Raw genomic sequence first — 49174 nt, forward strand, 5'->3', positions numbered from 1 at the left:
GAGTCCCGCTGTTTTTTGAATGAGTGCTTCAGCTGCTTTGATCGCACCAGAAGCAAATACTTTTTTCGATAATGCCGTATGTTTGATTTCAATCAATTCGTCGACACCTGCGAATAAGACTTCGTGTTCTCCGAAGATCGTACCGCCGCGCATCGCGTGCATCCCGATCTCGTTCGTCTCCCGCTTTTGCCGCGTTTGTGACCGGTCATATACCGGTGTGACGTCACGTGCCGTCTGAATCGTTTGCAATAACAACTCCGCCGTTCCGCTCGGGGCATCGACTTTTTGATTATGATGTTTCTCGAGCAATTCGATGTCATACGCTCCTGCTAGTGGTACGAGTGTCTTCAGCAGTTGCTGCACCATCGCGATGCCGTACGACATGTTGTACGACTGGAAGATTGGAATTTCTTTTGCGGCGTCCTTGATCGATGCCAGTTCCGCCTCCGAAAAACCAGTCGTCGCGATGACGAGTGGTGTTTTTGTCGCCAGCCCATATGCGAGCAGATCCGGTAGCAAACTCGGATGCGAGAAGTCGATGATTGCATCGACCGTCTCTGCCATCTCTGTTAGCTCGGCATATGAAGCGATCGTATCGGATGACTTCGTCCGGTCAACGATCGCAACGACACTTTGTGGTGCGAGTTCGACGACGTATTGTCCTGTCGCCCCATAACCGTGTAACGCGAGTTTCATCGAACCACTCCTTTGTAAGCCCGCATCGTTTCGAGTAAGTGGGCGTGTCCCGCTTCCGATTGACGGACGAGCGGCAAGCGCGGCGCACCGACAGCAAAGCCGAGTTCTTCAAGCGATGCTTTAACTGGAATCGGATTGACATCACTGAACAAGGCACCGATGACCGGTAACAAGTCTGCCTGAATCCGGCGTGCCGTGACGAGATCTTGCGCGAGTAACGCCTCAGCAAGTGCTTGTGTCTCTGCCGGATACGGATTCGAAAGAACTGAGATGACGCCTTGTGCGCCCCACGCCATGTACGGCAGGATTTGATCATCATTTCCACAGAAGACCGCGAAGTCTTCCGGAATCGCCGCCATCAGTTCGCCCATGAAGCTGACGTCTCCACTCGCTTCCTTAAACGCTTGGATGCGTGGATGACGTGCTAACGTCACTGCGGTTTCGACTGCGATCGCAACGCCTGTCCGCGACGGAACGTTGTACAGCATGATCGGTAATTCGGTTGCATCAGCGACCGCCGTGAAGTGCGCGACGAGACCGGCTTGTGATGTTTTATTGTAGTACGGTGTGACGAGCATCGCTGCATCCGCACCAAGGCGTTCTGCGAGTAATGTTTTCTCGATTGTTACTGCCGTGTTGTTCGAACCCGTTCCGGCAATGACGGGTACTCGTCCTGCTGTGACTTGAACGGCAGTCGTCAATAGTTGTTCAAATTCCGTGTTTGTCAGTGTCGAACCTTCTCCTGTCGTCCCTCCGACGACAAGTGCCTGAATCCCTGTTGCGAGTTGTTGCTCGATCAAGCGTTCGAATACGTGTAGATCCAACTCGCCTGCTTCATTAAATGGTGTGACGAGCGCTGTACCTGCTCCTTTGAACATGAAGAACTCCTCCTTTTTTATGAATGAATCGACTGTTCGATTGCTTGGCGTGCGACTTGTACGGCGTTTGACGCAGCACCTTTTCGAATGTTGTCGGCTACACACCAGAGATGGAACGTGTTCGCGAGACTATCATCTTGTCGAATCCGACCGACGTAGACGTCGTCCGTCCCGCTTGCGTCAAGTGGCATCGGATAACGCGTATTTGCGACATCATCGATGAGGACGACGCCCGGTGCGCCTTCCAGTGCTTCACGGATCGCTTCGACCGTCGTCGGTTGTGTAAACGTGACGTTGATTGCAACCGAGTGAGAATTCGTGACTGGAACCCGTACACATGTTGCACTGACTGGTAATGCTGGAAGATTGAAGATTTTCCGTGTTTCATCAATCATCTTCTGCTCTTCTTTCGTATAGCCGTTCTCAAGGAACACATCGATATGCGGCAAGATGTTATCGTGAATCGGATGCGGATAATTGACGGGCTCTTCTCCGCGTGCCCCGCGTGCCAGATCCTCGATTCCTTTTTGACCGGAACCGGATACGGCCTGATACGTCGTATAGTTGATCCGTTCGAATCCCAGTGACTGGAGCGGTGCTAAAGCGACGACGGATTGAATCGTCGAACAGTTCGGATTTGCGATCAAGCGGTCTGTCGCTTGAATCGCTTGCGGATTGACTTCTGGCACGACGAGTGGAATCGTCTCCTGCATCCGGAAGGCACTTGAATTATCAACGACGAGTGTTCCGTTTTCAGCTAGTAATGGGGCATATTGCTCACTGATCGTTCCGCCTGCTGCGAACAACGCGACATCGATCCCGTCTTCCGTGATGTTTGGCGTCAGCGCTTGGATCGTAATATCTTCTCCCTTGAACTGCACCGTGTTCCCTGCTGAACGAGCAGAAGCGTAAGCGGACAGGCGGCTGACCGGGAAGTCCAGTTCTGCGAGTACTTGTAACATTTTTTGACCGACGGCGCCGGTTGCTCCAATGACGGCTACATGATACATGCTGTTTTCCTCCTTATAACTCGAACGCGTTTGCAATCGCTGCAACCGTCCGTTCAATGTCTGCTTGTGCAATCGTGTACGAGATGCTGATTTCTGATGTCGTGACTTGATAGAACGGGATATTCTCCGCTCGGAAGATTGCGAACAATTTCGAAGCAACACCTGTTGCATCCCGCATCCCGATTCCGACGACAGATAACTTCGCGTGCTGATCGTGGCGGTCGACCTTGACTGTCGTGAAGCGATCCATGATATCTTTCAATGCTTCGTCGAGGAACTCTTCCTCGTCGAGTGGACAAGAGAACGATAAGAAGATGTCACTGTCGAACGTCGTTTGACTGATCATGTCGATATTGACGTGACGGTTCGATAAGAGTTCGAAGATATCGGCTACTGCTGCATTCGTTTGCGGTACGTGTTTGATTGATACCGTCAAGACGTTCTTCGTCACACTGACACTCGTCACCGCTTTTTGTTCCATTGTTTCCGTCGCTTCCATGATCCATGTTCCCCTTTTCGATTCAAGTGTTTTCCCGACGAAGATGTGTACGCCGTATTTTTTTCCTAGTTCGACACTTCGCATTTCCATGACCTTCGACCCGAGGGCGCTCATTTCCATCATCTCATCATACGAGATATGTGGAATCGGTTGAGCGGCGGCATGGATTCGCGGATCAGCTGTATAGACACCGTCGACATCGGTATAGATTTCGCACCGTTTATCAAGGACTGCCGCAAGGGCAACTGCCGTTGTATCCGACCCACCCCGTCCGAGTGTCGTGACATCACCGAGTTCGTTGACACCTTGGAATCCGGCGACGATGACGACATCGTACGTTTCGAGTTTTTGTCGTAACAGATCTCCATCGATCTGTTTGATCTTACTTTTCGTATGCACGCCCATCGTGCTGATTCCTGCTTGAGCGCCTGTTTGCGATAACGCTTTGACACCGAGCGAGTTGAGGGCGATGCTGAGTAATGAAATCGTCTGTTCTTCTCCGATGGCAAGCAGTCGATCGAGTTCTCTTCGCTCGGGGCGATCCGTGATGGCTTGCGCCTGAGCGATCAAAGAATCTGTCATCTTGCCCATCGCCGAAACGACGACGACGAGTTTTTCACCTTCGGCTGCGCGACTCTTCAAATAATTCGCAATAGACTGAATCTGTTCGACAGTCGCAACCGAGCTTCCACCAAATTTAAGTACAGTTGTCACAATCCTATCTCCTTTGTCCCGATACAGAAAAAAACGACGGGCCGGTAGGAGCGTTCCTACGGCCCGTCGTTATCACGATCGGACAAACGAAGACAAAGTCATTCGTTCTTTTACGTAAGATAGCGCTCCGAAACATCGGTTTCGGCAGTACAACGGATCTTAACCGTTGTACCAGCAAACAAGAAGAAGCATCTTCTCGTTCACTTCGGCGGACTTCCCCTTTCACATCATTCGGCATGCTTGCCTTCAAGAATGATGCTACTCATGTCATCCGCGCCTCTATCTGTCGGTTGTTAGTTACAGTTATAGCAGACATCTTTTGTTAAATCCAGTCATTTGACTGTTTTTTTTCAAAATTCGTCAATTCGCAAGATGCTGTTTCGCGAGTTCGAGTTGCTCCGACACGGCAGCAAACCCTGTCCCGCCGTAGCTAGTCCGGCGTGCTACTGCTTGAACCGGATCGAGGAGCGGATAGACGTCTTCTGTGATATCAGGATGGAACGTTTGATACGTCTCGAGGTTCAAATCCTTCAGGAAACAACCGTTCTGCACACAGTAAAGGACGGCTTTGCCGACGATTTCATGCGCTTCCCGGAACGGTATGCCTTTCGTTACAAGGTAGTCAGCGAGTTCCGTTGCATTCGAGAAGTCTTGCATTGTCGCCTTCTTGAGCGCTTCGGTCTTAAACGTCGCAGATTCAATCATTCCGGTGAAGATTTGAACGGACTTGAGAACGGTATCTGCTGTATCGAAGACCCCTTCCTTATCCTCTTGCATGTCTTTGTTGTAAGCGAGTGGTAATGCCTTCATCGTCGTCAAGAAGCCCATCAGGTTGCCGTAGACGCGACCTGTTTTTCCACGAATCAATTCAGCAAAATCAGGGTTTTTCTTTTGTGGCATCATGCTCGAACCTGTCGAGAAGGCGTCAGACAACTCGATGAAGCCGAATTCTTGCGACGCCCAGATGATGATTTCTTCACAAAAACGTGAGAGATGCATCATGACGGTCGAGGCGATTCCGAGATATTCAATGACGAAGTCGCGATCGGAGACAGCATCGAGACTGTTCGGATAGACCGACTCAAAACCGAGCAACTCGGCAGAACGGAAACGGTCGATCGGGAACGTGGTCCCCGCGAGCGCGCCTGCCCCGAGTGGTGATTTCCGGATCCGTTTTTGATTGTCCGTCAACCGTTCGACATCACGTTCGAACATCCAGAAATAAGCGAGCAAGTGATGCGCAAGCGAGATTGGTTGTGCCCGTTGCAAATGCGTATACCCCGGCATAACCGTCTCGATATGTTGCTCAGCTTGTTCCGTAATGACCGATTGGAGCTCGCGTAATGCCGTCGTCAACGCTTCGACATGCTGCTCCATCCATAGATGTAAATCGGTTGCGACTTGATCGTTTCGGCTCCGTGCCGTATGCAGTTTCCCTGCAACCGGACCGATCTGTTCCGTCAACAAACGCTCAAGATTCATATGAATATCTTCGTCCGCTAATGTGTAGGAATGGTCCTTTAACGTCGCTTCGAGTTGCTTTAATCCTTGCTGGATTTGTGTCCACTCATCTTGAGCGAGAATCCCTTGTTCAAATAACATCTGTGCATGTGCGAGACTGCCTCTCAAATCAACGCTTGCTAATTTTTGATCGAACGTGATTGATGCTCCGAAGGCTTCCGCTTGAGCGGAAGCACTTTCCGTAAAACGTCCACCCCAGAGTTTGGTCATTTCGTTACACCCGCCTGACGATGTACACTCGCATGCGTTGAAACGGCAAGACCGTGTAATTTGATGAAGCCTTTTGCTGCTTCATGATCGAATGCATCTTCTTTCGTGTACGTCGCAAGTTTCTCATCATAAAGCGAGACAGCCGACTGACGACCTGTGACAGTTGCATTTCCTTTGAACAGTTTAACGCGAACTTCTCCTGTGACGTCCTGTTGTGTCGCCGTCAAGAAAGCTTTCAATCCTTTCGTCAATGGCGCATGGAAGAGACCGTTGTAGATCGTTTCTGCATATTGTTTGCTGAGTAATGGTTTGAAATGCGCGACGTCCTTCGTCAATGTAATAGTCTCGAGTGCAGCGTGCGCTTTGAGTAAAACAGTTGCGCCTGGGCACTCATAGACTTCCCGCGATTTGATACCGACGAGACGGTTCTCGACGTGGTCGATCCGTCCGACCCCATGTGCTCCAGCGATGATGTTCAGTTCCGTAATCAGTTTCGCTAATGGATACTTCGTCCCGTTGATAGAAACTGGAACACCTGCTTCAAAGCCGATAATGACTTCTTCTGCCTGATCCGGAGCGTCTTCTGGTGCTACCGTCAACGCATATGCGTCTTGTGGTGGTTCTGTCCATGGATTTTCTAGGACGCCACATTCATTACTCCGTCCCCAAAGGTTCATGTCGATCGAGTATGGGCTGTCGAGGTTGATCGGGATTGGCACATTGTTTTCTTTCGCGTAGGCGATCTCTTCTTCCCGTGACCATTTCCATTCCCGAACCGGTGCGATGACTTCGAGTGACGGATCAAGTGCCGCGACCGAAACTTCGAACCGGACCTGGTCGTTCCCTTTTCCGGTACATCCGTGTGCGACCGCCGTCGCACCATGCTGATGTGCGACTTCGACGAGCTTTTCTGCGATCAATGGACGCGAAAGCGCTGAGATCAACGGATAGGCATTTTCGTAATGGGCGCCATATTGAAGTGCTGGCAAGACAAAGTCTTGTGCGAATTCTTCTTTGACATCGAGAACGATTGATTCGATCGCACCGACGAGGAGTGCTTTTTCCTTGATGACGGATAAATCTTTTCCTTCTCCGACATCCATGCATAAGGCAATGACATCATAGTCCTTGCTCAACCATTTGATGGCTACTGATGTATCGAGTCCCCCAGAGTACGCTAAGATTAATTTTTGTTTTGACATGTATAATTCCCTCCTGGTTTTTAATTCATTTGTCTGTATAAAAATTCATTATGAATTATATATATACATAGAAAACAAAAAAAAGAAACCCTTTTTGCAGGATTTCTTTCAAAATAACTTACATTTTCTTCTCCATCGTCCGGTGTGGAATGCCCGCATCGTCGAATTCATCGGAGACGATCGTATAACCAAGACCTTGATAAAACGGGATGGCTTGGACTTGTGCACCGAGTGTCAGCAGTTGTTTTCCTTCACGCCGCGCGACACGTTCCATCGCCTGCATCAACTCACCACCGTATCCTTTTCCTCGGGCTGTCGACAGCGTCGCCACACGCTCCACCTTCATCCGTTGGTCGTCATATGGTCGTGTGCGACCCGTTGCAACCGGTCGACTCTGTTCATCGAGGACAAGCAGATGAATCGCTGTTTCATCATGTGTATCGTATTCAAGATGACGTGGTACGCCTTGTTCCTCGACGAAGACACGCTCCCGGATCATCCGAACGGCTTGATGTTGTTCTGCTGTACGTACTTGAATGACTGTCATAACTGATATTCCTCCCGTAATCGATCGACATATGCCATCGCATCATCCCGATTCGTAAATTGTGCTTGTGCCTGAACCGCACTTCCTCCACCTCGTCCATTGAATGTTTGGACATGCGCTTTAGCGAACTTCCCGAGATGGGGTTCCCCTGGACTACTCATCAGTAACTTGTTTGTCGTCCCATTCCAGACGACGCCGACGCGTCCCGCTTCTTGGATCGCTTTAGCGAGTTGCTCGGATGCTTTGATTTCTTCATTCAGATGTTCAAACATCAGAATACCTTCTTGTTGTTCTAAAGCTTGAGCGAGCGTGAATGTTGCAAGTTGTTCCTGGGCGTGTTCGACCTGTTTCGTTAAGCGTTTCTGTTCTTCTTGTAACGCTTGAACGGCTTCTAGCATTTGAACCGGCTTGACTGACAAAGCTTGCGCCGCTTCCCTCAAGGCGTGACGTTCTGACTGAACAAGTTGGTATGCCCGTTCCTTTGCGACATAGGATAGACGAATGTTCCCACGAATCCGTTCGACCCCAGTAAAGAGAATCAACTCGAGCTGTGCCGTCGAATCGAGATGCGTCCCACCACAGGCACTATAATCAAGTGTGCCGATTTGAACGACACGAATTCGTCCTTCGACTTGTGGTGTTTTTCGTAATGGTAGACGTAGGGCTTCCTCCTCGTCATATTCAGTCGCCGTGATCGGTAATCCTTGTTCAATCACATGTCGTAATCGTCGATCCAGCTGTTCTTGTTGAATAGTTGTCCATTCAGGTGTCTCGATATCAAGCGTCGAAACCTCACTTCCCGTCCGAAAACTAAGCGTTTTGATGTTCGACTCATCGTGTAAGATCGCAGAGATGACGTGTTGTGCCGTATGTTGCGCCGCATGATCAATTCGGACTGCATCATCTATGATCCCGGTGACGTCTCCTGTGAGCGGATTCGCCAGTTGATGCCAGACGACACCGTCTTCGATTTGAACGTCAAGGACAGGTTGGTTGTTCAATGTTCCACGATCCGCTGGCTGTCCACCGCTCTCCGGATAAAAGTAACTTTTCTCTAAAGCAACCCAATAGCCGTCTACTTGTTTTGTCGCACGAAGGGATGTCTGAAAGGTTCGGACATCGGATTCTATTTGTTCGGGGCGCATGCCTCGACCACCTTTCTCTGTCAGTTTCACTCTGTATTATGCCATATTTCATCCAGAACCGTTTGTCGGCTTGCCTTTTTCCTAGTACACTAGACGAAAGACTACCGATCGCGAAGGGACGAAATGCCGTGATTCAGCACATCAATAAAAATTCACCACTCCCCATTTACTATCAAATTGAAGCTGCCTTAAAACAACAAATCGAAAGCGGCGTCCTTCAACCTGGAGACTTGATTCCGTCCGAGCGCGAATTCGCCGAGGCCCACCAAATTAGCCGAATGACGGTTCGTCAAGCCATTTCAAACTTGGTCAACGCTGGTTACTTGATTCGTCAAAAAGGACGAGGAACATTCGTTGCGAATAAAAAAATCGTCATGCAACTTTCCGGTTTGACGAGTTTCTCGGAAGAGATGGAACATCTTGGACTAGAACCGACGAGTGCGCTCCTCTCCTATCAAATCATCGACGCGTCGATGACGATCGCAAATAAGCTCCGGATTCGTGAAGGCGCATCCGTATATGAATTGAAGCGTTTACGTATTGCTGATGAGCAAGCTCTTGCTCTTGAGACTGTCTACATCCCAGAGCAACTCCTGCCTGGACTCGATCAAGACGTCGCGACCGCATCACTTTATGCATTTGCTGAAGCGAGTGGATTAAACCTCGGACGTGCGAGTCAAACGTTTGAATCACGTCTCGCGACAAAGGAAGAAGCGAGTCACCTTGGCTTGTCGACCGCTTCGCCTGTCTTATCCGTCGAGCAACTGACGTATCTCGCGACGGAACAACCGTTTGAATACGTCATCTCTGCTTACCGAGGAGATCGATATACCTTCACTGTCGAAATGGAACGCCAACGTTGAAAAACCCCTCGAACCGCCGTACTGTGACGGTGATTCGAGGGGTTTTCGTGTATAGATTACTGCGCAGGGATCGTTTCTGTCTCTGGTGCTTGTTCTGTCGTATCTTGTACAGCATCCGTTTCATCTGCGATCGGCTTGACTTCTTGACCTTGCATCGCTTTCGCTAAGTTGCTCTTCACTTGTTCCAGTTGATTCGGATCGAGGTGGTATTCCCATTTCCCGCTAATGCCGATATAGCCTTCTCCAGCGAGCTGATACTCCGTTGTGTCACGGAGTGCTGCAGTGAAATCTGCTAAGCGTGTGTAATCATTCGGTCCTAAGTTTGTTTCAACATTATCACCCACGGCATCCAAAATATCACGGTATGCACTGAGCGAACGGAAACTTGCCGCTTCTTTTGCGACCGCTTGAATGACTTGCATCTGTTTTTGTCCGCGACCGATATCACCGAGCGGATCATCATGACGGTTCCGGACATAGGCCAGTGCCTGTTCCCCCGTCAAATGTTGCTTTCCTTTATCAACGGTGATGGTACCCGCTTTACGTTTTGAATCTTGTTCTTTAAACGCATACCGTACATCGATATTGACACCATCTAATGCATCAATCAATTGAACGAATCCTTGGAAATTAACTTTGATGACGTGATCGATTTGAATCCCGAGTAGGTTTTCTGTCGTTTCACGTGCTAATTTAATGCCGTTGTAGGAATTCGATTTATCCATCGAACCGAAGTAAAGGGCATGTGTGATCTTATCTTGCTCAACAGCTGTCTTGCCGTACGGGATATCATACTTCGAATAATCGATGTTCACGAGTGAATCACGTGGGATACTCGTCAACACTAATTGTTCCGTCTTTTTGTTCAAAATTCCGACGATCATGACGTCTGAACGAGCTGGTTCATGACGTTCCTTGCTTTTTTTCGTTTCATCCGTTCCGAGAATCAAGAATGATTCAGACGGAACATCATCATATTTAGAGCTCACTTTTGAGCCGGGAATCTTAATCTGCGTCTTTGCCAATGTTTCTTGCGTTTTGATAAAAACAGCTCCAGCATAACCAGAACCGATGATTGTGACGAGCAGGACGAGTGCAGCGACGACTTTCATGAACATCTTGCCAGCACTTGGCTGTCTCTTTCGTGCGGATCGCGTTTCCATCATGTAAACCCTCATTTTCATGTAAATTTTCCGTAAAGTTCGCTAATCTCCATTATCCGGACATTTAATGAAATGTCAATTTACGTTTCGATTAAAGAAACCGCACAGAATAGTTGCATCTAAAATAATTCCGGTATCGTAGCACTTTGCCTGATTAGCATGAATGCTACCAGCATGTCGTCTTTCGTTATTTCCTCACCTATCTCACGTTAAAATATAAAATCGCATGAGACCGGGCTTTATTCCCTTCTTTCATGAACCACAAAAAAGGTACAAAGCCAATTGATGGGGTGGCTCTGTACCTTGTAATTCATTCGTGTTTCTCCATCATGCTTTCATGAAATTCAAATAAGCAGCCCGCCCTGTACGTTTAGCGTCATCTGACAATAAAGAGGCGGCCTCTTCGTCGAGGATCACCATAACATCGGCGTGGCGTTTGAGCACGGTCGCCGGACAATCCGTCGTCGCGACCCCTTCCATCATATCGCGTACGGCTTCTGCCTTTCGTTCGCTTGAAGCGACGAGAAGGATTTTTTTTGCTTCCATGATCGTACCGATTCCCATCGTGATCGCTTTCGTCGGCACTTCCTCCAATCGATCAAAGAAACGTTGATTCGCTTCTCGCGTCGATTCCGTCAATTCCGTCACGTGTGTCTTCGCATCGAACGGCGTACCTGGTTCATTGAAAGCGATGTGTCCATTCGCTCCGATTCCGAGCAATTGGATATCGATTCCTCGCTTGCGCACGAGCGCCTCGTATCGTTCACTTTCTTTAACCGGATCTTCCGTATTCCCGATTGGTACGAAAGACTCCTTGAAACGTACATCATTAAACAAGTGTTCTTGCATGAACGTATGGTAGCTTTGTGGATGTTCTGGGCTGAGACCGACATATTCATCTAGATTGACCGTCGTCACATGTCTGCAGTCAAGCGAGTCCTTCCGCCATTCTTCATACACACCGACTGGTGAACTGCCCGTCGCAAGCCCTACTGTTAATCCTTCCGGATGACGCTCAATTTCCTGTTTCAAAAATTGATACGCCACATGCGCTAATTCTTCTCCTTTTTCTACAATCATCCATTTCATGAGGTAGACTCCTTTCCGTTCGTGATCCGGTATCGCGTACCACGATGAATCGTTTCTTGAATGTGTAATCCCTCGTCGAGCAACACAATATCCGCATCCTTACCGACCGAGAGACTTCCCTTTTGTGTCAACTGAAGCTCTTTTGCCGCATTGACCGATGTCATACGAACCGCTTCTTCGAGCGTACAACCTGTATAGGCGATGATGTTTCGTAAAGCGGCGTCCATCGTCAAAATACTTCCGGCTAAACTACCATTCTCAAGGCGTGCCGCACCGTCTCGAACGAATACAGCTTGTCCCCCTAACTCGTATTCACCTTCTGCGAGTCCTTTGGCGCGCATCGCATCCGTGATGACGATCAATCGATCTGCACCCTTTATCCGGTAGGCGAAGTCCACCATTTCCGGTGCACTATGAATCCCGTCCGGAATGATCTCGGCATAGACTTCCGGCGTCAGGAGACAGTACCCGACTGTTCCCGGTTCCCGGTGATGCAGCGCACGCATTTGATTGTAGAGATGAGTACCATGGGTGACATGACCAGCTTGGTTTTGGGTATACGTCGCATCCGTATGGCCGGCAGACGGAATCGCACCCGTTAATCGCACTGCCTCCTCGAATGCACGCGCTCCCGGGCGTTCTGGGGCATAGGTCACGAGTTTGATCGTATTGCCAGACGCTTCCTGCCATTTCAGGAACTGTTCGACATCGGGTTCAACGATATATTCGCGCGGTTGCGCACCAGCATAATCCGGGTTGATAAACGGTCCTTCGAGATGAACACCGACGATCGTCGTGTCCTTTTCCTCAACGACTGTTCGCACCGTCTCGAGCGCTCGTGTGATGTCTGCCCAATCTTGGGTGATCGTCGTCGCTAAAAAGGACGTCACGCCTTCTTGTAACATCTGTCGGCTGAAATGATGCAACCTCTCGGCATCTCCATCCATGACATCGACATCATATCCCCCATGAATGTGCACATCGATCATTCCAGGAATGAGTGATTGATGGTGCGCATCAATCGTCTCTTCTCCTGCGATTTCCTCAAATTCCGACATTGTTCCAATCGCCTCGATGGTTCGGTCAAAGCGAATGAACCCGTCTTCAATCGTCTGCTCTCCCGTGTAAATCCGGGCATTGATGATCACTGTCATCTGGCATCACCCTTTCTCTATCCGTTCCATGACTTGCTTTCGTATTTAGTATAACGTGATTATTTCTAGTTGTATAGACCTTTATACATTTGAACTGAAATTGCAAAAGGGCGATCCCGTTTGTCATTAGACAAAGGGTCGCCCTTTGTATACCCGTCTACTGCCATCTTCATGCGTCAGTCGATCAGGGTAATAAAATTCGGTCTTTCTTTCGAGAAATCAGACGCGTCGCTTTTAAGATTGCTATCGGTAACGATTGCCGCTTTCGATAAGCAAGGTAGCGCCCTTCCCATTTTGGATCGTATTTTTCTTTGTATCGTCGTAGACCCGTGAAACTATACATGTAACGAATATTATTGAAGACATCTGCCGCCACACGTTCTTGCCAGAAGGACGTTTCATCCTCGCCGACGGACGAGAGTGGCGCCATTCCCATGTTGAATGTCCGGTAGCCTTCTTCTTTCGCATATTCGAATAGCCGAATGAACATCGCATCCATGATCCCGTTCGGTCCGTCCGGTCGAAAACGCATCAAGTCAATCGATAGGACCCCCTCTTGGTAAGCAGGCATGAACGTCATGAATCCGATCAACCGTCCTTCCGCTTCACGCATGATGCCGATTGGTGCTCGATTTAAGTAAGGTTTGTGGAAGTAACCGAGTGAGAAGCCTTTTTCAGACTTCCCACCTAACCATTCATCCGAGACCTCTTGCAGTTCTGCTAACAATGTATCCGAAAAAGGTGGCTCGATCACTTCAAACGTCATACCTTCTCGTTCAAAGCGATTTTTAATCGAGCGAAGTCCAGCTCGTTTTTTTCCTGATACGGTGAAAGACGGAATATCGACGATCGCTTCTTCGCCGAGTTTGAAGAAGTTGAAGCCGAAATCATGATACAGCGACATGTTTTGTGCTTGAATCTGATAGATGTTCGGAATGTATCCGAGATCTTCGACACGGCGCAGGAAGGAGGCGATGACTTGTGAATGCTCCTTTGGATCTCCACTTGGATCACCGAGTACCATGATCCGATTACCAGTCTGACTGAACTGAATGAACGAACGACCTGTTTCGGAAAAGAAGAAGCGCTTATCTCCGAGAAACGCCAAATGGCTCAAATAATTGCCACCCTGTTCACGTAATACCGTTTCGATTTTTTCAGCATCGAACCGCTCCCCGAGCACCGGTTGATTAAAGGTGTTAAACAAGCGTATGAAAACTAATCCATAAACGAGCGCAAAGATGGATGAGCTCGCGGCAAACATGAAAATCTCATGCGACGGATACACTTCTGTTCCGTCTGCTGACCCGAGTGTATAAAAAGCGTATCCGAAAAAGACGAACCCGCCAATGTACAACAGACCAACGAACGCAACCCGGATGAAACGCGACGTCGTAATCAGTGTCCGTTCCCGATGAAACGCGTTACGAGACATCAGTAACAATCCGAGGACGACGACGACGGCAAGGAAGGAAATCAAGTTAAATCCACGAAGTGCCATCCCGACCAGCGCGAAGAACGATGCGCCATACATCATATACAAGGAACGCTTCGTTCGACGATAGAGCGCCGTCGATAAGAGGACAAATAATAGTCCGCCCATCAAAAAGAAACTGTTTGCGAGCAACAACGCTTCATGGGGCAATTTAGATTCCAGATATTCATATTGTGTCGAGACCGGTGGCAAAATCGCTAGCCCCCAGATCGTGATACCCGCGACAAGCGTAATCAACGCTAAGGTGAAGTGACGAATTTTACTGAGGAATCGCAATTGCAAGCGCCAAATGACACCCCCGACCTCAACCGACGGACCAACAATGGGTTTATCTTCGATCATCTTGACGACTGGACCACTAAACTCTCGAGCCGAGAAGACGACACCGATTAAGAAGGGAATCAAGTAATAAACGAGACGATAAATCAATAATCCCGTCAAGACGATGCCTTCCTCGACTCCGGCACGCTGCATACCGATCAAAAAGACTAAGTCGAATGAACCGAATCCGCCGGGTACCATCGAAATCAAACCGGCTGTCGCAGCGATGATGAAGACACCGATCACTTTTGCAAAACTGACGTCTGTTCCGAGTGCTGCCAAAATGAGATAGACGACGACACCGGCACTAAACCATTCCGCAAACGATACAACGGAGTATAAGGCAATCGATTTCGGATGAATGCTGCTGTTCCCACGTCGAAACGAGAACAATAGATAGAGCGGGAAGAATAAGGCAACACCGATGATGACAGGCCATAACCATTTCTTCATTTCAAGCACTTCAAACGCTGGGAAGATGTGCAAGAGGGATAATGTCGATAAGATTGACAAACCGCTAATCAATGTCGGCGCCATCCAACCAATCGCTTTTAACAGGCGTCCGCCTTCAACGAATGGTCGATACAGGGCGGACCGGATGGCCATCCCTGCGAGACCTCCGAAACCGATGATGCCATTAAAGGAGTTCGCAATCCAGGACGCTCGGAAAATCAATCCGACTGGTGCTTTTGCTTCTAGCGAGCGCAACAAAAAGAAGTCATAAAAGAACATCGTCGAGACTGCCACGAGACCTGCGAGAATCAACAGGATGAACTGCCAAGATGGTACTTGGCGGATCGCTTGAATTGATTCCTTTAGAGACAAACTGCGTAATTCATTTTGTCCTTGATAAAAAATGAATCCGATCAAGACGATCGGCAAGATGATCTTCGCAATCGTCATGAGCCGTTGTTTTGAGAATTTCAAGATGCCAGCCTCCTTGATTTACGGATTAAGTACATAAGACGAACAAGCAATAGTGTCGCTCCGACCGCAAGACCGATGATCAATCCCCACCAGTATCCATCTGGTCCAAGTGCTGTGTAGCGTTCAAGATAAAAACCTAATGGTAGTCCAATGACCCAGTAGGCTACGATCGTCAATAAGAAGGTGACGTTGACGTCCTTGAACCCACGTAGTGCACCTTGCGTTGGTGCAGCGACGGCATCTGACAATTGGAAGAAAATCGCGAGAATCATAAAGTGTGCAGCTGCTTCGATGACTTTTGGGTCTCGACTATATAACGCTGCGAGTTCTTCATTCTTTAAGTACAACAGGATACCGGAAAACACGGAAACCGCAACACACATCGTCAACCCGATGCCAACATACTGAACCGCATCCTTGATCCGTTTAGCACCGACCTCGAAACCGACTGTGATTGTCAATGCGGACGCAGCGGACAACGGGATCATATAGACGAACGAGGCGAAGTTGATGGCAGCCTGATAGGCACCGATGATGACGTCGCCATACGCTCCAAGCAACAAGGTGACGGCTGAAAAAATACTGACTTCTGAAAAAATCGCGAGACCGATCGGCGCACCGAGTAGAATCAACTCCTTGATCCGCTTCATGTCCGGACGGTAAAAACGTCGGAGAACACCAAGACGCTGGAACAGCTCTCCTTTCATGACGACAGCGATGATTGCTAGACAAAGAATCCAGTACGTGATGGCAGTCGCAACTCCCGCACCGACACCACCGAGTTCCGGAAAACCGAAGTTTCCGAAAATGAATAGATAATTGAAAAGGACGTTAATGGGTAAAGAGATTAGTAGTAAGACCATCGTAATGTTCGATTTTCCTAATGAATCGATGAGTGTTCGTAAGACGAAGAAAACGAACATCGGCACGATGCCGAGCGCTAGCATAACGAGATAGTTCCGCGCGACTTCGCGCGCTTCTACCGATAACTCCATCCGCTCGAGAATCGGATTGACAGCGAGAAGTCCGATGACGACTGTCAAACCGATGATCACGACAGCGACGTACAACGCCTGCATGACGATCCGTTTGACTTCCCGCTCGCGTTTCGCTCCCATCGCTTGGGAAACGAGCGGCGCGACGGCAAGTAGAATACCGGTCAATCCTGTGTAAACAGGTGCCCATAGACTCGCTCCGACACCGACTCCTGCTAAATCAGCAGAGCCATATCGACCGGCCATGACCGTATCAAAAAAACTGATTAAATAAAACGCGACTTGCGTTACGAGAATTGGAAAGAAGATTTTCATGAATTGTTTCATCTTTCCTGAGAACGTAACTGTTTCTAACATGTTTCCACCACATTTCAGGAGGAGTCCTCCTTAATTTTAAAACGCATCATTCTTGAACTCTTACGAAATCAATCCAAGGAGGGATTCATCTCATGAACCATCGAGATACTGAAAAGCTAACTTTTGAACTACTCGAGACCTGGTCTACCTTCAATCATTATGCCAAAGAATCACAAACGTTTGAAAATCCGGAAGATATCCATCAAGCCCGGATTCGTTTGCGGAAACTGATCACGTTCGCTCGATTGGTCGAGTTGACGGAAGAACCCGTCTATTTGATTTGGAAGCGTCTGATGCACGCCTTCGGTGAAGTGCGCGATCTCGACGTACAGCTCGAAGCGACTTCGAAAAAAAATGAAATCGACCAATTGTTCGCAAACCATGTCGCCTTACAACTCCAAGGAAAACGTTCGACCTTGATTGAGACGATGCATCTCTTGATCTCAAATGAACTAGATCGATCCGTCCGTCGATTTTTAGCGAGTCCGATGACAAAACGCCTCAAGCGGATGTCAGAAAAAGAACTGATTCATGCCGCGGAGAAACGCTATGAGAAAAAACGTGAACAATTTGAAAAAGTACAACGAAAGGATGGTCCAAAACGTATCGAACGGATGCATGAGTTGCGGCTTGCGACGAAAGCGTACCGCTATACGGTCGAGTACTTGCGTCCCTATACGAATCAACCGAAGTCCGCTGTCGATCGTCTAAAAACTACCCAGACGCAACTCGGACATATCAATGACACGTATCAGCGACTGGAAAGATGGCGGTCATTCGAGGTTCCGACTGCTTATCAAGCAGAGCGCTTGCATCAGATCAAACGCTTAGAGGATGAACTGCGTAACGCACTCGATCAAGTTGAGATCGCTCACGGGTGACGTTGAACAAGTAGTTCAAGCATCTTTGTTCCGGCAATCGAATTGCCTTTCGCGTCAAGGGAAGGACCAAACACACCGATTCCGAGATCAGCCATATCGAAATCACTTCTACCACAGGCAACGACCGCACCGGAAACACCACTTTTTCCAGGAAGTCCGACTTGGACAGAAAATTCTCCAGATGCATCATACATGCCACATGTCGTCATGATGGCCCGGATGATTCGTGCGTTACGACGCGAGATGACTTGACGCCCGGATGGCGTTTTTCCAGATGTACTTAAAATTTTCCCCATCATGGCAAGTCCTTTACAGTTCGTCAAAATCGCACATTGTTTCGTGTAGACGTCGATGATCTCTTCGACGTTGCCTTCGATGACGCCGTGATAGCGCATGAAGTAGAGCAACGCTCGGTTCAAATCTGTCGTTTCGAATTCTGATTCAGCGACATCTGCGTCATATTTTACCATTTCTACTTTAATATCCAATAGTTTTGCGATGAATTGACGCAATTGCAGTAATTTATCCGCAGCATCCGTTCCCGGCAACATGCTGGTCACTGCTAGTGCTCCTGCATTGATCATTGGATTGAGCGGTTTTGTCGGAATCGTCTCTTCAAGTTTCGCAATCGAATTGAACGCATCACCCGTCGGTTCCATCCCAACTTTCGAAAAGACATAATCTTCTCCGAATGTCTCGAGGACGAATGCCAGTGTAATGATCTTCGACACACTCTGTAATGTAAACATCGTGTCCGCATCACCTGCCGAAACGAACGTCCCGTCGGCATTACAGACAGCGATACCAAGTTGGGTCGGATCAACTTTCGCAAGCTCTGGGATGTAACTTGCGACTTGTCCAAGCACCGTATACGGACGACACTCCTCAATCAACTCCTCGAGTTGGGCTTGTGTAACATTCATGGCGTTCCCTCTTTCTCTTTTTTTCTAGCTTATCACGCATCTGGTGGATGCGGATATGGTTCTTCCGTAAACGCTAAAAGGAGTCGACTCGTTTCAGCCGAGTCGACTCCTTTTTCTAGCATCTGCTTTATCCGTTTACGACTAGTTCACCGTCTGCTACATCGATCGCAATCTGGGAACCATCTTGAATCGCCCCACTGATCAAAGCTCGGGCAAGCTTCGTCTCAATCGTCCGTTGCATATAACGGTTGATTGGACGCGCGCCGTATTGCGGTTCGAATGCTTCTTCAAAGATCAGCGTCTTCGCAGCATCCGTGACATTAATCGTAATGCCGCGTCCAGACAAGCGAGAAGTCATCTTCTCGACCGCTTTGTCGATGATTCGTTCGATCTCTGTCCGGTGGAGTGGATGGAACAAAATCGTATCATCAATCCGGTTTAAAAATTCCGGTCGGAAGTGACGCTTCAGTTCTTGGCGAACGGCTTCTTCTTCCGCCGCATCGATGACACCATCTTTTGCTGCTTCAAGCAAGATGGGCGCACCGATGTTTGATGTCATGATGACGATCGTGTTCTTGAAGTCGACGACACGTCCTTGCGCATCTGTTAACCGACCATCGTCGAGCAACTGAAGCAAGATATTGAAGACATCTCCGTGCGCTTTTTCGATCTCATCGAATAGAAGAACCGAATACGGGCTCCGTCGGACGGCTTCCGTCAATTGACCGCCTTCTTCATAACCAACGTATCCTGGAGGCGCACCGACGAGACGGGAGACATTGTGTTTTTCCATATACTCCGACATATCGATGCGGACGATATGATCTTCACTATCAAACATCGCTGCCGCCAAGGCTTTTGCAAGTTCTGTCTTCCCGACTCCTGTCGGACCGAGGAACAAGAACGAGCCAATCGGACGATTCGGATCCTTGATACCTGCTCGCGCTCGAATGACAGCATCCGCGACGAGACGAACCGCTTCGTCTTGACCGAAGACACGCTCATGAAGCGTATCCTCGAGATAGAGTAGCTTTTCCCGTTCGCCCTGCGCAAGCCGCGTCACTGGAATGCCGGTCCATTTCGAGACGATGTCGGAGATCTCTTCTTCCGTCACCGCTTCCCGAACCAGTTCGTGGGAGACGTGTTCAGATGATTCTTCCGCGACTTTCAGACGCGCTTCAAGGTCTGGAATTTGACCGTACTTGATTTCTGATGCCCGGTTTAAGTCATAGCGCCCCTCGGCTTCTTGTAACGCCAGTTTCGCTTTCTCAAGATCCGCGCGTAACTGTTGGACACTTTGCGAACTCTCTTTTTCCCGTTCCCATCTTGTCCGAAGCGCACTCTCATCTTCTCGGGCAGAACTGAGTTCTTGCTGTAAGACGGCAAGTCGTTTCCGGGATGCTTCATCCGTCTCTTTCTTTAATGCTGCTTCCTCGATCTCGAGCTGCATGACCCGGCGGACGAGGGAATCGAGTTCAGCCGGCATCGACTCCATATCCGTCCGAATCATCGCACATGCTTCATCGACGAGATCAATCGCTTTATCTGGCATGAACCGATCCGTAATATACCGATCGGATAACATCGCCGCCGCGACGAGTGCATTGTCATGAATCCGCACACCGTGGTGAATCTCGAACCGTTCCTTTAATCCACGCAGAATAGAAATCGTATCCTCGACATCCGGTTCCGCGACGAGGACTTGTTGGAAGCGACGTTCGAGCGCTGGGTCCTTTTCGATATACTTCCGGTACTCGTCAAGCGTCGTCGCACCGATACAGTGCAATTCTCCTCGCGCAAGCATCGGCTTGAGCATGTTTCCGGCATCCATTGCGCCGTCCGTCTTTCCGGCACCAACGATCGTATGCAGCTCATCGATGAATAAGAGAATCTGTCCTTCGGCTTCCTTGACTTCATTCAAGACCGCCTGCAGGCGCTCTTCGAACTCACCACGGTATTTTGCACCAGCGACGAGCGCACTCATGTCTAAACTGAACAACTGCTTGTTTTTGAGACTCTCGGGTACATCTCCTCGGACGATCCGTTGCGCGAGTCCTTCAACGATTGCCGTTTTCCCGACACCAGGTTCTCCGATTAAGACGGGATTATTTTTAGTCTTCCGACTTAAAATCCGGATGACACGTCGAATTTCATCGTCACGACCGATGACTGGATCCGTTTTCCCGGACCGGAAATCCGCTACGAGATCGCGTCCATATTTTTTCAGCACATCAAACGTCTCTTCGGGATTTTTCGTCGTGACCTTGCGATTGCCTCGCATACTGACGATCGCTTCCCGAAGTGTCTCTTCCGTAATGCCTTGACGACGTAAATATTGAGCTGCTGGACTTGATTGTTTGATCAGGGCTAATAATAAATGCTCAACGGAGACGTAGTCATCCTGCATGAGTCGCGCTTCCGTTTCTGCTTCCGTCAACACGTTCAGCAACGAGCTACCGATCCGAGGCGTCGTCGCCTGGGACAAAGCCGGAAGCTTACCAATCGCTTCGTCAATCGCTGCATTCAATGTCTCAATCCGTTGATTCAACTTTTCAAAAATGACCCGTGCAATTCCCTCTTCTTGAGCAAGTAAGGCAAGTAACAAATGCCACTCTGTGATTTCACTATGACGACGTTGTTTCGCAATCGCTTGGGCAGAGACGATTCCCTCATGTGCCCGATCCGTTAAACGTTCAAAATCCATCCTTGATCACTCCTTCACTGCAAGTTGACGTTCCCACTCTTCATAAAAGGCGCGGTCCATCTCAGGTAACTTGACTTCGAGTTGGACGAGTAATGCCCCACGATGACCATTCGCTTGACTCAGACCACGATTTGGAATCCGAAGTCGTGCTCCTGGTTTTGTGCCCGGTTTGACTTTCAGTTTAATTCGTTTTCCTTCAAGTGTATCTGCGACGACTTCTCCTCCAAGTACAAGTGTCGTCGGATGAACGCGGACGGTCGAGATGACGTCTTGGTCGACCCGTCGGAACTGATCGTCATCCTTCAGGTGAATCGTCACGTAAACATCTCCCGCGACACCTTGTCGGTTACGCATCGAACTTTTTCCACGTAAGCGGACTTTTTTGCCGTCATAGACATCTTTCGGTAGCGTCAACTGAATCGAACCAGTCGCAAGACGCACCGTGACTTTTTCATTCGTACTGAGATGACTGAGTGGAACCGTCAATTCAAGCTCTTCATCGGTCGACACTTCTTCCTGACTAAAGAACGAACCGAACATGTCTTCAAATCCGAACGATTGTCCAGGTCGTGTCCGTCCACCACCTCCGAACTGTCGGAACAGATCTTCATAATCTCCAGCGCCCCCAGCTCCAGCACCTGCCATCCGGTCGAAGTTACTGCCGTATCGATCGTACTGGGCTCGTTTCTCCTCATCCCCAAGCACATCGAAGGCTTCTTGGATATCCTTGAAGCGCTGGTCCGCACTCGCCTCCTTGTTGACGTCTGGGTGATATTGCTTCGCCAGTTTGCGGTACGCGCGCTTGATATCTTGATTCGATGCATCCTTTGCGACACCGAGTGTTTGATAATAGTCTTTTGCCATTCGAGTTCACTTCCTTTTCCTATACTTCATTACCTTAATTATAAAAGTCACATCTTAATTGGTCAAATATAGTCAAACTTTTTTCTGACATTCTGTTCTCTTTTCACTTTACGTCCTTGCGACAAACAAGTTTCACCGGCTGAACCATGTTATACTGATAGCCAAACAGGAAATGAACGATGGGAGGATCTACAGATGGACGGTAAAACACGTAAAAATATCACACCTGGTCTTAAAGTCAGCATCGTGTTGAAACAAGATCAACGAACAGGTAAACGAACAGAAGGAATCGTTAAAGACCTTCTCACGAAATCACCGCAGCATCCGCACGGGATCAAAGTGCGATTAGAAGACGGACAAGTTGGTCGTGTTCAAGAAATTTTAAGTTAAAAAGACAATAATCGCTCGCCCTGATTCCTTTTCGGAGTCAAGACGAGCGATTTTTTCATGCTTCAGCAGTTTGTTCTAAATACCGCCACGTTGCTTCGACCAGAATACGCGCTGCGTCAAGCATCGCTGGCTCTTTAAAATCAAACTGGGGATGATGATGCGGTGGATACGAAGCGTCCCCGGCTCCTGTAAAGAAGAACGCACCGGGTACGTGTTGCAGATAATACGCGAAGTCCTCGCCGCCCATCGTCGGTTCGATTTCAAATACATGCTTGTCTCCTAAGATTTCTCGTGCGACGGATTCGATCAATACGGTGGGTACCGCATGGTTGACGACAGCTGGATACCCTTTTTCGTATGTAAATTGATACGTCGCTCCGACCGCCTGACAGATTCCTTTGATCGTCTGCTCCATCCGCTCAATGATTTCGTCCGCTGTCGCTTCATTAAACGTTCGGACCGTTCCTGTTAATGTCGCTTGATCTGCGATGACATTAAACGTATTCCCCGCATGCAACGTTCCGATGGTCACGACTGCCGGCTCTAGCGGATTAAGTTGACGACTGACGATCGATTGTAATTCCTTGACGATCGTTGCCCCAAGTAAGACAGCATCAATCGTCTCGTGTGGCTTCGCACCGTGCCCACCTTTTCCATATAAGATCAGCTCGAACTTATCAGCTGCTGCCATGATCGGACCGGTTCGAATACCGACGTGTCCTTGATCAATCGTTGACCAAAGATGCGTTCCGAAGATGACATCGACCCCTTCAAGACAACCGTCGGCAATCATATCTCGCGCACCACCCGGGACGACTTCCTCCGCATGTTGATGAATCAAGACGACATTCCCCGGTAACGATTCCCGCTGTTGCATGAGCGTCTTTGCGACGGCAAGCAACGTCGCCGTATGACCGTCATGACCGCACGCATGCATCACGCCCGGAACTGTCGATCGATACGCGACCTTTTTTCCGTCAGCAATCGGTAAAGCATCGAAGTCGGCACGTAACGCGACGGTCTTCCCTGGTTTTCCTCCACGAATGTACCCGACGACACCACGTCCACCCACTCCTGTCTTAACTTCGATTCCGAGCGTTTTTAAATGTTGCGCGATATAACGCGGTGTCTCGACTTCTTGAAACGATAACTCCGGGTGCTGATGGAGATAACGACGACGCTCCACCATTTCCGGATACAACGCGTCTAGTCCGGCAGTTCGTTCTGACATGTATGTATCCCCCTTATTTTTTTTGATGCAGTGTCTTAACGCTCTCCCGCGTAAATTGGAGACGTTCGAGTGTATCTTCATAGTGTCCCGCAGCATAGGACAAGAATAAGACGTCAATCGCAAACAGTTGAGCCAGTCGTGAACTGAGTGCCGCGCTACGAAGCGGTGCTTCCGGTGCGCGCGAAGTCCAAAGCGCAATATCTGCTAGTTGGCTGATCCGATTGTCCCCAAAACGCGTCAGACTAATAACCTTTAACCCTTGGATTTTCGCCAAGCGAATCAACTCGACGACTTCTTCTGTCTCACCACTGTAGGAAATCGCAAAAAAGACATCTTCTGGGCGTGCATTCGCTAAGATCGTCGCAAGTAGATGCTGATCCGTTTCTTGAATCGCTAGTTTCCCGACACGCGTCCATTTTTGAGCAGCGTCTTCCGCTACGACATGTGACGCCCCGATTCCGTAAAAATAGATTGCACGTGCTTGGTCGATAACGCCGATCGCTTCTGCAATCCAATCATCATTTAACTGCTTCGCTGTATCCTGCAACGCTTGAATACTGTTACTAAGCGTTTTTTCAATCAAGTCGACCGGACGTTCATCCTTTTCGATATCATGATATCCTTTTAAATCCGTGCGTGCCGTATCAGCCGAAATCCGCATCCGCAGCTCTGGATATCCCTTTAATCCGAGTGCACGGCAAAAGCGAACGACTGCAGCAGCACTTGTATCCGACTCCTCTGCGAGTTGGTGGATCGTCATGCGCGCAATTTGGTTCATATGCGTCAAGACGTAGTCTGCGACTTTTCGTGAGGACGATGGTAGTTCTTCTCGAACTGCTCCGATTTGTGAATAGATACCGCCATTCATCTAGATCTCTCCTTTATCATCTTCTTTAAAAGAACTGGCGATTCATCGCGCCGTCCCCGTTTATAGAACTGTTCTTCTTCCATTATGCTCTCTCCTACTGACTTTCGTAAATCTAAAAAATGGGAAAGTGAAACAAAATATCATTCTTCTTCCATACCCTTCCTTTCATACTCATATACTTCTATCTTCAAGCGTTCGTCATACAAAAAAGCGACATTCCGCTAAATAAGGAATGTCGCTTTATAAAGTAAATGGAGAAATCAACGAATCTTGACGATTGGTTTTTTTGTATCCGGATCGAGGAATAGCATCGCTTCCGTATCACCGTTCAAGTTCGTCACAGTGATCGTCGTCGGAATGTTTCGATTATATTCCCAGCGATTCTCAAGCAGGTACGTCACGTACTGAACGAATGCGACGAGTTCTGCTTTTCCGTAAAATTGAACGGGAATCTTCATTTCAAGCTTTTTAAGTTCATCTTCTTGATAGAAGCCTTCCCCCATCATACCGGTGTAGTTCGGGAAGTAGTCTTCTAGACGGTCTTTGAATAAATCAAATTTCGCCGCATCATCACGAACATCATTCGTTGCACGTGCTGACGGGTAGTAGTAATAGCGTTCATTGTAGTTCTTCCAATCATTCGCGCTGATTTGATTCCCGCGACCGATGAATGCAGACGAGAGATAATGACCGGAAACCGGTGAACCTTCTTTTTCCTGGAGGTAGAGGGCGACGTGAATCGGTGTCGTCTTCATACCCTGCGTCTTACGCATTTTCTTGACTAAATCGTTTGCCATCCGCTTCCCTTCAGCAACGACTTTCTTTTCATCAAGTTTAACGGTATAGGTCGGTCCATAGTTTTCATCTTGGAAAACATACTCACTATTTAAGACGAGAGCGATTGATGTACCACCGAGTTCAAGCTTCTTATCTTCTTCAAGCATGTAGTCTTGCTCTAAGATATGCGATAGAATCATAGGTGACTTTTGATTTTTTTCTTTATATGACTTACCTGACGTGTAGGCTGGGTTTAAACCTTCAGGATCGCTGACGCCATCGCCTGCTTTCCCTTTTCGTAACAACCATTTTGCGATTTGGTCGGCTTCGAGTAACTGACCTTCTTGGTAATAGTATTTTTCCGGATCAAAAAATTGTGTCGAATGACGCATCAATCCTGTTTCGATTTCATCGAGTTCAAGACGCGAACTGACACGCTTTTGTGTCATTCCACGTGCGACGCTTGGACGAAACGGTAAGACCGTCCGGTAATACGAATCCGTCGTATCAATGGCTGGACTGACGACGGCTTGGACTTCCTTACCTTGTTCACTTTCAGTAATGACTTCTTTTGTATCGCTACTTGGCGAAAGGTCGAACGAACAAGCACCCAAAAATAACGTGCTCGATAACGTCAACGCTACTGCTTTTTTATAGTTCATCTCTATTTGCACCCCATGTTTTCAAATCGTTCTCTTTATCATAACAGAATCGTTTTCCATCGGGGAAGGACAAGTTTTCCCCTGTTTTTCAAAAAAGATGATGCGCCCTCACGCATCCGAAAGGACTTTTTATCATGACACGCCGTAAATTCATCGGTCTGCTTTTTTTGTTAGCAGGCATCGCTCTCATCGTTTGGCCCTTCATCAGTGATTATCAGCGCGAACAAGAAGCTGAACATTTAAAGAAACAATGGACCAACAGTCTAAAAATCGTCGATGCAAAAGAAACCAAACAACCTCTTGCAAAATCAGGTGTCGGATTACTCTCGATACCAAGCATTGATTTTGAACAAGTCATCTTAGAGGGGTCGACGACAGCAGTCCTCGATCGAAGTATCGGTCATATTCCGAAAACCGGATCGCCTGGAAAAGGCAATTATGCGCTCGCCGGACACCGAAGCTTCACAGAAGGTCTTCACTTCAATCGTCTACCTGACGTCAAGAAAGGCGATACCGTTATCGTCACGACGAAAACACATCGGTATACGTACCGGATCACGTCAAGTCGTCTCGTCACACCGACGACGTTGTCCGTTCTTGATCAATCCGTCGCCTCTCCGACGATTACGTTGATCACTTGCGATCCACCGGAAACGGCAACGAATCGTCTCATCAAACAAGGTACTTTGATTCGAAGCGAGACGATTGCTTCGTGACAATTGGATCAATACGAATAAAGGAAGGCGGAATCCCGCCTTCCTTTATTTAGTTCATATAGCAGTGGTCTTAAGCCTCGTGTTTGGCTAATTCTTCTAACAGACGCGCTTCATCCCAAATTTCGATGCCGAGCGATTCTGCTTTCGTCAGCTTAGAACCTGCCTTTTCTCCTGCGACGAGCACGTCTGTCTTTTTACTGACGCTTCCCGTCACATCGGCACCAAGTGCTTCAAGACGCTTCCCTGCCTCTGACCGTTTTAGGCTTTCGAGTGTTCCCGTCAAGACGATCGTTTTTCCACCGAGCGGTGCATTCGTCTGATCAACTCGTTCACCAAGGAACTGTTGATTAACACCGAGTTGTTCCAAATCACGAATCAATGCTTGTGCTTCTGGGTGCTCGAAGTACTTTACGATGGAGTCCGCGATTTTCCCACCGATACCATCGATCGCGACGATCTCCTCGTAGCTAGCTGCCGCAATCCCTGCTAACGAATCAAAACGTTCCGCTAAGAGATACGCCGCTTTTTGACCGACGAGTCGAATTCCGAGACCAAACAAGAGACGTTCGACTGAGTTCTGCTTCGAGGCTTCGATCGCCGCAAGTAATTTATCGACGGACGTCTCACCCATTCGGTCGAACGTCAACAACTCGTCGCGATCGAGTCGATATAAATCGGCAATCGTCCGGATTGCTTCATGGTCATACAATTGACGGACGACTTTTTCACCGAGACCATCGATGTTCATCGCTTGACGCGAAACGAAGTGAATGATACCTTCCATCAATTGCGCTGGACATTCCGGACTGACACAGCGGATGTCGACTTCGCCTTCGAGACGGACGAGTTCCGATTGACAGGCCGGACAATGGGTCGGGAAGACGATTGGTGTCTCTTCTCCCGTTCGCTCTGCCGTGACGACTTGTACGACTGCCGGGATGACATCTCCCGCTTTTTTGATGATGACCGAATCTTGAAGGCGGATATCTTTTTCGGCGATGAAATCAGCGTTATGCAGTGTTGCATACGTCACCGTCGATCCTGCAACGACGACCGGTGCAAAACGGGCACGCGGCGTCACTTTCCCGGTCCGACCGACACTGAAATCAACGTCTTCGACTGTCGTCATGACTTCTTCCGCCGCAAACTTATAGGCTGTCGCGAAGCGGGGACTTTTTGCTGTGAAGCCGAGCTCTTCCTGATCATCGTATCGATCGACTTTCAGAACGATTCCGTCGATCTCATATGGCAGGCTCGCACGTGCTTCTGTCCAATGTGCGATGTAGGAAAGAATCTCTTCGACCGTCTCACACGTCTGCATATGTTGATTGGTCGGTAAGCCAAGTGAAGCGAGTTGCGCCATCGCTTCGCTATGTGAACGAGCCGTCAACGTATTGACGCCGACGCCATACACGAACAACGACAGATTACGCGACGCCGTGATCGACGAATCCAACTGACGCAGACTACCTGCTGCCGCGTTACGTGGATTCGCAAACAACGTCTCTTCCCGGCTTGCCCGGTCTTCATTCAATCGTTCGAACGATTGTTTCGGCATATAGGCTTCACCGCGAACTTCGACCGTCTCTTCTGCCTGCAGACGAAGCGGTAAGGCTTTGATTGTCCGTAGATTCTGCGTGATGTTTTCGCCGACTGTTCCATCACCCCGCGTCGCCCCACGAACGAATCGACCGTCTTCGTATTTCAGTGAGATGGCAAGTCCATCGAATTTCAGTTCGGCGACATAAGTTGTCGAACGTCCGAGCGATCGCTCAATCCGAGCGACCCATTCGCGAATTTCTGTCTCATCAAAGACGTTTCCGAGCGACAGCATCGGTAGATCATGCGTCACCTTCTCGAAGGCTTCAAGCGGTGCTGCACCGACGCGCTGCGTTGGCGAGTCTGGCGTGATCAGTTCCGGGTGCGCTGTTTCTAGCTCCGTCAGTTCACGAAGCAATTGATCGTACGTCGCATCTGGTACCGTTGGTTGATCCAGTACATAATATTCGTAGCTATATCGGTTCAATGTTTGACGAATCTCATCTATACGCTGGCTTGCATCCATCTGTGGACCTCCCGTCATACCTTTTTAATCGGTGCGAATTTTGCGAGCAATCGTTTGATTCCGACTGCTGGGAATGCGATATCGATTTCAAGATTATCTCCTTCACCCCGAGTCTGGACGACTGTACCGAGTCCCCATTTCCCATGCTCTGCCTTATCTCCGACCGACCAACCGAGCGTTTCCGCACCTGACGTCTTCATCGCTGTCGGTTTACTGATTGAACGACCGATGACCGCTTTGCCTTGTGGGACAGGGCGATCTTCCCATGGGAGTGGCTTCGCTTTTTTACCGGTCCGCTCGATGACGACTTCCGGCAGCTCCGCTAGGAACCTTGATTCTTGGTTTGCGTTCGTTCGTCCGTACAGGGAGCGCATCCGCGCATGTGACAAGTAAAGACGTTTCTCAGCACGTGTGATCCCGACATACGCGAGGCGACGTTCTTCTTCCATCTCGTCTTCATCTTGAAGCGAACGGCTATGCGGGAACAAACCTTCCTCCATCCCAATCAAGAAAACGACTGGAAACTCGAGTCCTTTTGCCGAGTGGAGTGTCATCAACGTGACTTGTTCTTCCGGATCCTTCTCGTCGAGTGAATCGACATCGGCGACGAGTGTCAAGTCAGTCAAGAAGGCGATGATCGTCCGGTCTTCCGGATCGGCTTTTGCCGTCTCCTTCTCAAAGTTCTGTGCAACGGTGATAAACTCGTTGATGTTCTCAAGACGACTCTGTGCTTCAAGCGTCTTATCTTCCTTCAGCACTTGACGATAGCCCGATTTCTCAAGCACTTCTTCAACCAGTTCTGAAAGACTGATGAATTCTTGCATTTGACTGAGTCCGAGAATCATCGTCCGGAAATCCGTCAATTTCGCTGCCGTTTTTGGTGCGATACTCGACAATTCGATATCGCGAATCGCTTCCATCAGTGACACGCCTTGTAAATCGGCGAAATCACGCAGCTTATCAATTGTCGTCGCGCCGATACCGCGTTTTGGTTCATTGACGATTCGCGCGAAGGACAGGTCTTCGTCCGGATTCGAAATTAAACGGAGATAAGCGAGCACGTCTTTGATTTCTTTACGATCGTAGAACTTCGTGCCGCCAATCATTTTGTACGGAACGTTCGATTTGAGAAGTGTTTCCTCGATCGCACGCGATTGTGCGTTCGTCCGGTATAAAATCGCGATATCACTCAGTTTCATCCCGTAGCGAAGTGAATTCCGAATTTCTTGGACGATATAAAATGCTTCTTCCCGCTCGTTCTCTGCCGTATGAACGATCAGCTTCTCGCCTTCGTCGTTATCCGTCCAAAGTTTCTTATCTTTACGTGTTGAGTTGTTTTGGATGACATGGTTGGCCGCTTCCAAAATTCGTTTCGAGGAACGGTAGTTTTGCTCGAGTAGAATGACGGCTGCATTCGGATAATCCTCTTCGAACGAGAGGATGTTCGCAATGTCAGCACCACGCCAGCGGTAAATCGACTGATCCGAGTCCCCAACGACACAGAGATTCTGATGTCCCGAAGCTAACAGATTGACGAGATCATACTGAGCTTTGTTCGTATCTTGATACTCATCAACATGAATGTAGCGAAACTTCTTCTGATAGTACGCAAGGACATCCGGACTCTTCTTGAATAACTCTGTCGTTTTTCCGATTAGATCATCAAAGTCGAGCGCGTTGTTCCGGCGTAGGACCGCTTCGTATCCTTTATAGATTTCAGCAACGGTCTTCTCATACGGACTCGTCACGATCGAGGCGTAGAATTCAGCACTGCGTAATTCATTTTTCTGTGACGAGATGATCGTCAGCATCGATCGCGGATCCCATTTTTTAGGGTCCAAGTTTTGTTCCTTTAAGACGAGCTTGATCGCCGATTGCTGATCACTTGAATCAAGGATCGTGAAGTTGCGATCGTATCCAAGCTGATCGATGTCGCGACGTAACATCCGGACACACATCGAGTGGAAGGTCGAGACCCAAATATCGTTTGCGACACCACCGACCAAACGACCAATCCGGTCCCGCATTTCCCGCGCTGCCTTGTTCGTGAACGTAATCGCAAGGATGTTCCACGGCGCGACTTGTTTAGCCGCCATCAAATAAGCGACCCGGTGTGTCAGGACGCGTGTCTTCCCGGAACCGGCTCCTGCCATGATCAGCAGTGGACCTTCCGTATGCTTGACTGCTCTTGCTTGCTCAGGGTTTAGTCCACTGACGAGCTGTTCACTCAAATTAAACATATCAATAGCCTCATTTCTTATATTCCGAACTTTTGTTCCTATATTTTATCGTGTCGCTGCGACGGTCGCAAGCGCTGCTTTTAAATCCTCATAAATGACGTTCCCAACGACAATCGTATCCGCATACTGCAACATCTCACGCGCCCGCTCCTCGGAGTCGATGCCGCCGCCGTAAAACAGGCGTGCCTGCTTCAACACATCGCGAACGGCTGCTACTCGTTCCGGTTCCCCGTAAACGCCACTGTATTCGAGATAGACGACCGGTAAGCGGAAGACGCTATCCGCAAGTTGTGCGTAAGCGACGGTTTCATCCAACGTTAACGGCTTTGCTTGTGTCACACGCGCGACCTTCGCATCAGGATTCAGGACGATATACCCTTCCCCGACAAGATCAGCGTGCGCCAGCATATGACCGACTTGTTCTAATGCCTCGACCTGTTTTTCGACGACATACTCTAATGTTCCCGCATTCAGGACCGTCGGCGTCAAATACGTATCGAATCCCATCGTTGCGGCTTCGAGTTCTGAAATCTCAAGTGCCACCGCGACTGGATATCGTCGCAAACGCATTAAGAGATCAAGCGTTGCATCGAGTGTGATGTCATCTGTTCCACCGACAAGAATCGCATCCGTTCCGGACGTCGCAATCGCCTGTAGGCTAGCATCATCAATTGGTTTTGCTGGATCTAGTTTAAAGACATGTCGCCATTCATTAAAAGGTAATAACACGGTTCGTCCCATCCTCTCTTTCTAATTCCACATTCAGTATAAAACAAAAAACCATCTCGCGCAGAGCGAGATGGTCAGACGTGTGTCCGTCGTTTCGTCAACACTGACGCCAGTAACAACGCAAAGACGGCATATACCGGCACGAATGCCCACGGTTCTGCCAAAAAGAAGCCGAGTACCGGAACGTCCAGTAACGGTGAATCTGGCGAACAGAGCGCTCGCCCATTGACGAGCGCCAAAAACGGTAAGACAGGCACAGCAAAGATATACGCGAAGTTGATCCAAAAGGCACGTTTCATACAAGAGCCTCCTTATCCGATAATGACGGATTCCTTCGGATAGTTGTAGTTACGTTTCGGTTGGTTCGCTTTCAACAGAAGAACGAACGAGATGACACCGATTCGACCAATGAACATCAGCACAGACAACGTCCATTTTCCGATATCCGATAATTGATCCGTGATGCCGAGCGATAGACCGGTCGTACCGAACGCTGAACACGCTTCAAAGAACAGCACCAGGAACGGCGCGTCCTCAACGATCAACAAGACGATCAATCCAACCATCGTCACGCCAGTCGAGACGACGATGACGACAAAGGCTTTCCAAATATCCGATTGACCAATCTCACGACCGAAGATTTTGATACCATATTCCCCTCGTATGAAGGCGATGACACTCAAGACAGCGACGGCGAACGTCGTCGTTCGAATCCCCCCACCAACGGAAGACGGTGACGCTCCGATGAACATTAAGAGCGACAAGACAAAAATCGAGGCTTGTGAGAAGGACGTGATATCGATCGTCGTCAATCCACCGTTACGAGTCGTAACGGATTGGAACAAGGCGTCGACGAGCTTCTCATCGATTGGTAAGCCTTTAAAGGATTGGTTCCATTCGAATAGTAGTAGTGCTACCATTCCAAAGAGAACGAGAATGAAGAACGTCGACGCCGTCAATTTCGTGAACAGTGAAAAATGATACGGTTGACGTGTCGCTTGACGTGTCGCCCGGTAGGAAATATAACGTCGGACTTCAACGAGTACCGGAAAACCGATCGCGCCGAGCGTCAAAAGCAGAATTTGCATGAAGACGACGAACAAATCCCCGCGAAACGGCAGTAACGATTCTCCCGTGATATCAAAACCGGCGTTCGTCGTCGCACTGACCGATCCGAACAACCCTTGAAGCATCGCTTCTCCGAGCGTCGGAAAATACTTTGTGTAGTACAGCCCGAGAATCAAAGCACCAATCAATTCAATCGAGACGATGATCAAGATGACTTCCCGAATGTATTTGACGACACCTTGCATCGTCGTCTGGTTCTGATCTCGGACGACGAGCTGACGCTCCCGGAAGCCAATTCGTTTTCCGAGGATGACCCACATCGCGATATGAAGCGACATCAAGCCGATCCCGCTGACTTGTACTAAAATCATGATCATGAAGTACCCGAACGTCGTAAAGGTATCCGAAACCGAGACCGTTGTCAGACCGGTGACACTAACACAACTGACCGCCATGAAGACAAGGTCCGTGAAGTCCCAGTCGTAATTTCCTTTCGTCGACCACGGTAAGCCGAGCAGAATGATCCCAATGATGACAGCAACGAAGTAGATGATGACGAGCGACTGGATAGGCGTCAGCTTACGAATGAAATGTTGAATTCTTTGTTGTAACGCAAAATCCAATGTAACACGCCCCCCTTCATAGAAGTAGCGGATAACATTAGTTATCCGCTACTTCTTGCTCGATAAGACCTAGGCGGGCAAGCGCCAGATCATAACCGCCCGAACCGTAGTTCAAGCAACGTTTGACACGCGAAATCGTTGCTGTTGAAGCACCGGTCGCCTTTTCGATTTTGTGATACGTATTGCCTTCACGTAATTGACGTGCGACTTCCAGACGTTGGGCGAGCGCCTGGATTTCGTTGACGGTCGCTAAGTCTTCGAACAACGTATAACAATCTTCTAATGAATCCATCTTCATGATGGCTGTAAATAACTGATCTAATTCTTTTCCACGCAATTTATCGAGTTGCATCTTGTGACTCCCTTTCCCATTCAATTGCTCTTTAATAGTTTAAAGCGCGACGTTTTAAAATTCAAGCGTCATCGCAAAATCGCCGGGAAAAGGACTTTTTTCCGAAGGACTTCGTAAATACCTTGTGGTGTGATTCGCACATATGGTAGATGTGTAGACGCTAGGAATAGCAACGTATAGACCGGATCTTCAAAGGCATATCCACGGGCAAATAATGCCTCCCGTAAAGCGGTTTCTTGAACGATCAAATCCTCGAGTGGTAAGTCGGACGTCTGCCCCATTAAGGTCAATGGAACTTCAGCGATGACTTCTCCGTCTTCGACGAGAACGATTCCACCGCCAAATGTTTTCATCCGCTCAAACGCGACTTGCATATCTCGTTTTGATTTACCGATCATCAAAATATCACCACTAATCGAGTACGAACTGACGAGACCTCCGACTTGTGTCGCAAAGTTCTTCAAGACGGTATTCAAACGCCACTTCCCTTCGCGGTCCAGTAGCATCAGGAAGGATTCATCGCAACCTGCTGGTAGCATAGGTACACTCGTGTCATGCTCGACTTGATAGAGCTTCATGATGACGGAATTGACCATTTCAAGACCAACCGGCATGCTGAATGAAAAATCCTGCTCCGTTAAGGAAATCTGGACTTCTGATTGTGGCATAAGGGCATAAGCAGCATCAAGCGCTTCGGCTGGGTAACATGGAATGTCGGCTTGACGGACCCATATGCCGCGTGCAAGTACAGCGACAGGTGTCGGAGCATCTTTTGCCTCAAGGAAATTGAGATGTGCAATCCGTCCTGGCGCGATACTTCCGAGTAGATGATCGAGATTAAAATGACGTGCTGCATTGTATGACGCAATCCGGTATGCTTCTTCGACCGGAATGCCTGCCTCGAGCATCAGTCGGATCGTCTCATCCATCATACCCGCTTTATAAAAGGACGGTGTCGAACCATCTGTTGTCACTAGTACCTTATCGAACTGCGTCAATCCCGCTTCGACAAGCCCCTTAAAGATATCCGGTAGATCCGGACGAATCGATGAATAACGAATCGTCGTCGTATAACCAAGTTCAAGACGTGTCATCGCTTCTTCGACCGTCATTGCCTCGTGATCACTCGTCACACCATACAGCGCCATCTTTGTCAGCGTCTTCGTTGAAGCACCAGGGAAATGACCTTCGATTGGTTTTCCAAGTTTGATCGCATCCTGCATCCAGTGGAGCAGTTCATCGTCCCCTTGCGAGAGACGTGGCCATCCCGTCAACTCACCCGCTTGGATGACTTGTGGATGTTTAAGCCATGCTTGAATCCGGCGATTATCGATCGAGATACTATCGGCATCAAGCTCGGTCTGCGCGTCGAGTCGTGCCCACCAGTACATCGAGGTCGGTAAGTCCGCTAGCGCCTCGACTTGAGCAAACGCTTGCTCCGTCGGCTCTAATAATAACAACATGTTGTCGTTGACGAGGGTCGATGTTCCTCGCTCTGCTGCGAATTTTGCAAGACTCGCTGGATTATAAAGTTGAAACGGATGGGCATGAGGTTCAATGTAACCGGGTACGATATATTGACCTGTCGCATCATGGTAGGCATCGGCTTGTTCCGGCATCTCTGGACCGACATAGACGATCCGGTCGCCACTGATCCAGATGTTCGCCGTCCGCCATGCTTTGACACCATGATTTAGGTACGTAGCATTCTGTATGACAAGTGTCGGTGCAAGCTTTCCGCTGATGACCGCTTGGTGTGTTCGTACTTCAGATTTCGTCCAAGGGGATCTTCCACAATTTTTTTTCACGAAAGCTCGACCTCCTTTATTTTATTGAAAACGCTTTCTTATAGTTCTTATACTAAAATGTTGCTAAGTAAGTTTCAAGAAGTTTTGCCCCGTTCCGGATTCATTTGGTCAAAATAACACAAATTCGCCATGGAAGACAAATCTTTTCGTGCACTTCGCCAAGAAATAAAAAAACCAGACGAGACTCTGTCGAGTGCGTCTGGTTCAACTATCATGATTCATGTGAGGCACGAAAGGCTTTTTGAGCGATATCAGTTCGGTAAAAGAATGGCTGATGCGTCACGTCTGGTAAGTTCGCATAGACCTGTTCGACCGCTTGCTCGATCGTCTCTGCACGACTGACACAGACGAGGACACGTCCACCGGCTGAGACAAGTTGACCGGATTGTTCTGCTGTTCCGGCATGAAAAACGAGAAGGTCATCCCCGATCTGATCGAGTGGAATCATTTGTCCCGTTTTTGGCGCTTCTGGATATCCTTCTGCAGCGACGACGACACCGACAGCTGCTTGGTCCGTCCAAACGACTTCTGGTGTCTGTCCGTCCATCAGTGGTCTGATGACATCAAGTAACGGTGTCTCTAAGCGTGGGAGAATGACTTCCGTCTCCGGATCACCGAACCGAGCATTGAACTCGATGACGAACGGTCCTTGTTTCGTCAACATCAGACCGGCATAGAGGAAGCCAGTGAACGGTATTCCTTCGCTTGCCATCTGATCGACGAGCGGCTGTATGATGCGATCAACAGCTTCTGTCGTCAACGCTGCCTCGTCCCACTGAGGTAACGGTGAATACGCGCCCATTCCTCCTGTGTTCGGACCTAAGTCACCGTCAAATGCCCGTTTATGATCTTGCGACAATACCATCGGAATGACCGTCTCTTCGTGGACGAACGCCATCAACGAACACTCTTCCCCGACCAAACACTCTTCGATGACGACGCGGCTTTGCTGCCCATATTCCCCGGCAAACGTATCGTGGATCGCTGCAAGTGCCTGGTCCACAGTTTCTGCGACCGTGACCCCTTTTCCGGCAGCGAGTCCGTCGGCTTTGATGACAATCGGTGCACCCGCTTTGCGAACATACGCTTCTGCCTCTGCTGCTGAAGTAAAGACGGCGTGAGCAGCGGTCGGAATACCGGCACGCGCCATCAATTCTTTCGCGAACTGCTTACTTCCCTCGATTGCCGCAGCTTCCCGTGTCGGTCCGAAAACCTGCAGTCCCGCTGCCTGAAAGGCGTTAACGACCCCGAGAACGAGTGGTCCTTCTGGTCCGACGATCGTCCAATCAATCTGTTCGTCTTGTGCGAACGCCACGAGTTCATCGATGGCATTTTCGGCGATCGGAACACATGTAGCTTGTGTCATCCCGGCATTCCCAGGCGCAGCATACACTGTCTCGATCCGTTCATCCTGTGCCAGCTTCCAGACGAGCGCGTGTTCACGCCCTCCTTTACCAATCACCAATACCTTCATTCAAATCGCCTCCGCTTAGTGTTTGAAATGTCGAACGTTCGTAAAGACCATCGTGATGCCGTGTTGGTTACACGCATCGATCGACTCTTGATCGCGAATCGAGCCGCCTGGTTGAATGATTGCTGTAATGCCAGCTGCTGCTGCCGCTTCGACCGTATCGCCCATTGGGAAGAAGGCATCGGAAGCAAGGGACGCGCCAACTGCTTTTTCTCCGGCTTGCGTAATCGCGATGTTCGCTGAACCAACACGGTTCATCTGTCCTGCACCAACGCCGACCGTTACTTCGTCTTTCGCGAGAACGATCGCATTCGACTTGACGTGTTTGACAGCGCGCCATGCGAGTTTCAAGTCTTCCCATTCCGCTGCTGTCGGTTTGCGGTCTGTCACGACACGTGCTGCTGCATCATCTAATGTCTCATCGTCACTGTCTTGGACGAGCATACCGCCGGCAACTGCTGTATAGCGGATCGCTTGGACACGTTTGACGTCAAGTTCAAGTAGACGAATGTTCTTTTTCGCTGACAATAAGGCGAAGGCTTCTTCCGTGAAGGACGGGGCAATGATGATCTCAAGGAAGATACCGCTTAGTTGTTCTGCTGTCTCTAGGTCGACTTCACGGTTCAAGGCGACGATGCCTCCGAAAATTGAAACCGGATCGGCTGCATGCGCGCGACGGAATGCCTCTCCGATCGTTGGACCGACGGCAACACCACACGGGTTCATGTGTTTGACGACGACGGCTGCTGCTTCGCGGAACTCGTCGAGAATTTCGAGTGCAGCGTTCGCATCTTGGATGTTGTTATACGACAACTCTTTACCATGCAACTGTTTCGCTGAAGCGAGGGAAGCCCCACGATAAATTGGTGTTTTATAAAAGGCTGCTTCTTGGTGTGGATTTTCTCCGTAACGGAGATCCTGGACTTTCTCAAGCGTGATCGTCAACTGGTCCGGGAACTTCTCGCCTGTTTGCGTCAAGAAATAATCCGCGATCAACGCATCGTACGCCGCTGTATGACGGAAGGCTTTCGCTGCAAGACGTTGGCGTGTCTCAAACGTTGTTCCACCTTCACGAACCTCAGCAACGACTGTTTCGTAATCAGCTGGATCGACGACGACCGTCACAGCCGCGTGGTTCTTCGCTGCAGATCGCAACATGCTTGGACCACCGATATCGATGTTCTCAATCGCATCCGCATAAGCAACGTCTTCTTGTAAAACTGTCTGCTTGAACGGATACAAATTGACGACGACGAAATCAATTGGTTGAATCTGTTGCGCAGCCATCTGTTCGCGATGGGATTCAAGATCACGACGACCAAGTAGTCCACCGTGGACCATCGGATGAAGTGTCTTGACACGTCCATCGAGCATCTCTGGGAATTGTGTGACTTCACTGATACCAATGACCGGAAGCCCAGCTTCCTCTAATGCTTGATGTGTTCCGCCTGTCGAGACAAGCTCGATCCCTGCTTCATGAAACGCTCGTCCTAGTTCGACGATCCCTGTTTTATCCGACACACTAATTAACGCTCTCATACGTTTGCCTCCTCTTTCATCCACTCTTCGATGACTTGCGGATACAGTCTATGTTCGACACGCTGAATCGCTTGTTGCAACGTTTCACGCGTCATCTCTTCTGTAATCCGAACGGCTTCTTGAGCCATGATGGGTCCTGTGTCCATTCCTTCATCGACTATATGAATTGTAACACCTGTGATTTTAACTCCGCCACGAAACGCTTGTCCGATCGCATCTTTTCCCGGGAACGCCGGAAGCAGCGACGGATGAATGTTGACGATTCGCCCTGCGTATCGTCCGAGCAACTCTTCCCCGATCAAACGCATGTACCCGGCAAGGATGATCCGTTCAACACCTTTTGCTTCAAGACGAGCGATGATCTCCCGCTCAAAGCTCGGTTTATCCGGATAGTCCTTTGCTCGAAAGACGAAGATGTCACATCCACGTCGTTTTGCTCGCTCGATGACTGTTGCGTCCGGTTGGTCGCAGACGATTAGTTCGATCGAGGCATGTAACGTCCCTGCCTCGATTGCTTCAAAAAGTGCTTCGACATTACTACCGCTTCCTGATGCAAAACAGGCGATCTTCATGCGTCGACCCCTTGAATCCGGACACCTTCTTGATCGGTCACGTGACCAATCACGTACGCCGTCTCATTTTCACGAGCGAGGCGTGCTGTTACTTCCGCGACATCTTCCGGTTTGACGATCAACATGAAACCAATCCCCATGTTGAAGACATTATACATGTCATGTCGTGGCAGATCACCTGCTTGCTCGAGCCAGTCGAAGACCGGTAACGTCGGCCACTTTTTCGGATCAAACGATGCACCAAGACCCTCTGGCAAGACGCGTGGTACGTTTTCGTAGAAACCGCCACCTGTAATATGGACCATCGCTTGAATCTTTTCCGTCTCAAGGGCAGCTTTGACCGCTTCGACGTAGATACGTGTCGGCATGAGAAGCGCATTACCAAGTGTATGACCGAGCATCATGACTTCATCTTCGTAGCTAAGGCCACTCTCGGCGACAATTTTACGGACAAGTGAAAAGCCGTTCGAATGGACACCGGACGAAGCAAGACCGAGAATGACATCGCCTGCTGCGACCTTGTCACCGGTAATCAATTTTTGCTTCTCGACGGCACCGACGGCAAAACCAGCGATGTCGTATTCGCCATCCGCATACATCCCTGGCATTTCTGCCGTCTCACCACCAATCAACGTACAGCCCGCTTGGACACATCCTTCAGCAACACCGGCGACGATCCGTTCGATCTTCGCTGGAATCGCCTGACCGAGCGCGATGTAGTCGAGGAAATAAAGTGGTTCTGCACCTTGGACGATGATATCGTTCACACACATCGCAACACAGTCGATCCCGATCGTATCGTGTTGTTCGAGTGCGAAGGCAAGCTTGAGTTTCGTACCGACCCCGTCTGTCCCACTGACGAGGACCGGTTCTTTCAACTGCAATTGGCTGAGGTCGAACATCGCACCAAAGCTACCGAGTCCCGTTAATACTTCTTTGCGCATCGAACGGGCGACGTGTTTTTTCATTCGAGTGACGGACTCATATCCTGCCGTCAGACTCACACCTGCTGCTTCGTAATGTTTGCTCATGTTCTTCCCCCATCTATCAAAGTTTAGCTTCTAACTCGAGCGAACCGAGCGGTGTCGGATACTCTCCTGTGAAGCAAGCGGTACATTGTCCTTTTAATGGTCCATCGAACGGGCGGTCGATTGCATCGACCATACCCGGTACAGTTAGGAATTCAAGTGAATCAGCACCGATTTCTTGACGGATTTCTTCCGGCATCAACCGTGCAGAGATCAACTCGTCTTTTGACGATGTATCAATCCCGTAATAACATGGATTCGTAATCGGTGGTGCCGTGATACGGACATGAACTTCCGTTGCACCGGCTTCACGTAATAAACCGACGATGCGGCGACTCGTTGTTCCTCGGACGATCGAATCATCGACCATGATGACACGCTTCCCTTGTACGACACCGCGTAACGCAGACAACTTCATTTTGACCCCACGTTCCCGTAACTCCTGTGACGGCTGGATGAACGTCCGTCCGACATAACGATTCTTGATCAATCCCATTTCATACGGAATACCACTCGCTTCCGCGTAACCGATCGCTGCCGAGATACTGGAATCCGGTACCCCTGTAACGACGTCTGCTTCGACCGGTGCTTCTTCATACATCTTTTTCCCGAGTGCTTTCCGGGCCGTATGGACGTTGACGCCATCAATGATTGAATCTGGACGTGAGAAGTAGATGTATTCCATCGAACACATCGCTCGTTCGCGTGGTTGCATGTATTGACGAGACGACATGCCGTGTTCTGTGATCGTCACGAGCTCCCCCGGCTCGATATCACGAATGAACTCTGCACCGACGATATCAAAGGCACATGTCTCTGACGCAAATACGATGCCGCCGTCCGGTGTCTTCCCGAGTGACAGTGGACGCAGTCCGTGTGGATCAACCGCCACGAATAACGTATCTTCCGTTAAAAAGAGGAAGGCAAATGCCCCGACAAGACGCGCGAGACTGTCGGCAATCCGGTCTTCAAGTGTGTCGAGCTTACTGCGTTTGACGAGATGGGCGACGACTTCCGTATCGCTCGTCGTCTGAAAGATTGCACCTTCTGCTTCGAGTAGATGCTTCAGTGAATCCGCGTTGACGAGGTTCCCGTTGTGTGCGAGAGCGAGATCTCCCGTCCGCGACTTGAAATGCAGCGGTTGGGTATTCTCAAGTGTGTTTCCACCTGCTGTCGAATATCGGACATGTCCGATCGCATGATGTCCTTTAAGATTCGTCAGTATCTCTTCCGAAAAGACTTCCGTCACCAGTCCTTGCCCGCGGTGCGGGAAGAGGTCGTCGCCGTCACTCGTGACGATGCCTGCCCCTTCCTGTCCCCGGTGTTGCAAACTATGCAAGCCGTAGTAAGCGAGTTGCGCTGCATTCGGTTGTCCGAAGATCCCGAAGACGCCACACTCCTCATTTAGTCCTTTGATGTCATATAACACGCGATTGCTCCTTCCCAGTCTCCCTGTAAGGTCGAACGGTCTGCTTCGATCCGTGTCTCTGCCGTTTCGATGACAAGAAGCTCATCGTTCGTGACGACACCGATCGCTTGAGCACCGGTCCGTTGTTCGAATGCTGCAACGTGCGTTTGTGGCACAGTGACGACGAAACGTGATTGCGATTCACTGAACAGATGTAACGTTGGTCCATCAAACTGAACCTTCAACCCAAAGTTCGTTCCAAACGTCATCTCAGCGAGGGCGATTGCGAGACCACCTTCTGATACATCATGCATCGCATTGACTTCACCTGCTTGTACTGCTTGTTGTAACACTTGTAAGCGTGCATGTTCGACTGCTAAATCGATTTGTGGTGCGCGACCGAATGATTTACCGAATTGCATATATTGAAGCTCACTACCACCAAACTCGGCTGTTGTTTCACCTAACAGATAAATCTGGTCACCTGCTTGTTTGACGTGTTGCGTTGTGATCCATTCGGTTTGCTCGTGTAATCCAACCATTCCGACGACCGGTGTCGGGTGAACCGCTTGACCAGCTGACTCATTGTAGAGCGAGACGTTTCCACCGATAACAGGTGTCTCAAGGACACGACATGCTTCTGCCATACCGGCTGTTGCTTGCTGCAACTGCCAGAAGCCTTCTGGTTTATCCGGATTTCCGAAGTTCAGGCAATCCGTGATGGCAAGTGGTGTCGCCCCACTCGCGACGATATTACGAGCTGCTTCTGCAACGGCGATCTGTCCACCGACATATGGATCCAAGTAGACGAAGCGACTGTTGCAGTCGGTCGTCATGGCGAGTGCCTTGTTCGTACCACGGACACGGATGACGGCTGCATCTGATCCCGGTGCGACGACCGTCGATGTCTGGACCATATGATCGTACTGATCGTAGACCCAGCGTTTTGAAGCGATCGTCGGCTGACGGAGTAGTGCTCGCCATGTCTCAACAATGTCCTCGACGACTGGAAGTGTCTCTTCCATCGCTTGAAATTCTTCATAATACGCAGGCACGCGAGATGGTTTTTCATAGACTGGTGCTTCTTCCGCTAACGCGTCAACCGGAACTTCCGCCACGATATCCCCATGATGGATCAACCGTAAGACTTTCTCTTCAATGACTTCTCCGACGTGAACGGCATGGAGCCCCCATTTGCTGACGATTGCTTCAATCTCTGCTTCGCGCCCCCGTTTGACGACGAGTAACATTCGCTCTTGTGATTCTGAGAGCATCATTTCGTAGGCTGTCATCCCTGTCTCCCGTTGCGGGACGTCATCGAGGTGCATCTCGATGCCCATGCCTGCTTTTGAAGCCATCTCTGCTGAAGAAGATGTTAGTCCAGCAGCGCCCATATCCTGCATCCCGACCAGTGCTGGATGACCAACGATCTCAAGACAAGCTTCAATCAATAGCTTCTCCATGAACGGATCGCCGACTTGAACAGCTGGACGTTTTGCTTCCGTATCTTCTCCGAGATCTTCCGAGGCAAATGTCGCACCATGAATACCATCGCGCCCAGTCGCTGCACCGACGTACATGACTGAGTTCCCGACACCTTTTGCCTGACCTTTTTGAATATCGGCATGGTTGATCAAACCGATACACATCGCATTGACGAGTGGATTTCCTTCATACGAACGATCAAATCCGATTTCGCCACCGATCGTTGGAATACCGACACAGTTGCCATACCCCGCGATCCCTGCAACAACTTGTTCGAACAGTTGATTAACACGTGGTGTACCGAGATGACCGAAGCGGAGCGAGTTCATGAGCGCAACTGGGCGCGCACCCATCGAGAAGATGTCACGAATGATACCGCCGACGCCTGTTGCAGCACCTTGGTACGGTTCAACAGCGGATGGATGGTTGTGGCTTTCAATCTTAAAGACGACAGCCTGCTCATCACCGATATCAACGACTCCTGCCCCTTCACCCGGTCCCTGTAAGACACGTGGTCCAGTCGTCGGGAATTGACGGAGGACGGGTTTAGATGTCTTGTATGAACAATGCTCAGACCACATGACCGAAAACAATCCTGTTTCCGTATAGTTCGGTTGGCGTCCGAGTAAATCGACGACCATCTGGTATTCCGTATCACTTAATCCCATCGTGGCATAAACGCGTTGCTCTTGAATCAATTCTGGTGTTGGTTCAGACTGTTGTTTTAGCATGGTGTGCCCCCTGTTTGACGAGTGAAGTAAAGAGTTTCAATCCATCTGTTCCGCCAGTCAATAGCTCGACTGCTCGTTCTGGGTGTGGCATCATCCCAAGAACATTGCCAGCTTTATTCGTGATCCCGGCGATATCGCCGCGCGAACCGTTCGGATTATCGACATATGTGAAGGCGATTTGCCCGTTCGTTTGGAGCATCGCGTAAGTCGCATCGTCGCAGTAGTAGTTTCCTTCGCCATGTGCGATTGGAATCGAGATCGTCTCGCCTGGCAGATAATCTGATGTAAACCGTGTCTTCGTGTTTTCAACCTTCAGTTCGACCGTCCGACACATGAACTTCAAACCGTTATTTCGATGCAAGACACCTGGTAAGAGTCCCGCTTCGACAAGAATCTGGAATCCGTTACAGACACCGAGGACGGTTTTTCCTTCTGTTGCAAAACGTTTGACCTCTTCCATAATCGGTGAGAAGCGTGCGATTGCCCCGCAACGAAGGTAATCTCCGTAGGAAAATCCACCTGGTAACAGGACACCATCGTAGCCTTTAAGTGATGTTTCGGTATGGAAGACGTATTCGGCTTCTTCTCCGAGCGCATCCTTAACCGCATGGTACATATCTAAATCACAGTTCGATCCCGGAAAGACGATGACCGCGAACTTCATGCTGGCGTCACCTCTTCGATCGTAATCTGATAATCTTCCATCACCGTGTTAACGAGTAGTTTTTGACACATCTCATGAATCATCGCTTCTGTCGTTTCCGTTTCAACGAGCAGTTCAATCTGTTTTCCGATTCGAACACTCTCGACACCCGTAAAACCAAGCTGTTGCAATCCGCCTTTTACAGCAACTCCTTGTGGATCTAAAATGCTTTCCCGTAATGCGATCGATACGATGACTTTTTTCATTGTGTGTTTCCCCCTAGGCGATTGAATAGTGTTTGGTAAGTCTCTGTCAGTGAACCGATATTGCGTCGGAAGACATCTTTATCGAGATGTTCTCCAGTTTCCTGATCCCACAGGCGGCATGTATCAGGTGAGATCTCATCAGCCAGTAGAATCGTTCCATCTGCCGTCTTGCCGTATTCCAATTTAAAATCAATCAACGTGATTCCGTTTTGACGGAAGTAAGGTTGCAAGACTTCATTCACGCGAAGTGCTTTGTTCGACAGCTCTTCTAGCTCCTCAGAAGTCGCAATCTTCAGTAAATTGATGTGCGATGAGGTGACGAGTGGATCGCCTAACGTATCATCTTTATAGTAGAACTCAACGATTGGTGTTTCGAGCACCGTACCTTCTTCGATACCGAGCCGTTTACTCAAGCTTCCTGCGACGACGTTCCGGACGACGACTTCGAGTGGAATGATAGTGACACGACGTACGAGCTGTTCGCGCTCCGAGACACGCTCAATGAAATGTGTCGGAATGCCCGCTTGTTCGAGGATTTCAAAGAAATGACTCGTCAATCGGTTGTTCAATTCGCCTTTTCCAGCAAATACTTCTTTTTTCTCGCCGTTGAATGCCGTGGCCTCGTCTTTATAGACGATCCGGAGCACATCCTGCTCCTGCGTCGTGTACAATCGTTTTGCTTTTCCTTCATAAAGTGGTTGCATCGCTTTCGTCCCCCATGATCCTAAGATGTAGACGGGGCAAATGCCCCGTCTCAGGTTGATTAGTTCAAGCCACACCGTTCAAAAATTTCATCGACACGACTCGTATGGTACGTCGGATCGAAACACGCATCGAGCTCTTCTTCTGTGAACAGCTGTTGAATTTCCTGTTCTTGCCACAATAAGTCACGGAACATGATTTGTTCTTCCCACGCCTGCATCGCACGCGGTTGAACGAAATCATACGCTGCTTCACGCGACCAGCCTTTTTCGATTAAAGCGAGTAAGACATGTCCAGAGAAGATGACCCCAAACGTCCGGTCCATGTTCCGCTTCATGTTGTCCGGGAAGACCGTCAAGTTCTTCACGATGTTTCCGAAACGGTTCAACATGTAGTTGAGCAGTCCTGTTGCGTCCGGAAGAATGATGCGTTCTGCCGAAGAGTGCGAGATATCCCGTTCGTGCCAGAGTGAGACGTTCTCGTACGCCGTCACCATGTGTCCACGGATGACTCGGGCAAGACCTGTCATGTTCTCAGAGCCGATCGGATTCCGCTTGTGCGGCATCGCCGATGATCCTTTTTGACCTTTAGCGAAGAATTCTTCGACTTCACGCGTTTCCGTCTTTTGTAGACCGCGGATCTCCGTTGCCATTTTTTCGATCGATGTCGCGATCAGAGCAAGCGTCGACATATAGTGTGCATGACGATCACGTTGTAACGTCTGTGTGGAAACTGGAGCTGGTTTCGTTCCTAACTTTTCGCAGACGTATTTTTCAATAAACGGATCGATATTCGCGAATGTTCCGACGGCTCCTGACATCTTGCCGTATTCGACCGTCTCACGTGCTGCTTCGAAGCGGACTTTGTTTCGTTTCATCTCTTCGTACCAAAGCGCTAGTTTCAGACCGAACGTCGTCGGTTCTGCATGTACGCCATGCGTTCGTCCCATCATGACCGTATATTTATGTTCGTTCGCTTTGACCTTTAAGATGTCGATGAATCGATCGAGGTCTGCAGCAAGAATGTCATTTGCTTGCTTCAACAGATATGAGAGTGCTGTATCGACGACGTCCGTTGACGTTAGTCCGTAATGAACCCATTTACGTTCTTCTCCGAGTGTCTCAGAGACAGCACGCGTAAAGGCGATGACATCATGACGTGTCTCTTGTTCGATTTCAAGGATCCGGTTGACATCAAAAGAGGCATTGTCCCAAAGTAATTGAACGTCCTCTTTCGGGATAACTCCTAGTTCACTCCATGCTTCACACGCAAGAATCTCGACTTTTAACCAAGCCTCGAATTTGTTTTGTTCGGTCCAGATCGCTTTCATCTCAGGACGTGTATACCGTTCGATCATTGAACTGTCTCCTTCCATATCGACAGGCGTTCGACTTCTGCCAAAGCATCGTCGACCGTGTCCGCAAGGATGTTTAAATGTCCCATCTTGCGACCTGTCTTGGCTTCTGCTTTTCCATATAAGTGAACTTTCGTCCGAGCGCTTAGTCTCGGTAGTTCCTCGTATAATGCTGTGACATGCTGACCCAGGATGTTCGCCATGACGACCGGTGTCGTCAGACGGGTATCACCGAGTGGGAGACCACTGATGGCACGGATATGTTGCTCGAATTGGGATGTTTCGCAAGCATCGATTGAATAGTGACCCGAATTGTGTGGTCGGGGTGCTAGTTCATTGACGATTAGTCTAGAACCGACGACGAACAACTCGATGGCGAGTGTACCGATCAACCCGACAGCATCCGCGATCGATTCAGCGAGCGCAATTGCTTCTTGTTCGAGCGATTCGGAAATGCGAGCCGGTACGATCGATAGATGCAAGATATTTTCCCGATGAATGTTCTCACTGACTGGGAAGACGCGTGTTTCTGTTGCGCTTCGCGTCACAATGACGGAAATTTCCTGATCAAACGGTAACCACTGCTCCGCGACATACTCTGTCGGTTCGAATCGTTCGATTGCCGCTTGGAACTGTTCTTCCGTCCGAATGACGGTCTGTCCTTTTCCGTCGTATCCGAATCGTGCTGTCTTCAAGACGAACGGTAATCCGAGTCGTTGCTTCGCTTCCTCTAAGTCAGCAGGATCTGTCACCGGATAGTATGGAGCGACGGAATGCCCGATGCGTTCAATCATCTCTTTTTCTCGAACTCGATGTTGCGTTTGAAAGAGGAGATTCGTTCCGTGAATCAGTTTCGTTCCGATCGCTTCAGCGACTTCCGTTGAGATATTCTCGAATTCGTAGGTGACGACATCCGATTCAGCTGTAAGTTGCTTCGCTGCTTCAATATCCGTGAAAGCTGCCTGAATGTGTTGATCCGCCACTTGCGCACACGGTGCGTTGTCTGTTGGATCAAGCGTCAGAATCTCAAAGCCCATCTCACGGGCGGACAGTGCCATCATTCGACCGAGTTGACCTCCACCTAATATTCCGATTCGCTTCATAGTAGGTTCCCTCCAGATGCAATGACGTCCCCTTCGAGTTCGACACGCATATGATCGAGCTTACGGGCAAGTCGTTCATCTTGAATCGACAGAATTTGAGCGGCTAGCAATCCAGCGTTTTTTGCGCCTGCTTCTCCAATCGCGACTGTTGCAACCGGTACACCACCTGGCATTTGAACAATCGAGAGCAAGGAATCAATTCCTTGGAGCGCTTTACTCTTCACAGGAACACCGATGACGGGTAATGTCGTTTTAGCGGCGACCATGCCTGGTAGATGAGCGGCACCGCCTGCACCGGCAATGATGACCTTCAGTCCTCGTTCACGTGCTGATTCAGCATAACGAAACATCAGATCCGGTGTCCGGTGTGCGGAGACGACTTTTTTTTCATACGGAATCTCAAGTTGCTCCAACACATCGCATGTATGTTTCATCGTTTCCCAATCCGATTGACTTCCCATGATGACGCCGACTTCTACATTTCCCATCGCTGTTTCCTCCTTTGTGCATAAAAAAAGCCCAAACCACGGCTAAAAGGGTGGCTTAGGGTATAAAAAGGTACGCCAAAGAAATATCGACGAACATCCATATACCCCATAGTCCAACGATTTAGGGTCGTTGGGTAGAAACTTGCAAGCCATATCCCTGCTATTATACGAGGTGTTTATATTCAATCATCCTGTCACGACTTCATCTTAACAAGTCCATCCCAAGGCGTCAACCAAAGGCGAACAATTTAATTATCTGAAAATTTATCGTTCGGTTTTAAAAGCGGTTTTTCTGATTTCATCGATTGTCCATTCGGAGTTTATTTTCTTGAAAGGCATCACATGGAATCAAGAACGAAAAGAGCACCCTCCACATGAATCGGAGGATGCTCTAGGCAGTTACTCATTCTCTTTCACTTTACAATCGAAGACGATTTGTTGACGAATTGGATACGGTTCGCCATTAGCGTCTAATCCAAAGATCGGTTCTTCTCGTCGGACCGTCGGGCGGTATCCCATGGCATCGATACGATCCAAACAAGCACCAATCGTCTCGTTCTCTTCGACGGCTACACGTAGTTTCGTTTTTTTCGCCATATCCCTGTTCAGTCCCTTCATTAAAATGGATACGTGTCTTTCTACAAAAAGACACAAAAAAAGCGGCGGCCCTTGAGCGTATGCTCCAGAACCACCGTTT

At 49.3% G+C, this 49174-nt stretch carries 43 protein-coding genes and 2 riboswitches (1 of these 45 cut by a window edge); of the genes, 4 read left to right on the forward strand and 39 right to left on the reverse strand.

What is annotated here, in order from left to right; translation table 11 throughout:
- The 8 genes from dapB to Q7C19_RS14715 all read right to left on the reverse strand — a co-directional run.
- On the reverse strand, positions 1-696 hold the 5' portion of the coding sequence (gene dapB, locus Q7C19_RS14680) for a 4-hydroxy-tetrahydrodipicolinate reductase (protein WP_290784118.1). It extends 51 nt beyond the left edge of the window; 696 of the gene's 747 nt are visible here — the first part of the coding sequence; it begins with the start codon at positions 694-696; its stop codon lies beyond the left edge, outside the window.
- Entirely contained in the window at positions 693-1574 is an 882-nt protein-coding gene (gene dapA, locus Q7C19_RS14685; protein ID WP_375092382.1) for a 4-hydroxy-tetrahydrodipicolinate synthase, read from the reverse strand. Before dapA ends, dapB begins: the two co-directional genes overlap by 4 nt.
- Positions 1575-1591: 17 nt before the next feature.
- Entirely contained in the window at positions 1592-2584 is a 993-nt protein-coding gene (locus tag Q7C19_RS14690) for an aspartate-semialdehyde dehydrogenase (RefSeq protein WP_056063452.1), read from the reverse strand.
- A 13-nt stretch (positions 2585-2597) separates the two neighbouring features.
- Positions 2598-3797 carry an aspartate kinase gene (locus Q7C19_RS14695; protein WP_035412361.1) on the reverse strand — a complete coding sequence of 400 codons (1200 nt, stop codon included), beginning with the start codon at positions 3795-3797 and terminating at the stop codon, positions 2598-2600.
- 112 nt (positions 3798-3909) lie between these two features.
- A riboswitch (Lysine riboswitch) is annotated at positions 3910-4087 on the reverse strand.
- A gap of 70 nt (positions 4088-4157) precedes the next feature.
- Positions 4158-5528, reverse strand: coding sequence for an argininosuccinate lyase (gene argH / locus Q7C19_RS14700; RefSeq protein ID WP_056063446.1), 1371 nt, complete (start codon positions 5526-5528; stop codon positions 4158-4160).
- On the reverse strand, positions 5525-6730 hold the full coding sequence (locus Q7C19_RS14705; protein ID WP_290754175.1) for an argininosuccinate synthase: 1206 nt from the start codon (positions 6728-6730) through the stop codon (positions 5525-5527). Before Q7C19_RS14705 ends, argH begins: the two co-directional genes overlap by 4 nt.
- Before the next feature lie 118 nt (positions 6731-6848).
- The gene (locus Q7C19_RS14710) at positions 6849-7277 is read right to left on the reverse strand and encodes a GNAT family N-acetyltransferase (protein WP_029340768.1); all 429 of its coding nucleotides are present in this window, start codon (positions 7275-7277) and stop codon (positions 6849-6851) included.
- The gene (locus Q7C19_RS14715) at positions 7274-8422 is read right to left on the reverse strand and encodes an alanyl-tRNA editing protein (protein ID WP_375092383.1); all 1149 of its coding nucleotides are present in this window, start codon (positions 8420-8422) and stop codon (positions 7274-7276) included. The genes Q7C19_RS14710 and Q7C19_RS14715 overlap by 4 nt, the downstream gene beginning before the upstream one ends.
- 128 nt (positions 8423-8550) lie before the next feature.
- Here Q7C19_RS14715 and phnF point away from each other — a divergent pair, with 128 nt between their 5' ends.
- Positions 8551-9285 (forward strand): phosphonate metabolism transcriptional regulator PhnF, encoded by a 735-nt coding sequence (gene phnF / locus Q7C19_RS14720; protein WP_081780439.1) that lies wholly within the window; start codon positions 8551-8553, stop codon positions 9283-9285.
- A gap of 56 nt (positions 9286-9341) precedes the next feature.
- Here phnF and Q7C19_RS14725 read toward each other — a convergent pair whose 3' ends face one another.
- The 5 genes from Q7C19_RS14725 to Q7C19_RS14745 all read right to left on the reverse strand — a co-directional run bounded on the left by Q7C19_RS14725 (position 9342) and on the right by Q7C19_RS14745 (position 16786).
- Entirely contained in the window at positions 9342-10451 is a 1110-nt protein-coding gene (locus tag Q7C19_RS14725; protein ID WP_290754186.1) for an LCP family protein, read from the reverse strand.
- Between the two features lie 324 nt (positions 10452-10775).
- Positions 10776-11537 (reverse strand): glucosamine-6-phosphate deaminase, encoded by a 762-nt coding sequence (nagB, locus tag Q7C19_RS14730; RefSeq protein WP_056063434.1) that lies wholly within the window; start codon positions 11535-11537, stop codon positions 10776-10778.
- Positions 11534-12691, reverse strand: coding sequence for an N-acetylglucosamine-6-phosphate deacetylase (nagA, locus tag Q7C19_RS14735; RefSeq protein ID WP_375092384.1), 1158 nt, complete (start codon positions 12689-12691; stop codon positions 11534-11536). Before nagA ends, nagB begins: the two co-directional genes overlap by 4 nt.
- A 184-nt stretch (positions 12692-12875) precedes the next feature.
- Positions 12876-15434, reverse strand: coding sequence for a bifunctional lysylphosphatidylglycerol flippase/synthetase MprF (gene mprF, locus Q7C19_RS14740; protein ID WP_375092385.1), 2559 nt, complete (start codon positions 15432-15434; stop codon positions 12876-12878).
- Complete coding sequence (locus Q7C19_RS14745; RefSeq protein ID WP_290754199.1) at positions 15431-16786, reverse strand: MATE family efflux transporter; 1356 nt, start codon at positions 16784-16786, stop codon at positions 15431-15433. Before Q7C19_RS14745 ends, mprF begins: the two co-directional genes overlap by 4 nt.
- Before the next feature lie 92 nt (positions 16787-16878).
- On the opposite strand from Q7C19_RS14745, the gene Q7C19_RS14750 reads away from it, so the two are divergent.
- Positions 16879-17667: a CHAD domain-containing protein gene (locus tag Q7C19_RS14750; RefSeq protein WP_375092386.1), complete on the forward strand. Its 789-nt coding sequence runs from the start codon at positions 16879-16881 to the stop codon at positions 17665-17667.
- On the opposite strand, the gene glsA is transcribed toward Q7C19_RS14750, so the two are convergent.
- The 3 genes from glsA to Q7C19_RS14765 form a co-directional block, all read right to left on the reverse strand.
- Positions 17658-18590, reverse strand: a complete 933-nt coding sequence (gene glsA, locus Q7C19_RS14755) for a glutaminase A (protein ID WP_035412330.1) — start codon at positions 18588-18590, stop codon at positions 17658-17660. The genes Q7C19_RS14750 and glsA overlap by 10 nt on opposite strands.
- Before the next feature lie 127 nt (positions 18591-18717).
- Positions 18718-21294, reverse strand: a complete 2577-nt coding sequence (clpB, locus tag Q7C19_RS14760) for an ATP-dependent chaperone ClpB (protein WP_290754206.1) — start codon at positions 21292-21294, stop codon at positions 18718-18720.
- 6 nt (positions 21295-21300) lie between these two features.
- The gene (locus Q7C19_RS14765) at positions 21301-22158 is read right to left on the reverse strand and encodes a DnaJ C-terminal domain-containing protein (protein ID WP_035412324.1); all 858 of its coding nucleotides are present in this window, start codon (positions 22156-22158) and stop codon (positions 21301-21303) included.
- A 195-nt stretch (positions 22159-22353) separates the two neighbouring features.
- On the opposite strand from Q7C19_RS14765, the gene Q7C19_RS14770 reads away from it, so the two are divergent.
- Complete coding sequence (locus Q7C19_RS14770; RefSeq protein ID WP_290754208.1) at positions 22354-22548, forward strand: YwbE family protein; 195 nt, start codon at positions 22354-22356, stop codon at positions 22546-22548.
- 55 nt (positions 22549-22603) lie between these two features.
- Here the strand turns inward: Q7C19_RS14770 and Q7C19_RS14775 are convergent, their stop codons facing one another.
- The 3 genes from Q7C19_RS14775 to Q7C19_RS14785 all read right to left on the reverse strand — a co-directional run bounded on the left by Q7C19_RS14775 (position 22604) and on the right by Q7C19_RS14785 (position 26086).
- Complete coding sequence (locus Q7C19_RS14775) at positions 22604-23779, reverse strand: M20 metallopeptidase family protein (protein ID WP_308102343.1); 1176 nt, start codon at positions 23777-23779, stop codon at positions 22604-22606.
- 13 nt (positions 23780-23792) lie between these two features.
- Positions 23793-24647, reverse strand: coding sequence for a MurR/RpiR family transcriptional regulator (locus Q7C19_RS14780; RefSeq protein WP_214856368.1), 855 nt, complete (start codon positions 24645-24647; stop codon positions 23793-23795).
- A 260-nt stretch (positions 24648-24907) separates the two neighbouring features.
- Positions 24908-26086, reverse strand: a complete 1179-nt coding sequence (locus Q7C19_RS14785) for a CamS family sex pheromone protein (protein WP_056063414.1) — start codon at positions 26084-26086, stop codon at positions 24908-24910.
- Positions 26087-26220: 134 nt separating this feature from the next.
- Between Q7C19_RS14785 and Q7C19_RS14790 the strand changes: the two genes are divergently transcribed.
- The gene (locus Q7C19_RS14790; protein WP_056063411.1) at positions 26221-26802 is read left to right on the forward strand and encodes a class D sortase; all 582 of its coding nucleotides are present in this window, start codon (positions 26221-26223) and stop codon (positions 26800-26802) included.
- A 70-nt stretch (positions 26803-26872) separates the two neighbouring features.
- On the opposite strand, the gene ligA is transcribed toward Q7C19_RS14790, so the two are convergent.
- The 20 genes from ligA to Q7C19_RS14890 form a co-directional block, all read right to left on the reverse strand.
- On the reverse strand, positions 26873-28867 hold the full coding sequence (gene ligA, locus Q7C19_RS14795; protein WP_375092387.1) for an NAD-dependent DNA ligase LigA: 1995 nt from the start codon (positions 28865-28867) through the stop codon (positions 26873-26875).
- Between the two features lie 14 nt (positions 28868-28881).
- On the reverse strand, positions 28882-31107 hold the full coding sequence (pcrA, locus tag Q7C19_RS14800) for a DNA helicase PcrA (RefSeq protein ID WP_375092388.1): 2226 nt from the start codon (positions 31105-31107) through the stop codon (positions 28882-28884).
- A 45-nt stretch (positions 31108-31152) separates the two neighbouring features.
- Complete coding sequence (gene pcrB / locus Q7C19_RS14805) at positions 31153-31836, reverse strand: heptaprenylglyceryl phosphate synthase (protein WP_035412748.1); 684 nt, start codon at positions 31834-31836, stop codon at positions 31153-31155.
- Between the two features lie 74 nt (positions 31837-31910).
- Positions 31911-32135 carry a hypothetical protein gene (locus Q7C19_RS14810; RefSeq protein ID WP_290754217.1) on the reverse strand — a complete coding sequence of 75 codons (225 nt, stop codon included), beginning with the start codon at positions 32133-32135 and terminating at the stop codon, positions 31911-31913.
- Between the two features lie 12 nt (positions 32136-32147).
- Complete coding sequence (locus Q7C19_RS14815; protein ID WP_056063401.1) at positions 32148-33527, reverse strand: TrkH family potassium uptake protein; 1380 nt, start codon at positions 33525-33527, stop codon at positions 32148-32150.
- Positions 33528-33564: 37 nt separating this feature from the next.
- The gene (locus tag Q7C19_RS14820; RefSeq protein ID WP_023467078.1) at positions 33565-33879 is read right to left on the reverse strand and encodes a YerC/YecD family TrpR-related protein; all 315 of its coding nucleotides are present in this window, start codon (positions 33877-33879) and stop codon (positions 33565-33567) included.
- 68 nt (positions 33880-33947) lie between these two features.
- Entirely contained in the window at positions 33948-35687 is a 1740-nt protein-coding gene (locus Q7C19_RS14825) for an adenine deaminase C-terminal domain-containing protein (protein WP_375092389.1), read from the reverse strand.
- A gap of 211 nt (positions 35688-35898) precedes the next feature.
- A complete protein-coding gene (gene purD / locus Q7C19_RS14830) occupies positions 35899-37161 on the reverse strand; it encodes a phosphoribosylamine--glycine ligase (protein ID WP_214856360.1) in 1263 nt (420 codons plus the stop codon).
- 15 nt (positions 37162-37176) lie between these two features.
- Positions 37177-38697, reverse strand: a complete 1521-nt coding sequence (gene purH / locus Q7C19_RS14835; protein WP_375092390.1) for a bifunctional phosphoribosylaminoimidazolecarboxamide formyltransferase/IMP cyclohydrolase — start codon at positions 38695-38697, stop codon at positions 37177-37179.
- Positions 38694-39269 carry a phosphoribosylglycinamide formyltransferase gene (gene purN, locus Q7C19_RS14840; protein WP_056063393.1) on the reverse strand — a complete coding sequence of 192 codons (576 nt, stop codon included), beginning with the start codon at positions 39267-39269 and terminating at the stop codon, positions 38694-38696. The genes purH and purN overlap by 4 nt, the downstream gene beginning before the upstream one ends.
- Positions 39266-40300, reverse strand: a complete 1035-nt coding sequence (gene purM, locus Q7C19_RS14845; protein ID WP_035412289.1) for a phosphoribosylformylglycinamidine cyclo-ligase — start codon at positions 40298-40300, stop codon at positions 39266-39268. Before purM ends, purN begins: the two co-directional genes overlap by 4 nt.
- Before the next feature lie 16 nt (positions 40301-40316).
- Positions 40317-41726, reverse strand: coding sequence for an amidophosphoribosyltransferase (gene purF, locus Q7C19_RS14850; protein ID WP_290754221.1), 1410 nt, complete (start codon positions 41724-41726; stop codon positions 40317-40319).
- A complete protein-coding gene (purL, locus tag Q7C19_RS14855) occupies positions 41702-43921 on the reverse strand; it encodes a phosphoribosylformylglycinamidine synthase subunit PurL (protein ID WP_056063388.1) in 2220 nt (739 codons plus the stop codon). The genes purF and purL overlap by 25 nt, the downstream gene beginning before the upstream one ends.
- Positions 43902-44585 carry a phosphoribosylformylglycinamidine synthase subunit PurQ gene (gene purQ, locus Q7C19_RS14860; RefSeq protein ID WP_313491345.1) on the reverse strand — a complete coding sequence of 228 codons (684 nt, stop codon included), beginning with the start codon at positions 44583-44585 and terminating at the stop codon, positions 43902-43904. The genes purL and purQ overlap by 20 nt, the downstream gene beginning before the upstream one ends.
- Positions 44582-44830 (reverse strand): phosphoribosylformylglycinamidine synthase subunit PurS, encoded by a 249-nt coding sequence (gene purS / locus Q7C19_RS14865; RefSeq protein WP_023467069.1) that lies wholly within the window; start codon positions 44828-44830, stop codon positions 44582-44584. The genes purQ and purS overlap by 4 nt, the downstream gene beginning before the upstream one ends.
- A complete protein-coding gene (purC, locus tag Q7C19_RS14870) occupies positions 44827-45534 on the reverse strand; it encodes a phosphoribosylaminoimidazolesuccinocarboxamide synthase (protein WP_313491343.1) in 708 nt (235 codons plus the stop codon). The genes purS and purC overlap by 4 nt, the downstream gene beginning before the upstream one ends.
- A 59-nt stretch (positions 45535-45593) precedes the next feature.
- Entirely contained in the window at positions 45594-46889 is a 1296-nt protein-coding gene (purB, locus tag Q7C19_RS14875; protein ID WP_290782666.1) for an adenylosuccinate lyase, read from the reverse strand.
- Positions 46886-47989: a 5-(carboxyamino)imidazole ribonucleotide synthase gene (gene purK, locus Q7C19_RS14880; RefSeq protein WP_290788107.1), complete on the reverse strand. Its 1104-nt coding sequence runs from the start codon at positions 47987-47989 to the stop codon at positions 46886-46888. Before purK ends, purB begins: the two co-directional genes overlap by 4 nt.
- Positions 47986-48477, reverse strand: a complete 492-nt coding sequence (gene purE / locus Q7C19_RS14885; RefSeq protein ID WP_290754229.1) for a 5-(carboxyamino)imidazole ribonucleotide mutase — start codon at positions 48475-48477, stop codon at positions 47986-47988. The genes purK and purE overlap by 4 nt, the downstream gene beginning before the upstream one ends.
- Positions 48478-48566: 89 nt before the next feature.
- Positions 48567-48668: riboswitch (purine riboswitch) on the reverse strand.
- A gap of 208 nt (positions 48669-48876) precedes the next feature.
- Positions 48877-49074, reverse strand: a complete 198-nt coding sequence (locus Q7C19_RS14890; protein WP_023467064.1) for an NETI motif-containing protein — start codon at positions 49072-49074, stop codon at positions 48877-48879.
- Positions 49075-49174: the final 100 nt, after the last annotated feature.

The sequence above is a fragment of the Exiguobacterium sp. PHA03 genome (assembly GCF_041945985.1).
GTDB lineage: Bacteria > Bacillota > Bacilli > Exiguobacteriales > Exiguobacteriaceae > Exiguobacterium_A.

Coding starts and splice junctions, on each gene's coding strand:
- dapA (WP_375092382.1), bottom strand. CDS start 1,574: ATGTTCAAAGGAGCAGGTACAGCGCTCGTCACACCATTTAATGAAGCA.
- Q7C19_RS14690 (WP_056063452.1), bottom strand. CDS start 2,584: ATGTATCATGTAGCCGTCATTGGAGCAACCGGCGCCGTCGGTCAAAAA.
- argH (WP_056063446.1), bottom strand. CDS start 5,528: ATGACCAAACTCTGGGGTGGACGTTTTACGGAAAGTGCTTCCGCTCAA.
- Q7C19_RS14705 (WP_290754175.1), bottom strand. CDS start 6,730: ATGTCAAAACAAAAATTAATCTTAGCGTACTCTGGGGGACTCGATACA.
- Q7C19_RS14710 (WP_029340768.1), bottom strand. CDS start 7,277: ATGACAGTCATTCAAGTACGTACAGCAGAACAACATCAAGCCGTTCGG.
- Q7C19_RS14715 (WP_375092383.1), bottom strand. CDS start 8,422: ATGCGCCCCGAACAAATAGAATCCGATGTCCGAACCTTTCAGACATCC.
- Q7C19_RS14725 (WP_290754186.1), bottom strand. CDS start 10,451: ATGATGGAAACGCGATCCGCACGAAAGAGACAGCCAAGTGCTGGCAAG.
- nagB (WP_056063434.1), bottom strand. CDS start 11,537: ATGAAATGGATGATTGTAGAAAAAGGAGAAGAATTAGCGCATGTGGCG.
- nagA (WP_375092384.1), bottom strand. CDS start 12,691: ATGACAGTGATCATCAATGCCCGGATTTACACGGGAGAGCAGACGATT.
- Q7C19_RS14745 (WP_290754199.1), bottom strand. CDS start 16,786: ATGTTAGAAACAGTTACGTTCTCAGGAAAGATGAAACAATTCATGAAA.
- Q7C19_RS14750 (WP_375092386.1), top strand. CDS start 16,879: ATGAACCATCGAGATACTGAAAAGCTAACTTTTGAACTACTCGAGACC.
- glsA (WP_035412330.1), bottom strand. CDS start 18,590: ATGAATGTTACACAAGCCCAACTCGAGGAGTTGATTGAGGAGTGTCGT.
- clpB (WP_290754206.1), bottom strand. CDS start 21,294: ATGGATTTTGAACGTTTAACGGATCGGGCACATGAGGGAATCGTCTCT.
- Q7C19_RS14765 (WP_035412324.1), bottom strand. CDS start 22,158: ATGGCAAAAGACTATTATCAAACACTCGGTGTCGCAAAGGATGCATCG.
- Q7C19_RS14770 (WP_290754208.1), top strand. CDS start 22,354: ATGGACGGTAAAACACGTAAAAATATCACACCTGGTCTTAAAGTCAGC.
- Q7C19_RS14775 (WP_308102343.1), bottom strand. CDS start 23,779: ATGTCAGAACGAACTGCCGGACTAGACGCGTTGTATCCGGAAATGGTG.
- Q7C19_RS14780 (WP_214856368.1), bottom strand. CDS start 24,647: ATGAATGGCGGTATCTATTCACAAATCGGAGCAGTTCGAGAAGAACTA.
- Q7C19_RS14785 (WP_056063414.1), bottom strand. CDS start 26,086: ATGAACTATAAAAAAGCAGTAGCGTTGACGTTATCGAGCACGTTATTT.
- Q7C19_RS14790 (WP_056063411.1), top strand. CDS start 26,221: ATGACACGCCGTAAATTCATCGGTCTGCTTTTTTTGTTAGCAGGCATC.
- ligA (WP_375092387.1), bottom strand. CDS start 28,867: ATGGATGCAAGCCAGCGTATAGATGAGATTCGTCAAACATTGAACCGA.
- pcrA (WP_375092388.1), bottom strand. CDS start 31,107: ATGTTTAATTTGAGTGAACAGCTCGTCAGTGGACTAAACCCTGAGCAA.
- Q7C19_RS14810 (WP_290754217.1), bottom strand. CDS start 32,135: ATGAAACGTGCCTTTTGGATCAACTTCGCGTATATCTTTGCTGTGCCT.
- Q7C19_RS14820 (WP_023467078.1), bottom strand. CDS start 33,879: ATGCAACTCGATAAATTGCGTGGAAAAGAATTAGATCAGTTATTTACA.
- purD (WP_214856360.1), bottom strand. CDS start 37,161: ATGAAGGTATTGGTGATTGGTAAAGGAGGGCGTGAACACGCGCTCGTC.
- purH (WP_375092390.1), bottom strand. CDS start 38,697: ATGAGAGCGTTAATTAGTGTGTCGGATAAAACAGGGATCGTCGAACTA.
- purN (WP_056063393.1), bottom strand. CDS start 39,269: ATGAAGATCGCCTGTTTTGCATCAGGAAGCGGTAGTAATGTCGAAGCA.
- purM (WP_035412289.1), bottom strand. CDS start 40,300: ATGAGCAAACATTACGAAGCAGCAGGTGTGAGTCTGACGGCAGGATAT.
- purL (WP_056063388.1), bottom strand. CDS start 43,921: ATGCTAAAACAACAGTCTGAACCAACACCAGAATTGATTCAAGAGCAA.
- purQ (WP_313491345.1), bottom strand. CDS start 44,585: ATGAAGTTCGCGGTCATCGTCTTTCCGGGATCGAACTGTGATTTAGAT.
- purS (WP_023467069.1), bottom strand. CDS start 44,830: ATGAAAAAAGTCATCGTATCGATCGCATTACGGGAAAGCATTTTAGAT.
- purC (WP_313491343.1), bottom strand. CDS start 45,534: ATGCAACCACTTTATGAAGGAAAAGCAAAACGATTGTACACGACGCAG.
- purB (WP_290782666.1), bottom strand. CDS start 46,889: ATGATCGAACGGTATACACGTCCTGAGATGAAAGCGATCTGGACCGAA.
- purK (WP_290788107.1), bottom strand. CDS start 47,989: ATGAAGCGAATCGGAATATTAGGTGGAGGTCAACTCGGTCGAATGATG.
- purE (WP_290754229.1), bottom strand. CDS start 48,477: ATGGGAAATGTAGAAGTCGGCGTCATCATGGGAAGTCAATCGGATTGG.
- Q7C19_RS14890 (WP_023467064.1), bottom strand. CDS start 49,074: ATGGCGAAAAAAACGAAACTACGTGTAGCCGTCGAAGAGAACGAGACG.